Source organism: Streptomyces sp. NPDC048278 (assembly GCF_040652195.1).
GTDB lineage: Bacteria > Actinomycetota > Actinomycetes > Streptomycetales > Streptomycetaceae > Streptomyces.
The window spans coordinates 1-57,671 of record NZ_JBEZLP010000037.1; the positions used below are offsets into that span (position 1 = coordinate 1).

Consider the following 57,671-nt stretch of genomic DNA (forward strand, 5'->3'; position numbering starts at 1 on the left):
TGGTCACGCACCCACCGCAGGTCCGGCGCCTGGATCCGGCGCACATGCGACCGAATCAACGTCGTCGCACCACCCAACCTGCCCGGACGCGGCGGAATACTGCTCTGATCCGTGTGCGGATCGAACCGCTCCGCGGCCTGCACCGCCGCACGAGCCCGACCCCGCAACCCGTACCACTCCCCCCGACGCACCGGATCGGAAACCCGCACCGCAGCCCGCCCGTCCCGCACCGGCACCGGACGCACACGGCCCGACGACCGCACACTCGGCACATCCCCCGCACGACGCGGCGCACTCGACGACGTGACGACCGGTGGATCGGTGAGGGGGCCCGCGTCGGTGGCGTTGTAGTGGTTCAGGCCGGTGTAGTGGACTTCCAGCGTCCGGTCGGCGGCGGGCGAGCCGACCCGGGTCACGGTCCCGAGTCCGGTCGACGGATTCGGGCGCAGCACCTCCACCGCCACGTCGAGCGTGTCCGCCAGAAGCGGCAGGAACAGCTCGCCCTGGTTGGTCTCCCACGACCGCGACCAGTTCGCGACCGCGTCGAGCGCGTGGGCCAGCTCCTCGTCGGTGAACGGCGCGTCGCTGTCGCTGTATCCGTGAGCGAGCAGCTGACGCAGCTGCGCGTCGGTCAGGTCGGTCAGCGCGGGCAGCCGGTCGGTGTCCCGCAGATACGCGAACATCCGCCGCACGCCGGGGTTTCCGGGGTCGGGCACACCGTCGGCGGCCAACGCGGCGCGGTAGCGGGTGTCCAGGTCGCTCAGGTCCTCGGGCTCCATGACGCCGCCGATGCCGTACTCCTGGAGGGTCGCCAGGAGCGTGGCCCGGTCCATGGCGGCCGTCCGCCGGTCGAACCACGGCGCGAGCGTCTGGCGTACCTGGCCCACGACCTCGTGCGGCAGCGGGCGCCCGCTGCGCGCGGTGAGCAGCCGGTCCTCCGCGAGGGTACGGAGCCGGTCCGCGGCGATCAGCAGATGGGTGCCGGCCGCGGGAATCGGGGAGATCCCGTCCCAGCGTGCGAACCGGGCCAGGCCTGCGCGCACCTGATCCGGGCGGCTCAGCCAGGCGTAGGTCTCCGGAGCCTCGGTGCGCAGTCCGGGCAGGCGGTCGCGTACCCGCTCCGGGTCGGTGCCGATGAAGGTGTAGAGCAGGCACCGGCCGTCGCCGCGGGTCTGGACGATCCGGCCCCGCGCCGGCCGCACCTGGAAGGGCGCGGGCCGGGGCGGGGTGCTCTTGGCGTCGTCCCCGGCGGGGTCCGCGGGGTCGGTGCCCGGCTCGTCCAGGGCACGGCCCTTGCCCTTGTCCGTGCCCTCGTCCGTGCCCTCGTCCGTGCCCTTCGTCTCCTCCTGGTCGCCGGTGTCCTGGTCGCGGGTGTCCTGGTCCGAGGTGTCGCCGGCCGGATCACCGGACGTGTCACCACCGCTGTGGCCGGCCGGGTCGTCGTCGACCGGCGGGCTGTCCTTGGCCGGGTCTGTGGCCGCCGGATCGGTGGCCGCCGGGTCGAGGGCCGCCGGATCGAGGGCCGCCGGATCGGGCACGGTCAGTTCGGTGTCGGCGTCCGACCGGTCGTCGCCGTCGGATTCCCCGTCCCGGCTGCCGGTGTCGTCGCCGCTGTCGGAGGTGTCGTCGCCACCGGTCGGCGGGGTGTTGCCGATGGAGGGGCCCGCGGTACGGGGTAGACCCGAGCCCGGCCGGCGTGGGGCGGTACCGGCCAGCGTCGTGCGTGAGGTGGGCAGCGCCGAGGGCGCGGCGGCCAGCACCGGGCCCGCCGCGCCGGGCAGCGCGGTCTCCGCCGCCGCTCGCCGGGCGGCGGCGTCGTCGCGGCGGCCGAGGGCGTTGTCGAGTCCGGTGTCGATGTCGTCGAGCCGCTGCTGGGCACGGTCCCGGGACTCGCGTGCGTCGTCCAGGGCCAGTGCCGCGTCCTCGGCGTGCCCGCGCGCCGTGTCGGCGTCCGCACGCAGGCGGTCCGCGGTGTCGCGGGCGCCGGGCACCTGTGCCCGTGCGTCGTCCAGGGCCGCCTCGTCGCGGCCGAGGGCGGCCCCGGTGTTCCGCAGGGCCGTGCGGTCCTGCGCCAAACCCGCCCGCACCCCGGCGAGTTGGGCGTCCAGCCGGTCGACCTGGGCGGTGGTCTCCCCGATCTGCCGGGCGAGACGGGGGTCGACCGCGGGGGCGGCGCCGTCGCCGGTCGGCGGTCCCACGACGGCGTCCGGCGCGGTCGTCTCCGACGTGGTCGTGCCCGAGGTGACGGGGTCCGGCCCGGGCGTGTCCGCCGCCGGGGTCCCGGTCGTCGTCGTACCGCTGCTCGGGCCGGCCGGAGCCGGGACCGGGACGCCCGGTGTGGCGTCGCCGGATCCGGTGGTCCGCCGGGCGGCGGCCGTGGCGCGGTCGTTGAGTTCGGTGAGCCGGCGATGGGCGGTCTTGGCCTCGGCGCTGAGCCGCACCTCCTGGCGTTCGCCCTCCGCGACGGCGTCGGTGAGCGGGCCGATCGTACGACGGGCCTCGGAGATGTCCCTGGTCAGAGTGGAGACCCGGTCGGTGAGGCCGTGGAGGTCCGCCTCGGCGAGGCCGGCGGCCTGCTCGGCCGTGGTGGCGGCGGTACCGGTGCGGTCGGCGGTGTCCTCCGCGTCCTCCAGCGTGGTGACCGCCTGTGCCAGGGAGTCCACCGCGTCCGGCCGAAGCTCCCGCAGTCCGTGTTCGTCGGCCACCGCCTGCTCGTGGTCGACCGCGGCCCGGTCGAGGTCGGCGGCGGTGGTCTCGAAGTCCGCCCATGCCTGATCGAGCGCCGGGTCTCCGGTGGTGGCGCCCGGTGCCGTGGCGGGAGGCCCGGTGAGGGTGCCGTCCGGGTCGAACGACCAGACCCGCAGCCCCTCCGGCCCCCTGGTGACCAGCTCCGCCGGGCGCCCCTGCGCGCGTGCCGCCCGGGAGACTCCGTACAGGGCGAGGGCCAGCCGGGAGCCGTCCGGGTCGGTGCCGGTCGCCACCCAGAACTGGTATCCGTCGTCGTCGGGGTCGAGGCCCTGCGCGAGCGCGTCCGGTACCTGCCGTACCGGCGTCGACGCCCAGTCCGCCGGGGCGGTGCCGGTCTGCGCGGCCAGCAGGGCCGGCAGGTCGTACACCCGGGGGACCGGCCGGGGCACGGTGATGCCGTGGCCGAGCGCGTCGCGTTCCTCGATGCGGACGGTGGCGGTGCCCGTGACGTGCCGTACGCCCTCGGGACCCGAGACCTCGATGTGCACGTCGGCCCGGACCTCGTAGCTGCGGGTGCCGCGGCCCTCGGCGGGCAGGCTGGTGCTGCCGGTCTTCAGCCAGTCCCGACGGCCGCCGGACACCGCGCTGCCGAAGTTGCTCGCGTCCACCGGCCGTTGCAGCAGCGGCGGGCTCGCGCCGAGCAGATGACGGTCGGGGTCGTCGGCGCTCAGTACGAACGGCAGCGACAGCCCGGTGGTGGTGTCCCCGCCGGACACCGTGCTGTTGCTGTCCGAGGTGATCCGCAGCCGGTCCATGGCCACGTCGCCGCCGTCGGTGACCGCCCGGGGCCGGTACAGGGACACGGTGAGGGTGGGCCGCTGGTCCGGGGCGCCCTCCAGGGGGAACGCGCCCGGCATCGTCGGCAGCATGCCGCCGACCTGACGGGGGGTGTCCAGGGAGAGCGTGCCGGCCTGGATGAGTTCGCCCAGCCGTACCGACGCGTGCTCGTCGGAGGTGGCGGCCGGCTGGGCCCGCCAGCCCCGTCCGGTGGCCGGGGTCACCTGGTCGAGAGCCTGGTACAGCTGGTCCCAGGCGTTGAAGCCGTACACCGGCACGTAACTGGTCGGGTGGAACAGGTCGGCGTCCGGAAGCGGGGACCGCCCGTTGTACGGCTGCCGGGGGTCGACCCGGGACACGGACACCGGCACCGGGGGCCGGTCGGCGGCGGGGGTGTCCGTCTCGCTGCCGGTGAACCGCAGGCTCGCCCGGGCGGGTACCCGGGTCTGGCCGCCGAGTTCACCGGAGAGGGTGCGGCTCAGCCAGGAGCGGGTCGACGGGGTGGCGTCGTCCCAGGCGATGAACCCGCGCTGCACCAGCGCGCCCACCACGTTGGGCGGCCAGTCCAGCACCAGGGTGGAGCGGACGGTGGCGACGAACTCGTATTCCAGGTCGTCGAAGTCGGCGGCGCTGTCGGTGCGCAGCCAGAAGCGGTCCTCGGCGGTGCGGCCCCGCCTGCCGGCCTTGCTGGAGGAGGACACCAGGTGGACGGACGGACCGAGCCGGTCGGTGCGGTCGTCGGTGTGGGGGCGGCTGAAGCGGGCCGTCGGGTTGACGGTGAGGCGGTGCTGCCGGCCCACCGAGTCGGACGTCGAACGGCCCGCTGCCGTGTGCGAACCCCACTGCTCGATACCGGACTTGTCGTCGGGCACCGCGATGCCGCGCCGTCCGCCCCGGCCGGCGGTGGTGCTCGTGGGGCGTGCCGAGAGGGTCACCTCGACCAGGGCCGCGCCGCCGAACCGGTGGTGCCGGAAACTGAACCTGGTCTGCCCGCCGCCGCGCCCGATCAGCGCCCGCTTGCCGGAGACACCGGTGTGGTCGGCGATCAGCGTGGCGACACCGGGCAGGTAGGAGGCGTGGCCGGGCGTGGTCACGCCGGGCGCGAACCGGTCCACCAACTGCCGTACCTCGTCGTGGAGTCGGCCCCGCTGCTCGGTCCCCGGCGTGCCCGGGCCGGAGAGTTCGGTGACCGAGGTGACCGTGGCCAGCCCGAGGGTGCCGTCCCGGACGTACCGGCTGGGCAGCGGCGGGCTCTCCAGGCCGGTCGCGGGCGGGGCGGCCGGCCGGCCGGCCACGGCTCCCATCCACCGCCAGTCGCGGCGCAGTTGGCTCTCGGTCATCAGGAACTGGAGCCCGCGCGGCACGTCCACCGCGAGCGTGACGGTCTGCGCCGGTCCGAAGCCGAGGGAGTTGGCGAGCACGTTGCGGTGTCCGGACCGGACGGTGATCAGGTAGGTGACGTCGGCCGTGACCCGGTGCTGGAGGCCGGACTGGGTGGGCACCCGGTTGGTGGCGGTGCTGCTGGTGAGAGTGTCCGACTTGTCGGTCTTGCGGTCGTACTGATAGCGCCCGGACGGGTTGAAGCGGGACGGGTGAGGGGCGGTCGGGGAGCCGTCCCGGCCCGGGGTCTGGTTCTGGCCCGGGGTCTGGGTCTGACCCGGGGTCTGGGTCTGACCCGGGGTCTGGGTCTGACCCGGGGTCTGGTTCTGGCCCGGGGTCTGGTTCTGGTTCTGGTCGGGAGCGGACTGCTGGCTCGTGGCCGTGGAGCTCGACGGGTTGTTCTGGGTGGCCGAGCCGGCCAGGCCGAACTGGTGCGTCTTGCCGAAGCCCTTGAGCTGCTGCGCGGAGTCGGCGACGGAGATGCCGGTCTCCAGGTACTGGTTCACGCTCTGCGTCAGCCGGGGCGTATGGGCGACGGCCTGGATCTCGATCGCGATCTGGCCGTCGGCACCGAGCCCGGGCAGCGTCAGGCCCTCCACCACATAGGTGCCGCCGAAGATCTGGTGCCCCCGGCCGACCAGCGAACCCGGGGAGAGCGCCGCGGTGCGGGACTCGGCGCTCACCGTGGTGGTGTCGGCGGGCGGGTTGCCCAGCAGCGAGCTGCTCAGGAACCCGACGAGGCCGCCGGGCGGTCGGGCGGGGGCGTCCGGCGCGGGAGGGGGCGCGGTCACCGGCGGGACGGGCTCCGGGTCGTCCGCCGGGGTCGCAGCGGGGTCCGCCGGGGTCGCGGCGGGGTCCGGCAGGGTGGCAGGGGTGTCCGGTGGGGTCCCGTCGGTGTCCGTGGGGCGGGTCTCGGTGGTCGGCCGGGTGTCACCGGTACTGGGCGTGGTGGCGGTGCCCGGCGCGGGGCCGGTGCCGAGGCCGGTGACGATGCGGCGGAAGGCTTCCTGGAGGGCCGCCGTGCCGCGCACCACGTCGATCAGGGCGTCGTCCGGGACGCGGACCACGTCCGGGTGCGGTCCGCCGGTGGCCGGATCCGTCAGAGCCAGCCGCTCCGTGTCCAGGGGCGTGACCTGCCGTACGGTGTGCGGCTCGCCGGCCGGCGCGGGCTCCTCGGCGGTCAGGGTGCGCTCGTGCGGTACACCCAGCCGGACCGTGCCCGGGACCCCTCGCGGCCGGGGGGTCGGCGGACCGGCCTCCAGATCGTCCTGGGCGCGGGGCTCGGGCAACGGCTCGCCGAACCTCACCAGCGGGTCCTGGCCGGGACCCTCGTACAGGTCGAGAGTGAGACGGGCGGGCACCGCGAACTCCTCGGTGTCCTGCCCGGTGCCGATGAAGAACTGGTCGTGGCCCACGGCGGTGGCCGCCGTGTTGCCGAGCGTGGCCTGCCCGACGAACTGGTAGTCGCCGGTGCCGCTCAGGGTCCACGAGCCGTCCCGTACCGGGATGCTGGGCCCGCCGCCGAACCCGGCTCCCAGGCCGTAGGAGTTGCCGAGCCGGCCGCTGCCGCCGGACGTCGCCTGCGCCAGCGCCATCACCTGGATGCCGGGCAGCACCCTGCTGTGCGCCACCGGGCGGTCCGCGTCCCGGTGGGCGCCCAGTTCCAGCCGTACCCGGCGCCGTCCCGTCACCGAGGGGATCTCCAGGTAGAGCGAGTGGCCGCCGTCCACCATGGAGTCGGTCGCGGCCCGCAGCCCGAGCTGGGAGCGCAGCTCGCGCAGCCGCCGCAGGTTGTTCAACCGGGCCTGCACCAGCGTCTCGTCCGGCAGCCGCCCGCGGTGCGGGGCCGTCGCCGGCGGTGGCAGGAACCCCTGGTCCCGCAGCCAGGTCTCCGCTTCGTCGAACAGCTGATCGGCGCCGTCCACGCCCAGCGGTGCGGCGGACTGCCCGATCGTCTCCAGCGTCGCCAGTTCGTGCGGCAGCGCGCGGATCTCGTCCTCGGTCGGTGCGTGGCCACGGGCGTCCTCGGCGCTGAGGACCCGCAGGTCGAGGGCGTGTTCCCAGGTCCCGGGCGCGTAGGTGGAGGTGCTGCCGTCGGGGCGGATCAGGGTGAGGGTGTAGGCGACGTCCGCCTCGGTCAGCAGGTGGCTGCGGTTGGTGCGGACCGCGTGCATGGTGCCCGCGACGGCGCTGGTGCCGAACGCGTTCTGCGCCGCGAGGCTCGCGGTGCCCTTGACGGTGAACGTTCCGCCGACGGTGCCGGAGGCGTCCGGGTGCCCGGGCCGGTGGTCGCCGGTGAAGGCCGGACCGGCGCTGCCGGCGAGGGTCACCCCGCTGTTGAACGTCGTGTTCTGGTCGTTCTTGACCGTGTTGACGAGGTGGCTCTCCAGGTTGATCTTCTTGTCGATGCTCTTGGCCACCGGGGTGACCGGGGTGACGTCCGCGTCCAGCCGCACGATGCCCACCGCACGGCCGTTCGCGTCGGTGAGCACCGGGGAGTACAGCCCGCCGTCACGCTGCATCGGCAGGGTGCCCCGCAGTACCGGCTCGGCGAGGAAGTCGGCGAGCTGGGCCGCCGCGGTGGCGTCCAGGTCGGCCCGGAAGTGGTCCGCGGCGCCCTCGTACAGCCTGCGCGGGTTCAGTACCGAGTCCACGCCGTAGACGGGCAGGTCATCGAGATCGGCGGGGCCGGGCAGCTGTTGCGCGGGGTCGGCGTCGGCGTCCACCAGGTGCTGCGGGAACCAGACGGTGACCGGCCCGTGCTGCGCGGGCGGACGCCAGTCGGGGGCCGGAGTGCCGTCAGGAGTGCCGTCAGGAGCGGGGGCCGGCGTGGGAGCGGGCGTGTCCGTGCGGACCTGCCAGGTGCCGGTGAAGTCGTAGGCGCGGGACGGCTCGTTGCTGCGCTGCGCGCTGGTGGTCTGCACGACCTGGGTGACCGTGGCCGAGCCGTCCGCCTGGTTGTGCGTGAGCGTCGCGGACAGCGCCAGGTCCACCCCGCGGACCGGGCCCGCCGCCCCGATCGGTATCGAACCGGTCCACGGCACCGGGATGGTGGAGAACGTGCCGGACGGCTGTGCGGAGACGATCTCCCGGGTGCCCTGTCCGCGCCGCTCCACGTGCTTGTCGGGGTCGCTCGTGTCGAGCGTGCCCTGCCGTGCGGACGGCCGCGCGTCGTCGAGGGTCAGCCGTACGTCCACGGTCCGGTCGGCACCGTTCACCCGCAGGGTGATCCGATGGCCGCCCAGGCTGCGCAGATACGGCAGGTTCATGGCCATCTGCTCCGCCGACAGCACGTCCCGCAGCTGTGCCAGTACGGGGTCGTCCGGGCGCGGCGCGGGTCTGCCCAGTGCGGCGAGCACCTGCCGGTGGACCCCGTCGACCACGTCGGGCGCGATCGGCTCCACGTGCACCAGACCCACCTGGCCGTCGTGCCGTCGCCCATAGCCGCCGAGGTAGGAGGTGCGGTGACCGCCGTCGGCCGCCGGGTCGGGCAGGGAGACGGTGTCGCCGTCCGACGAGGTCACCGTGAGGGCGGGCACCACGACGGGGACGGCGGTGTCGTGCGAGTCCGTGACCGGCGGATCTGTGACCGCCGGATCCGTTTCCGCGGGCGGCGGCACGTCGCTGGTGCCGGAGGCGGGCGCGGGCGTGGACGTGGTGACCACCGGGACCGGCGGGACCGGCGGGACCGGCGGAGTGGGGACCGCGGGGGCGGGCGGGTCCGCGCCCGGGTCGCCCGTGGCCGCGGTCGGCGGCACCGTACCGCGCCTGCCGCCGCCGGTGGCGCGGCTGTCGTCCTCCGGGGCGCCGATCAGGGCGCCCATCAGCGCGAGATGACGGGGCCGCAGCCCGCCCGGCTCGTACGCCGGGTCCGGGCCGGGGCCGGACTCCGTCACCGTGGCCGTGGACGACGTCGTGACCGGAGTGTGGTCCCCCATCAGGCTGTTCGTGCCGCCGCGCTGCGGGGCGGCCGGGTCGAGGCCGCTCTCGTCGCGCAGTCCGAGCTGGTGGCCGATCTCGTGGGCCAGGTCGGAGTCGGAGATGTCGGCCGGCCAGGAGTGGTGGGTGGTCGGCACCCCGTCCGCCGGGTCGGTGAGGGTGACGTCGAGGTGGGCCGGTTCGCCGGGGGCGGCCGGTACGACCGTGACGTGCAGCAGACTCCCGTCGGGCAGCCGGTGGCCGCCGGTGTTGAAGACCCGGGCCACTCCGTCGGTCAGTCGCTGGTGGACCCCGTCGGCCTGCGGCCCGAGGTGGGGGCTGCCGGTGAGCCGGTAGGTGACGGTGAGGTCGGTGACCGGCTCGCCGCCGTGGGTGAACCGCCGTACGGCGAAAGCGGACCGCACCACGTACTGGGTGTGGTTGCCGTCCGGCCCGACGGGCCGGGAAACCGGGTCGACCCAGGTGTGGCTGCGCTCCGAGGGCGTCACCGCACTCCGCGCATCCGTGAGCGTGCCGGGCTCCGGCGCGGCCGGGGGTGCGGCGGACGGGGTGAGCACGACGGGCGCGGGAGTCACGCGCGTGTCGGGGGGCGCTCCCGTGACGGGAGTCGCATCGGTGGCCGGTGTGGGGCGGGTGTCCGGCGTCGGCCGGGTGTCGGGAGCCGGTCCGGTCGACGGGTCCGAGGAGGTACGGACGGGCGCCGGGGCCGACGTGGCGGAGCCGGTGTCGGAGAGCGGGGCAGCGGCCGGCGCCGGGTCAGGCGCCGAAACGGCCGGTGCCTGAGCGCTGCCGCTGGTGGGTACCGGCGTCGGCAGACCGGCACCGGGGTCCGTGTCGCCGAACGTGCCGGTTGTGCCGGAGGTGCCGGATGTTTCGGACGCGCCGGACGCAGGGAGGGGCGCGGTGTCGTTGCCCGGCGTGCCGGTGGTGTCCGTACCCTCCGTGCCGGTGAGGTTCGCAGCGTCGGTGCCGTTGGGGTTCGTGGCGTCGGTGCGGGTGGTGTCGGTGCCCTCGGGGCGCCCCGGTCCCGTGGTGCGCGGGCTCCCGCCGGCGGCCGGGTTCGTGCCGGAGCCGGGGGCCGGGCTGCCCGTGGCCGTTCCGCCCGGGGTCGGGGTGCCGCCGCCCGTGGTGCCCTGCGGTACGACGGTGGTGTCGGCGCCCGGAGTCGGGACGGGCGTGGCAGGCACGGGAGCCGCCGGGTCCGACGGGGTGCCGGTCTGCGCGCCGTCGGCGTCGGTACCGGCAGTGTTCTCGACGTCACCGGTACCGGAACCGTGCGGCTCCTGCTGCACGGTGCGCACGGGGGCCGGGGCACCGGAGCCGGCGGGGGGCGTGCCGGTGGCCGTCGAGGGCGGAGTGGCCGTGCTGGTGGACGGAGGCGGGGTCGCCGTGGTGCTCCCGGAGTCCTCGTGCGAGGTCTGTTCCGGGGGCTGGGTCTGCGCGTCGCCGTCGGTGTCACCGTGTGCCGGCGTCTTCGTGGCCGCGGTGGACTGCGCGTTGCCCCCGCCGGTCGTGGTCGTCCCGCCGGGTGCGGTGTGCGGGGCTGTTGTCCGGGGGATGTCGGTCCCGAGGTCGTCGCCCCCGTCGGCCTGCGCGTCGTTCCCTCTGTCGTTCTGTACGTCGCTCTGTACATCGCTCTGTACGTCGTTCTGCCCGTTGTTCCGCACACCACTCTGTACGTCGCCGCCGTCGCCGGAACCGCGGCTGCTTCCAACCGTGTTGACGGGACCGGGTCCGGAGGCGGTGGAGCTGTCGTCGGTGCCGGAGGAGCGGGACGGGCCGTTCGACGGGGAGTCGGCGTCGCCCGGAGTGTCCGCGGTGCCGAGGGTGTTCACGGCCGGTGGCTGGTTGATGTTGAACTTGCTTCCGAAGGCGCTTGCCCCCTGCCCCAGGTGACGTTCGCTCACCGAGCTGAGGCCGCCGCCCAGGAAGGTCGTCAGTGGGTCGACCGGGAAGCCGAAGACGGACGCCGTGGCCAGTTCGCCGAGCGCCTCCGCGCCGCCCTCGGTGAGGAAGTGCTCGATGTCCTCGCCGATCTCGTGCTTCGCCCTGTCGCCCAGGCTGGTCTTCGGGGTGGGCGTCGGAGTCGGGGTCGGAGTCGGAGTCGGCGTGGGTGTGATCTTGGAGTTCGGCGTCGGGGTCGGCGTGGTCTTCGGGTTCGGCTTCGGGTTCGGGTTCGGCTTGCCGTTGGTGTACGTGTTGTCGAACTTGTGGTTGAACTTGTTGCCGTCGGTCTTGATGTTCTTGAACGGGTTGGGGCCGTTCAGGATGTTCTTGAAGTTCTTCTTCAGGTTCTTCGCGAGGTCCGAGAGGGCGCCGTGGAACAGGCCCGTGAAGGCGCCGAAGACACCGTCCTGCACGATCTGCGACCAGTCGAACCCGCCCGGACGGCGGCCCTTGGGCGCACCCAGCATCATGGCCAGGCGTACCGCGAAGGTCGTGAAGGCCTCCTCGATCGCCTCGGTGAGGCTCGGCAGCAGATGCGTGCGCTTCATCAGCCATTCCAGCAGCGTGAGAATGGCGACCCGGCTGCGGGCCTTCGCCACGGCGGCCTGGCTGGAGGCGGAACCTCCGGTGAAGATCGACAGGGCCGCGATGATGGCCAGTTCGATGAGCAGCCGGATCAGCTCGGCAATGATCTGCCACTTGGCCTCCATGATGTCCATGGAGGACTTGGTGCGGGACTTGGCCAGGTCGTCGAGCTGGTCGGCGAAGTCCTTGAGGTAGTTGACGCCGCCGCTGTCGAGGAACAGGTGCATCGCGCGCACGTAGTTGTTCCCGACCCTCGGCGGCAGCGAACGCCCGACTCCCCCGGCGGTCTGCTCGATCAGGTCCGAGAGGTCGCGGACACGCCGGCCCAGCCGCTCGTACGGCTTGCCGTTGGCGTAGGCCATGTCCTCGTCGGCCTGGAGCATCTTCTCGCCGATCAGCACGAACAACAGGTTGTTCAGCTGGGGCGACACCTGGATGGACATCGGGCTCGATCCGCTGCGTCAGTGCTTTCCACCGTGCGAACCACCGTTGGTGTCGCCCGTGTTGATGCTGGAGTCGTGGATGGCGCCGAGCACCCCGCTCTGGGTGCCCAGCACGCTCTTCAGGTTGGCGAGCGTGCCGTCCCCGACGCCGACGACCGCCTCGGAAAGGGAGGTGCCGGTCTTGATGGCGCTCAGCCGCTGCTGCTTCTCCTGCGGCAGCATCTGCTGGGCGTAGCTGTCGTCGTGTCCGGGCCAGTGCGAGGTGGCGGACACGTCGGTGATGAACTCGTTGACCATGTCCGTGACCAGCCGGCTGATCTGCTCGATCTGGCGGGTACCGGAGGCGAGCCCCTCGGGGCTGGCGTAGTAGGCGTTCTCCGACATCGTCTCCTCAGTCCTCCGGGTCCTCGCTGATCTCGTCGCGGAGCCGGCCGGCTCCGCGACGACGGGCGCTCTTCGGGCCCTCCAGCACACCGGGCCCGAAGATCTTGTTCCAGTCCACGTCGAAGCCGGTGAGTTCGGGGGCCTCGGGTCGTGCTTCGGTGAAGGGCGCGAAGGTCGCCATGACGTGCCGGGCCATGCGGGCCCGTGCCTCCTGCACCGCCTCCAGCACGCTCGCGGCGAGCTGACCGGCGGGCATCGTGCGGTACTTGTCGTCCAGGAAGGTGAGCGCGGTGAGGTCGCCCTGCGCGGTCACGGTCACCTCGACCGCGCGGTCCGCCGAGCGCACCGTGCTCTCCGCGTGGGCGAGTTCACCCTCCGCGCGGGCCACCGCGGTCTCGGTGGCCTCCAGTTCGGCCATGGCCTTGGCCAACCGCTGTTCTATCGACTCGCTGTCCACTCCGCGCCTCCCACACTCTCCCGATCCCGGCCGGTCCCGGCCGCCCTTCTGCGCCGGTGCGGCCTCAGCGGCCGATCACCGCGGGCGATCCGCCCTCGTCCGTGCCCCAGACGTCCTCGTCCTCGGTGAGCCACGCCTCCCGGGTGCGGTCGCCGCTCTCCGTGGAGCGGCCGTTCTGGCCCGTGGCGCCGGGCCCGCCCACCGGGTACGGGGCGCTGGACGTGGTCGGCCGGGTGTACACGACGTCCTCGTCCTCGTCGACGGACGTGGTCGCCCGGTTGCCCCGGCCGCGCCGGGTGGCGCCGCCCGCCGGGTCGGTGAGTACGGCGCGGGTGCGCTCGCTGTTGCCGCCCTGCCCGCCGGCGCCGCCCATGCCGCCGCCCATGCCGCCCATGCCGCCCATCCCCATCGGGTTGAGCGGGGTCCCGCCGGACGCACTCTGCGTGCCCGTGGAGGCGGCGAGTGCGGTCCCGTCGGTGAGGGCGTCGGAGCGCAGCGCCCCGCCGGTGTAGGGGGTGCTGTCGTAGTCGTCGTAGCCGCTGTCGAGACCGGTGTCCAGGCCGCCCGAGGTGTTCAGTCCGCCGCTGCTCAGCCCGCCGCTGTTGAGCCCGCTCGTGTCCAGGCCACTGGTGTTGAGACCGCTGCTGTTCAGGCCGCTCGTGTCGAGGCCGCTCGTGTTCAGCCCGCTGCTGTTGAGGCCGCTGGTGTCGGTCGAGGACGACGGCAGGCCGCTGCCGTCGATGTCCGTGGTGGTCGTGTGCCCGGACGGGTCGGTGGTGGTGAGCTGCCCGGTGTCCGGGTCGAGGGTCTGGACGGAGCCGTCGGGGAACTTCGTGGTGAGGGTCCCGTCCGGGTTCAGGGTGGTGGTCGAGCCGTCCGGGTTGGTGAAGGAGTCACCCGCGTTGAGGTGCGTGGTGGTGACGTGGCCCGAGGGGTCGGTGACGGAGACCTGGCCGGTGTCCGGGTTGAGGGTCTCGGTGGAGCCGTCCGGGAAGTGGGTGGTCACCGAGCCGTCCGCGTTGAGCTGGGCGGTGGACCCGTCCGGCGTGGTGAAGGAGCCCGCGGTCGGGTTGAGCGTGGACGTGCTCAGGCTGCCGTCCGGGTTGAGGGTGCTGACCTGGCCGGTGGCGGGGTCGATGGTCTGGCTCGTGCCGTCCGGGAACTTCGTGGTCAGCGTGCCGTCCGGGTTCAGGGTGGTGGTGGAGCCGTCCGGGTTGGTGAGGGTGCTGCCCGGGTTGAGCTGGGAGACCGAGGTGGTGCCGTCGGGTGACGTGGTGGTGACCAGGCCGGTCGACGGGTCGATGGTCTGGGTGGAGCCGTCCGGGAACGTGGTGGTGAGGGTGCCGTCGCCGTTGAGCTGGGTGGTGCCCCCGGTCGGGGAGTTCAGCGACGTCGAGCCGTTCTTCGTGGGGTCGTTGTTGAGGAGCGACGGGTTGAGGCTCGTCAGTGCGGCGTTCGCCAGGTCGTTGGCGTTGAGGTCGTTGAGTCCGTCGCCGACGTTGTTGAGGCTGTTGTTGAGCCCGTCGTTGAGGTTGTTGAGACTCGAATCCAGGCCGTCGCCGATGTTGTTGAGGCTGTTGTTCAGGCCGTCGTTGAGGCTGTTGAAGTTGTTCCCGAGGTTGTTGAGATTGTCGTTCAGCCCGTCGTTCAGGTTGTTCAGGCTGTCGTTGAGGCCGTCGTTGAGATTGTTGAAGTTGTTGCCGAGGTTGTTGAGGTTGTCGTTCAGGTTGTCGAGGTTGTCGTTGAGATTGTTGTTGAGGTTGTTCAGGTTCTCGTTGAGCTTGTCGTTGTTCTCCTTCGCCTCCTCCTCGGCGATCTCGTTCTCCTCCTTCTGGAGGACCTCGGCGAGCGTTTCCTTGTTCTTGTTGGTGATCTCGTCGTCGAAGGCGTCCTGCACGTCCGCCCAGGCGTTCTTCACGGCGCTGAGCGCGTCGATGGCCGGCTCCTTGAGCTTGGAGTCCGCGTTGTCGGACCAGCTCTTGACGGCGGCGTCGGCGATCTTCTGCCAGGTGGTGTGCTGGGTGAGGTCGCCGTAGTCGGGGACGGACTGCTTGAACCCGGCGTCGGTGGAGTAGGTCGTGACGGTGCTCTCACCGGCGCTGGAGGTCTCCTCCAGCACGTGGTTGATGTTGTTGTTGATGATCCACTGGCTGATCGCGTCGAGGATCTTCTTGACGTGGTAGTGCGGGTCGTGCTGGCCGTCCGAGGCCCAGTTGGTCCACGCGGTCTGCAGGGCGGTGACCGCGTCCTTCAGCGCCTGCTGTGCCGCCGCCAGCGCGTCGCTCAGCTTCGACTTCGGGACATAGCCGCCGAGTGTGCTGTTGGTCGCCGTGAAGTCGCGACCGCCCAACTGGGAGACGTAGCCGTCGTAGTTGGTCTTCAGCTCGTCCAGCAGATGCCAGAAGAGGCTGGCCGCCTTCCCCTTCCAGGCCGACTGGTCCTCGCCGAGCGAGGTCATCCACTGGTTCACGATGTCCGAGTGGTCCTTGAAGAACTGCACCACCCGGTCGAAGGACTGCCCGGTGGACTCGAAGGAGAGCATGTCGACGGCGTTGTCGTCGGTGACCGACAGCCCGCTGTACGAGAAGCCCTTGGTCGAGTACGACGGACTCGTCAGCAACTGGTCGAGGACCAGCTTGCTGCCGGAGATGTACTGCGCCATCGGCCCGGAGTCCCACTGGACGTGCGAGTACGACCCCTCGAACGCGCCGCCGCCGGTGATCTCGCCGCCGCTCCAGAGCGTGGCACGGCCGTTCTCGTCGACCGTGACGCCGATCATCACGATCCGGGCCTTCTTCATCTCCACACTGCTGTGCGCGCCGTCCCCGCCCGCGTCGTAGAAGGCCAGGTCGTAGTCCTCGCCCTTGTTGACCTGCCAGCCGGAGAGCGCCGAGTAGTCGGCCGCGGTCACCGCCCGCATGCCGATGCCCTGGATGTCCATCCGGAACAGCTTGAGGTCGGAGAAGTCGTCGTTGTTCGAGCTGCTGAGTTTGTCGAACAGGGTGGACCGCGGCGGGATCGTGTAGCCGGTGAAGTCGGTGACAGCCTGGGCGAAGTAGTCGTCCGGGTCGTAGCTGGGGGTTCCGGAGGTGCTGGTGCTGTCGGCCATGGGCGGAACTCCGCTGCTGGGGATGAGGGGGCGGGGACGGGATGGGGGGTCCGGGGCGAGCGGACCGGGGCTCAGCGGGAGCCGGCGGGCCGCGTACCGGCCTCAGGAGTCGTTGGAGTCGGTGCCGCTCATGTCGCCGTCGACGGTGTCGAAGATGTCCAGCAGCTTCTCGCCGTCGATCGAGGTGAGACTGTCGCCCTGCGTCTTCAGCAGGGTGGTGATCGTCTCGTCCAGCGCGTCGTCGATGTCGTCGAAGAGGGTCTTCTGCCCCTTGAGGATCTTGTCCAGGCCGCCCGCCTGCGTCTTGAGCGCCTCCACGAGCGTGGACCCGCCGACCGGATCCTTGCTGTCACCGCCGTTCATCAGGCCGATCCGCAGGATCTTGGCGGCGCCCGAGGCGGAGTCGTCGCCGGTCTCCGCGAGCAGGTTCTTCAGGGACCGGATCCCCGCCTTGTCCTTGCGGATCTCCAGCAGGTCGCTGATGAAGTCGGCGACATCGTTGTTCTTGAAGTTCTTCAGCGCCGTCGAGTCCAGATGGGTCAGGTCTGCCATGAGTGCCTCCGCTGGCGGGACGCGCCGGTCCGGGGGCGGCGCGGCGACGGTACGGGAAGATGCCTGTACCGCACCGGCCACGGGGAGGACCGGCCGGTGCGGTGCGGTGGGACTGCGGTGCGGTGGGACCGGTCGGCTCAGCGGCCGATGGTGACCTCGGACCACATCTGGCTGAGCGAGTTCTCGCTGTACTTGTAGCTGTCCGAGATGTCGCTGAGGAGCTGCGCGTGCGAGGTGAGCAGGTTCTCCATGTTCGTCACCGCACCGTCCCAGGCCGCCTGCTTCTGGCGGTAGACGTCGGCGTCGTTGCCGTACCAGGTCTTGGAGAGTTCGCTGAGTTCCTGCTCAAGGTTGGACAGGGTCTGCGCGATCGCCTTGGTCTGCATCACCATGTCGTCGGCGGCGTTCGACATGTGGTTGTAGCTGACGTAGATGTAACCGTCGGTCAGGTTGTCTGCCACGGCTTGCCTCTTTCACGCGATGTGGGGGTCGGACGTGTCGATGCGGGGCGTCGCTCAGCCGGCCAGTTGGTCGAAGGCCGACTGCGCCGCGTTGTAAGCCTGGTTGATGGAGTCGTTCGAGGAACCCTGGGTCTTGTTGTGTTCCACGAGGCTCTGGTTCAGCCGGTCGATGACGTCTTCAAGGTTCTTGAGGATGACGTTGCACTGGCCGTCCCACTGCGAGAGCAGCTCGCCGTACTGACCGCCGTCGCTGCCCTGGTAGCCGCTGCCCAGGGTGGAACGCGTGCTGTCGACGTCCTGACGGATCTTCACGATGCCGCTGAAGGCGCTCTCCAGGGCCTGGATTCCGTTCCGTGTCGAACCTTCGCTTGACTGCTGGCCGTCTCCCGCCATCGTCCCACCTTTCGTAAGTCGATCTACAAGTACGCGTGCAAGTGAGCCTAGGTTGACGGAAGTTGTACTGACAACGACCTGAGGAAGATCTGAGGTTGGTGTCCGTTTCAGATCAAAGGCTTTAACTGTCAGGCAACTTGACTGGAACACGATCCTCCGGTGCGCAACGGTTCGACATCCCGCGCGAATTGGCCTGAACCCGGCTCGGTTAGGCGTGAACTCGTCAAGATTGCGAGCCGGTGCCCGTCCCGAAGGCCGAGGCCGGCCCCTGGATCCCGCCGGTCCCGGCTGCGGTTCCGCCGGTTCCGGCTGCGGTTCCGCCGGTCCCGGGTGCGGTTCCGCCGCCGCACTGTGCCGTCGCGCCCGGCGCCTGGGCCGCCCCGGGGACCGGCTCCGACGCGGCTGCCCGCGGGTTCAGCTCCGGTCCGGTCGGCAGCATCGACAGCAGCGTGGACGGCACCCGCACCGGGGTCGCACCGTCGTAGCCGAGGGCGGAGAGCGCGTTCGCGTCCGGGATCCGGTACTTCACCCCGTCGTCGTCCACCAGGAACGTGGTGTCGCCGACCGTCGCACCGGCCGCGCCCAGCGCCCGTACCAGCGTGCCGTGTCCCGGCCGCATCACCACCCGGTCCACCCGCACGCACGCCGCGGTCAGCGCCGTCGTGTCCGCCTGCGCCGCCGGGGACAGCGCGGACTCCGGCACCCGCACCGACGTCACCCGCACCTGCCCGTCGTCCGGGTCGACCTGGGCGCACACCGACTCCCCCGACGCCGGCCGGACCGCGCGCGGCGGAGTGTCCGGCAGCCCCGGCACCGACGGGTCCCCCGCCGTCCCCGGCGCCTGATGCGCCCGCAGGTCGGAGACGTCGACGGTGGCGACCGTGGGCGCCGTCCCGCCGTACGCCTCCTTGCGGGTGTCGGGGTCGCCGAGCAGCAGCGCCGACCGGGTGGCCGTCAGCGGGTGCAGGCCGTCCTTCTGCAGCACGTACTCCTGGTTCCCGGAGCCCGCCACCACCCGGAACACCTGCCCGACCCGGGTCGCCCGGCCGCCCAGCGCGGGCCCCGCCGCCCCGCGGCCCTCGACCTCCGGGGCGGCCAGCTTCGGGCCGGTCACCAGGGCGTCCAGGAAGGCCGCCGACACCGGGCGGGGCGTCACCGGCCCGTAGCCGAGGGACTCCGCCGCGCCCGACTTCCCGTCCAGTTCCAGGCGGCTGCCCTGCCACACCAGGTACAGCCGCCGGTCCGGGCCGCGCACCACCAGCCCCGCCTCCGTGCCCAGCGGATCCGTCGCCACCGGAGCACCCGGCACGAGCGTCGTCTGCGCACCGGAGCCCGTCGAGCACACCTGCCACGGCGCCGACTCCAGGTCACCGGAGCCCGGCAGGGTGTCCGGGGCGCCGGTGATGCCGACCGGCTTGCCGACCGGGGTACCCGCGAGCGACGCCGTGCCGACCGACGTGGTCTTCAGGTCCGAACCGCCGATCAGGACGGCCGACGCGTAGTTGCGCACCGGGCGCAGCCGACCGCCGCTGTACAGGTAGCGGGCGCCCGTCTCCTTGTTGACGATCAGGGTGTCGCCGCTCTTCCAGGCGTCGTTGCCGCCCGGCCTGACCAGCCCGTACACCAGCGCTCCGCCGCAGACCAGCGCGCCGACGACCACGCCGACCAGCGCGCCCCTGGTGGTACGCCCCAGCGGGCTCTCCGGTGCGTCCGGGTCGGCCAGCAGCATGCCCGAGGTCAGGCGGCCCATCATGAACGTGTGTGCCTGCACCTGATCGCGCTTCGACCGCACGCTTTCCTCCCGGCTGGGTCGTCGTACTTCTTGTCGGTGGGGTTCTGACGGCGGCTCAGCCGAAGAGGCCGCGGAGGGTGCCGAACACGCCCAGCAGCCAGAGCGTCAGCGGCAGCAGCGCGATCGCCAGCAGCGAGTGCAGCAGCTCCGCGGCCCGTCCCCAGTACGGCACCATGCGCCGTCCCGGTACCGTCCACACCGCCACCGTCAGCGCGCCCGCCACCGCGAGCAGCCCCGCCACCAGGAGCGCCCGGTCGCTGCCGGACAGCTCGAGTCCCCGGCCGAACGCCAGCAGCAGCAGGCCCCACGCGCCGGGCAGCACCAGCACCAGCCGCTGGGCCGTGTTCACCAGGCCCCGCCCGTGCAGGAGCAGCAGCAGCGACAGGACCAGCGCGCTCAGCAGCGCCGGCAGGTTCGGCCGGTGGGCCAGCGCCACCAGGCAGGCCGACGCCAGCACGCCCGTCGCGCCGTACAGCGCCGTCATCCACTCGCCGGCCAGCTCGGTGCGGGCGGCGACGTCGTTGCCCCGGTACGGCTCGATGCCCTCCTGCAACTGCTCGGCGTTGGTGGGCAACGCCGGCATCCGCATCCCCGCGAACCGGAACGACAGTGCGGGCACCAGACCGCCCACCAGCACCGTCAGGGCCGCGACCACACCCGCCGCGCCCGCCGGGCGCACGTCGAACACCGTCATCAGCACGCCTCCCAGGGCCGCCGCCAGCGCCACCAGCGCCGACGCCAGGAACAGCGGGGTGCGCGCCGCGGCGGCGGCCAGGGCCAGCACCGCGGCACCGGCCCAGGCCGCCGCCGCGCCCAGCAGCCGTGCCCCCAGCACCTGGTGGGCCTGCGGCCCGGTCAGCTCGCCGCCCGGCAGCAGCCAGCCCACGAGCGCCAGCGCGGGTGAGGCCAGCAGGCCCAGGACGGTGCCGGTGGCCGGGTCGTCCACCGCCCGGCTCGCCGAGGCCGCCCCGGCCAGCAGCAGCAGGCCGGTGCCGCAGGCGGTGGCCACCCGCAGCGACACCGGGGCGCCCGGCAGGGCCAGCAGGACCAGACCGGCCAGCACCGCCACCGCCACCAGGCCGCGCAGCAGCCGCCGCGCCGCCTCCGGGCTCCAGCCGTGCAGCCGGTCCCGGGTGACCGCCGCGATCCCGTCCACCAGGTCGTCGAGCCGCACCTCGGGCAACGCCTCGGTACGGGGCCGCAGATGGAGTGCCTCGCCGTCGGTCAGCCCGAGCGAGGCCAGCGTCGCCTCCTCGTCCAGCGGCCGTCCGCCCAGGCGCTGGAGTATCCAGCCGTCGTGTTCGAGACCGTGCTCCTCGATGTCCTCACCGGCGTACCGCAGCACCGTGGGCAGCAGATCGGCGACCGGCACGTCCGACGGCACGGCGAGGTCGACGGTGCGGCGCGGGGCACGGACGGTCAGATGGCACAGGCCGGTCACGGAAGTGTCGGTCATACCGGGGCTCACGTCTCCTGGACATCGGAAGCGGGGGCACGCGGCGCGGCGTGCCGGGTGGGGAGCGTCGCGGAACGGTGGGGGACGGCTGGGGGGAGCGTGGGAAAGCAGGGGGTGACATGGACGTATGGAGTTGACGGGGTGCACACTACTGACACTCCCTGCGATCGTTGTCAACGGGAGTCCCCACGAACGGTGTTGACAGCGTCATCCGCGTGCGAGTGCCGAGGCCCCTCCCGGCACGCACCCCCCATGTACCGCCGCGGTGCGCGAAGTCCGTTAGGAGTGCCAAGCGTTGAGCGTGGTCCTGTTCCGTCGTCCGGCCCGCCGTCGTGGACCCGACATGCCGGCCGGCGAGTTGGTCCTCCAGGAGCCGCCGACCCTCATGGAGACCGTCCCGGACACGTCCGCGGTGTGGACGTATCTGCCGATGGCGATGATGTCGGTCTCGATGATGATGCTGTTCCTGCGGACCGGCGGGCAGTCCAGCGGTGTCTTCATGTACATCGCGCTCGGCATGATGGTGATGGCCGCGGGCGCGATGATGGTCGGGCAGGTCATGCGCAAGGCGGGCGACCGCAAGCAGCGGCTGCGCGGCGAACGCCGGGACTACCTGCGTTACCTCGCGCAGAGCCGGCGCACCGTGCAGCGGGCCGTGGTCGAGCAGCAGCTCGCCCTCGCCTGGCGCCACCCCGAACCCCGGGTGCTGCGTTCCGTCGTGCGCACCACCCGGCTGTGGGAACGCCGGGTCAAGGACGACGACTTCGGCGAGGTCCGGATCGCCGTCGGCGACCAGCAGCTCGCCATGCGGCTCACCCCCGTCTCCACCAAGCCGGTCGAGGACCTCGAACCGCTGTGCGCGCACGCGCTGCGCCGCTTCATCCGCGCCTACAGCACCGTCCCCGGCCAGCCCATCGCCCTCTACCTGCGCTCCTGGTCACGGGTGCTGCTGCGCGGCGACCGGGCCGCCGCCCGTGGGATGCTGCGCGCCGCCCTGTGCCAACTCGCCCTGTTCCACCCGCCGGAGGAGCTGTGGATCGTCGTCTGCGCCGGTGACGAGGTACGCGGCGAATGGGAGTGGGTGAAGTGGCTGCCGCACAACCAGCACCCGCAGGAGACCGACGGCGCGGGCCCGCTGCGCATGGTGGCCGCCGCCTTCACCGATCTGGAGGACCAGCTCGGCAGCGAGTTCGCCGAGCGGCCCGCCTTCGACCCGGAGGCCGTGCCCGGACGCGACGAGCCTCTGGTGGTCGTGGTGGTGGACGGCGCGGGCATCCCGGCCGGCCACCGCTTCGACGGGCCCGGCTACCGCAACGCCGTCGTCCTCGACCTCTCCGACAGCCTCACCTGGCGGCCCGGCCGCACCTCCCTCCGTCTCGACGTCGCCGCCGACGCGGTGGCCCTGGTCCGCACCGACCGCAGCCGCAAGGAGCAGACCACCGTCCTGGGCCGCCCCGACCGGGTCGGCCCGGTCGCCGCCGAGTCGCTGGCCCGGCTGATCGCCCCGTACCGGATGAGCCTCACCTCCGACGCGGTCGAACCGCTCTCCGCCGACATGGAGCTGACCACCCTGCTCGGCATCGCCGACCTGCACCGCCTCGACCCGGACACGCTGTGGCGGCGGCACAGCGGCTCCGGCCGGCTGCGCGTCCCGGTCGCGGTCGGCGCGGACGGCAGGCCCGTGGAGCTCGACATCAAGGAGTCCGCGCAGGGCGGCATGGGTCCGCACGGCATGCTGATCGGCGCCACCGGCTCCGGGAAGTCCGAGCTGCTGCGCACCCTCGTCCTCGGCCTCGCGCTCACCAACTCCTCGGAGACCCTCAACTTCGTCCTCGTCGACTTCAAGGGCGGCGCCACCTTCCTCGGTCTGGACGAACTCCCGCACACCTCCGCCGTCATCACCAACCTCGCCGACGAAGCCGCCCTGGTGGAGCGCATGCAGGACGCCCTGCACGGCGAACTCATCCGCCGCCAGGAGCTGTTGCGGGCGGCCGGCAACTACACCTCGGCCCTGGAGTACGAGAAGGCCCGGGCCGCCGGGGCCGACCTCGCCCCACTGCCCAGCCTGTTCGTCGTCGTCGACGAGTTCAGCGAACTCCTCGCCTCGCACCGCGAGTTCATGGAGCTGTTCGTGATGATCGGCCGCCTCGGCCGGTCCCTCGGCGTGCACCTGCTGCTCGCCTCGCAGCGCCTCGACGAGGGCCGGATGCACCAGCTGGAGTCGCACCTGTCCTACCGGATCGGCCTGCGCACCTTCTCCGCGATGGAGTCCCGGGGCGTCCTCGGCGTCCCCGACGCCTACGAACTGCCCTCCCAGCCGGGCAGCGGCTACCTCAAGAGCGGCGTCGAGGCCCTCACCCGGTTCCGCGCGGCCTACGTCTCCGGTCCCTACCGCAGGCGCGGCGGCGCCGTCGCCCAGGCCCGGGTCGCCACCCAGGTGGTGCCCTGGTCGACCGGGTACATCGTGCCCCGCGCCCCCGCACCGGCCGTGATCGTGCCGGAACCGGAGGAGGAGAGCGCCGACAGCCTGTTGTCGGTGGCCCTGGACCGGCTGCGCGACTCCGGGCCGCCCGCCCACCCGGTGTGGCTGCCGCCGCTGGACGCCCCCACCTCGCTGGACACCCTGCTCGGCGGTCTCACCGCCGACCCGGAGCGCGGCCTGACAGCCTCCCGCTGGACCGGTGCCGGGCGGCTGCGGGTCCCCGTCGGTCTGGTCGACAAGCCCTTCGACCAGCGGCGCGACCCGCTGGTGGTGGACCTCGCCGGGGCCGGCGGCCACGTCGCCGTCGCGGGCGGCTCGCAGAGCGGCAAGTCGACCGTGCTGCGCAGCCTCATCATGGCGCTCTCCCTCACCCACACCCCGCGCGAAGTGCAGTTCTACTGCCTCGACTTCGGCGGCGGCACGCTCTCCCAGCTCACCGGGCTGCCGCATGTCGGCGGGGTCGCGGCCCGCCTGGACACCGAGCGGATCAGCCGTACGGTCGCCGAGGTCACCGCGGTCCTCACCCACCGCGAACAGTTCTTCCTCGACCACGGCATCGACTCGATGGCCACCTACCGGCGCCGCCGGGCCGCCGGGGAGTTCCCCGACGAGCCGCACGGCGACGTCTTCCTGGTGATCGACGGCTGGTCGGCGGTCCGGCAGAACTTCGACCAGTTCATCCCGACGTTCAACCAGATCGCCACCGGCGGTCTCAACTACGGCATCCACCTGATCGTCGCCACCGCCCGCTGGCTGGAGCTCACCGCCCCGGTCCGCGACCAGTCCGCGACCAGGCTCGAACTGCGGCTCGGCGACACCATGGACTCCGTGGTGGACATCCGGAAGGCCGGCTCGGTGCCCCAGGTCCCCGGGCGTGGTCTCACCGTCGACGCCAAGCTGCACTTCCTGTCAGCGCTGCCCCGGGGTGACGGGTCGTCGGACCCGGAGACGCTCAGCGAGGGCGTCGCGGAGCTGGTCGACCGGATCGCCTCCGCCTGGCACGGGCCGCGCGCCCCGCAGGTACGGATGCTGCCGCACCGGCTGCCGGCCGCCGAACTCCCCGCGCCGGAGCTCGCCGACGGCCTGCGGCTGGCGCTCGGCCAGGACGAGGAGACCCTCGGTACCGTCTGGCACGACTTCTCCCGCACCCCGCACCTGGTGGCCATCGCCGACGCCGAGAGCGGCAAGACCAACCTGCTGCGGCTGGTCGCGGACGCGGTCGTCGCCCGCTACGCCCCGACCGAGGCCCGCATCCTCGTGGTGGACTACCGCCGCGGCCTGGTCGACGCCGTGCCGGAGGAGTACCGGCTCGGCCACGCCGTGGCCCTGGACACCCTCAAGCAGCTGGTCGGCGGCTCGGCGAAGGCGCTGCGCACCCGGCTGCCCGGCCCGGAGATCACCCCGGCCCGGATGCGGCTCGCCGACTGGTGGTCGGGCCCCCGGCTGTTCGTGCTCGTCGACGACTACGACATGGTCGGCGGCGGCACGGTCCTGGACCACCCCTTCGCCCCGCTGTTCGAACACCTCGCCCTCGGCCACGAACTCGGCCTGCACGTCGTCGTCGCCCGCTCCGCCACCGGCGCCGGACGCGGCCTCAACGACCAGCTCCTGCGCCGCCTCGACGAGGTCAACACCCCCGGCGTCCTGATGTCCTGCCCACCCTCCGAGGGCTACGTCTTCGGCAACGTCAAACCCCGAGTCCTCCCCCCGGGCCGCGCCCTCCACATCGTCCGCCGCAAGCCCGTCCTCATCCAGACGGCCCTGGCAGCAGGCACGGAGGACAACTGACCACCCCGCAACGGCACGACCACGGGCAACGCCACGCGACCGCCCGGGGCCGTGCCGTCGGCCGCAGCCGAGAACGCCGAGTGCGCGCACCGATCAGGCGGTCGGCAGTCGGCAGTCGGCGGTCGGCGGTCGGCGGTCGGCCTGAGGCAATCCGGGCGGGAGGCGGACGGTGCCTGGCAGGCGCTGGGGTGGTGCCCGATCGAGCAGGAACCGGACGGTGCCCGAATGCGACCGTCGGCAACCGGCCCAGGCACAGCTCCCGGTGTCCGAGCGGACGCTGCCAGCCGGGCCATCGGCAGCCGACCCAGGGGCGCGGGGAACTGCGCGACCAGCCCCCACCGGCCTGCAGGTGCCCACCGACCGGCTCGGCGCCTGCGAAAGCCTCGGCGCCCCCGAAGGCCGTCAGGCTTCCGGGCCCCCGCCCGGACCCGCCGGGCCCGCCGCGGCCGCGCTCCGCCGGGCGGACGGGCGCCAGCCCAGGCGGCGTCCGCGGGGGATGACCAGGCCCGCCCAGACCACCGCGACGATCACGGCGAGCCCGGCCGACGCGGGCCACAGGGCGCGGCGGAGCGGTCCGGCCGCCTCGTCGGCCGGCATGCGCACGGGGGAACCGGGGGCGGCGTCGCCCCGGTCCGGTGCGGTGGCGGTGGCACTGAGGACCGTGGTGACCGCCGCGTACGGGTCGACGCGCGGCACGTCGGCCGGGTACGCGGACGACCTCAGCAGACTCGCCGTCTGCGCAGCCGTCAGCTCGGGGTGGACAGAGCGCACCAGCGCCGCCGCCCCCGCCACGAACCCGGCGGCCAGTGACGCCCCGGAGCCGATGTAGTGGCCGTCCTTCGCCGGGCCGATGCCGACCACGCCGTCGCCCGGCGCCGCGAGCTGCGCGCTGTCGGTGGTGTACGCGCCGGCCGGCCGTCCGCCGTCGACGTCCACGTCGAGGACGGAGAGCACACCGTCGTCCGCGGCCGGGTAGTAGTCGCGGGCGGGCGGACTCTGCGACGTCGCCGTGGCCGGCTCGTCCGGCACCGCGGCGGCGACCACCAGGACGTCTTTCTTCCCGGCCAGCGCCACGGCCGACCGCAGCCCCGCGGTGTCGCTGCCCAGCGCCGCCGACACCGCGACCACCTGCGCACCGCCCTCGACGGCGGCCCGGATGCCGGCCGCGACCCGCTCGGCGGTGACCGCCCCCCGGGCGTCGCTGCCGCGCACGGCGAGGATGCGGGCCTGCTGCGCCACGCCCGCGAACCGCACACCGTCCCGTACGGCGGCGGCCACCAGACCGGCGACGAAGGTGCCGTGTCCCACACAGTCGGTCCCCGCGTCACCGACCGCTGTCACGCGGCCCTTCAGCGCGGGCGCGCCGGCGGCGACCCCGGTGTCGACCACACCGACGGTCACCCCGGTGCCCGACGCGACCTGCCAGGTCCGGTCGAGCTGGAGGGAGACCTGCTCCCAGGGCACGTCGGCGGCCCGCTGGCCGGAGCCCGCCGTGCACGGCTTGCCGGCGTCCACCCGGGAGGGCAGCACCGGCAGCCGGACCGTGCTCCCGGCCGCCGTCGCGGCCCCGGCACCGGCCGCGCTCAGGGCGCCCGTCAGCAGCAGCGCCAGCGCGGCGGCGAGCGGACGCACGTGACGGACGGTGCCCCGCCGAACCGCCACGGCCGCCGCGACCGCCGGGCCGGCCGGTGCCGCCCACGGTGCGCGTGCCGCGTCCTCCCCGGCCCCGAGTGTCGTCGTCATGCCCGGGCCGCCCCGGTGGAGGAGGCGGTGGAGGCCGGGCCTGCGGGGTCGGCGAGGTCCTCCGGGAGCAGCAGGCGCAGGTCGTCGAGGCTGGGGGCGGCCAGTCGGCTGAGCCGGCCCGCCTGGCGGGTCATCATCCGCTCCAGCACCTGGCGGGCGGTGCGCGCGTTGCCGAACGACCGGTCACGGGGCAGCGTGTCGAAGTGCTGCCGCAGCACCGGTCCGAGCCCGGCGGCACACTCGTACCCCAGCTGCACCGCGTGCTGGCGGACGATGGTGACCAACTCGTCGGAGGAGTAGTCGGCGAACTCCACCCGGCGGGAGAACCTGGAGGACAGGCCGGGGTTGGAGGCCAGGAACGTCTCCATCTCCTGGGTGTACCCGGCGACGATGACGACCACCTGGTCGCGGTGGTCCTCCATCAGCTTCAGCAGGGTGTCCACGGCCTCCCGGCCGAAGTCCGCGCCGGACGCCTCACGCGGGGTGAGGGTGTACGCCTCGTCGACGAACAGCACGCCGCCCAGGGCCCGTTCGAAGACCTCCCGGGTCAGCTGGGCGGTGTGGCCGACGTAGCGGCCGACCAGGTCGGCGCGGGACACCTCGACCAGCTGGCCGCGCGGCAACACGCCCAGCGAGACGAGGAGTTCGCCGTAGAGGCGGGCCACGGTGGTCTTGCCGGTGCCGGGCGGGCCGGTGAAGACCAGGTGGTGGCTGATGCGGGGTACCGGAAGTCCGGCGGCCTCGCGCTGGCGGGCCGTCGAGACCAGGTTGACCAGGTCGGTGACGTCCCGCTTCACCGCGGAGAGCCCGACCAGCGCGTCCAGCCTGCTCAGCGCGTCGTCGCCGGCGTCGGCGGCGTTCGGCCCCTCGGCCGCCTGCCGGGCCGCCTCCTCGCTGATGTCCTGGGGCAGCAGCAGGGAGAGGTCCTGCTCGGTCACGTCGGCCAGCGCGGCCAGCCGCACCGCCTGCCGGTCCACCATCTCCTCGAACACCTGCCGCGCCGCACGGCCGTTGCCGAACCCGGCGTCCTTCGGCATCCGTTCGAAGTGCACCGCGAGCGCCCGGCGGGTCTCCTCGTCGAGCACGTACTGGTGGCGTACGCACATGCTCTCCATGATCTCCACCAGCTCGGGCACCGAGTAGTTCTCGAACTCGACGGTCCGTGAGAAACGGGACGCGAGACCGGGGTTGGAGCCGAGGAAGCTGCGCATCTCGTCCGAGTAGCCCGCGACCACGACCACCACGTCGTCGCGGTGGTCCTCCATCAGTTTCAGCAGGGTGTCGACCGCTTCCCGGCCGAAGTCGGCGCCGGAGCCGCGGGAGTCGGAGGTGAGGGTGTACGCCTCGTCGACGAACAGGACGCCGCCCAGAGCCCGTTCGAAGGCCTCCGTGGTCTTGATGGCGGTGCCTCCGATGACCTGGGCGACCAGGTCGGCGCGGGAGACCTCGACCAGGTGCCCGGAGCGCAGCGCCCCGAGCTCGGCGAGGATCGTGCCGTAGAGGCGGGCCACGGTGGTCTTGCCGGTGCCGGGCGGGCCGGCGAAGACCAGGTGCCGGCTCATCGGCGGGGCGGACATGCCGAGCTGGGCGCGGCGGCGGGCCAGCTGGGTGAGGTTGACCAGGGTGCGGACCTGTTCCTTGACGTTGTCGAGGCCGATCAGGCCCTCCAGCGCGGCCATCGGCCCGTCCGGCCGTCCGGGCCCCTCCGAGGCGGGCACGGTACCCGCCGGATCGGTGCCCTCGGCCTCGCCGAAGCCCCAGGCGTCGCGGCCCTCGTTGCCGGTGCTCGTGAGGTTCTCCACCGCCAGCCGGCCGCCCGCCTTGGCCTGCACCAGGCCGCCGCCCCGGTTGTCCCGGACCGTGCAGCCCACCACGGACACCGGAGCCTCGGACTCGACCCGGATGCCGTCGCGTTCGCTGCCGGCCGCCTCGCAGCCGTTCAGGGAGGCCCGGCCGCCGTCGCGGACCAGGAAGCCGTGCTCGGCGGCGGCTGCGACCCGCACCCGGTTCGCGGTCAGCTCGCCACCGGTGTCGACGAGTACGCCGCAGGCGCCGGCCGAGACCAGCTCGCCGTCGCGGATCGCCGCGGTGCCCTCGCCGCCGATCTCCAGACCCGCGCCGCCCGGGTTGTTCACCCGGAATCCCGCGAGGTAGACGTTGCCGCCGGTCGCGACGCCCGCTCCCGCACCGCCCGGCGCCTCCACCGTGCAGTCCTCCACCCGGCCGCGACCGCCGTCGCGCACCGACACGCCGACCCCGCCGGCGCCGGTGATCCGGGCGCGGCGCACCAGCGGGTTGGCGCCGCCCTGGATCACCACACCGGCACCCTTGACGTCGACGATCTCCACCCGCTCCAGCTCGGCCGCCGCGTCCTCCTCCAGGAGCACGCCGTCGGCCTCGCCGTCCCGGACGGTCAGCGAGGTGAGCGTGGGCGAGGAGGCCCCGGCCACCCGCAGCGCCGGCAGCTGGGCGCCGGTCAGCCAGCAGTCCTCGTAGGTTCCGCGCGAACGGTCGGTCACCAGCAGGCCGTTGCCCGCGGTGCGGGCGGTGCGGCAGCGGCGCAGTACCGGGTCGGCGCCGTGCGAGACGATGATGCCGGGTCCGCTGCTGCCGGTGACCCGGACCTCCTCCAGCTCGCAGCGGGCCGCGCTGGTCACGTGCACGCCGATCGAGGTGTCGCGGATCACGGTGCGCAGCACCCGTACCGCGCTGCGCTCCTCCAGGGCCAGCGACGGCTTGTCGGTGGAGGCCAGGTCGCAGTCCTCGACGGAGCCCTGGGCGTCGCCGTTGGCGAGGACGCCGTTGCCGCGCGCGTCCCGTACCGTGCAGCCGCGCAGCGTCGCCCGGCCGCGTTCGCCGATCACCACGCCGCTGGTGCCGAGGTGTTCGAGGGTGCACGACTCCAGTGAGCTCTCCGTCGGCGAGGTCACCACGACGCCCGCGCCGGTACGGTTGGATATCCGGCACTCCCGCATGGCCAGCGAGCCGGAGCCGCGCGCCAGTACGGTCGCCCACGAGGCGCCGGACAGGTCACAGCCCTGCATCGCGGCCTGTCCGTGCGAGGCGTCCACGGCCGGCAGTTCCTCGTCGTGCCCCTGTACCACCAGGTCGGTCAGCATCACCGCGTCCGCCCGCAGCGAGATGACGGTGCCCTTGCGGGGGGCCAACCGGACGGTACCGCGCGACTGTTCGGCGACGATGGTCACCCGGGTGGTGACGACGAGGTTCTCCTCGTACGTCCCCGGGCGCACGCTCAGCACCGCCCCGCCGCGCGCCCTGGCCAGGGCCTCGCCGATCGTCCGGGCGTCCCCGGTGCCCTCCGGACAGACCGTCAGTACCTGGCGCACTCAGCTGACCTCCTCGTGTCGGCACCCGTCGGGCGGCCACCCCATCATGCCGTCTCCGTACGCGCGTTCCCACTCCGGTCCGGCCTGCGGAACGACGGCCGCGGAGGGCCCGGGCACCCGGCACGGCGCGGGAAGCCGTACTGCGAATTATGGGCCGTTGCACAACACCCTTACCAGCACGGTGAGTTACCCGTCACGTTTGTTAACACTGGTGCACAGAACTGCCGTTGGCATCCGCGCGTGAATAGGATTGCGCACTCTGGCGTAGGACGGACCACCGAGCGGACGAGGCGGACAGGGCTGATGACAGACGGGACCGGACCGACCGCGAGGACGAAGGCGGCGCAGACCTCGGCGGCGGAGTCCGCGGTGGCCGGCCCCACGGCCGGAGAGGCTACGGCGGCGGGCCCGGCGGAAACGGCACCCGTGACCACGACGGGAGCGCCGGATCCCGCGCGGGCGAGCGCGGCCGGCCGGGAGCCCGGAACCCGGTCGGGGACCCCGAGGACGCGGGGGTCCGTCTCGGCGGAGTCGGTGGCGCAGGAGGAGTCGGACCCCGCGGCGGCCCCGACGGCGGGGACCGTGGCGGAAGCGCCCGCCCTCGCGGGGCCCGGCGGCGGGGAGTCCCCGTCCGGCGGCCCGGCACGTGCGGAAGGCGCCGAGGCCGAGGCCCCCGCCCAGGTGCTCGCCGCGAGCGTCCCCGAGGCGGACGGGTCCGCCCCCGGCGGCGGTACGGCGGCCGGGTCCGTGGGCCGCCCGGGCCGCCCGCTGCTGGCCGGGGCGGCGGTGCTCGGCGCGCTGCTGATCACGGTACCGGTGCTGCTGACGAGCCGGGACCGGGCGCCGGAGGACCACGACCGGGTCGTCGCCGACCAGGCGGGCACCGTCCTCGGCGGCGACGCGACGCAGGAGCCCGGAGCCGGGTACGCCTCCTCCACTCCCTCGGCCCCCGGCACGCCCGCCCCCTCCGTCACGCCGAAGGCGTCCACGCACCGCCCCTCTCCCGCGAGGACGGTCGTGGCGCATCCGGCGACGAAGCCGACGACGGCCGGGACGAAGAAGCCCGCCGCACCGGCGAAGACGAAGACGAACACGAAGAAGCCCACCGCGACGAGCAGGTCCGGGACGAAGTCGACCGCGGAGTCGACCCTGCCCTCGGACGTCCTCGTCACCGCCACCAGGGTGCTCCGGGCCGGCCAGTCCATCGAGGCGAAGAAGGCCCGGCTGCGCATGCAGACCGACGGCAACCTCGTCGTGTACGACGAGCACAACAAGGCCCGTTGGGCCACGATGACCTTCGGTTCGAACTACCAGGCGGTCTTCCAGGCGGACGGAAACCTCGTCGTCTACACCTCCGACAGCCGTCCCGTCTGGGCCAGCCAGACCCCCGGCCACAACGGCGCGATCCTCAGGGTCCAGGGCGACGGCAACGTGGTGATCTACGCCGGATCGACCCCGGTCTGGGCCACCAACACCCAGCACTGACGGGCGTCCTTGCGGCTCACCGGCCCTTGCGCAGGAAGCTCCGCAGCCGCCGCTCCGGCCAGGTGTTGATCACGTCGTCCGCGGTGAGCCAGCCGCGCTGGGCGGTGCCGATGCCGTAGCGCATGTTGGCGAGGTGCGGGACGGCGTGGGCGTCGCTGTTCACGGCGAACCTCACGCCGTGCCGGCGGGCCCGCAGGATGTCCTCGTCGCGCAGGTCGAGCCGGTGCGGGTGGGCGTTGATCTCCAGGGCCGTGCCGGTGCGGGCGCAGGCCTCGAAGACCGTGTCGAGGTCGGCGTCGATGCCGGGCCGCTTGCCGATGAGGCGGGTGGTGGGGTGGCCGATGATGTTCACGTACGGGTTCTCGCAGGCGCGGACGAGCCGGCGGGTCAGGGCCTCACGGCTCTGCCTGAAGTGCGAGTGCACGGAGGCCACGCACAGGTCGAACCCGGCGAGGAAGTCGTCCGGCCAGTCCACCCCGCCCTCGGGGCCGATGTTCAGCTCGGTGCCGTGCAGCAGCCGCAGCCCGCCGCGCCGGCCCTTGGTGGCGTAGGTCCCGTCGAGCTCGCGGACCCGTTCCCGCTGGGCCAGCATCCGCTCGTCGGTCATCCGCTGCATGACCAGGTCGGGCGCGTGGTCGGTGATCGCGTAGTAGGCGTAGCCGCGTGCGGCGGCGGCCTCGGCCATCTCCTCCAGCGGGGCGAGCCCGTCGGTGAGGTCGGTGTGGGTGTGCAGGTCACCGCGCAGGTCGGCCTCGGTGACCAGGTCGGGCAGCTCGTCGCGGAGTCCGGCCTCGATCTCGCCGCGGTCCTCGCGCAGCGGCGGCGGGATCCAGGGCAGGCCGAGGCGCGCGTACACCTCCTCCTCGGTCGCGGAGACGATCTTCTCGCCGCTCTCGGTGTCGAAGAGGCCGTACTCGGAGAGCTTGAGCTTCTGGTGCACCGCGATCTCGCGGGTGCGGATGTTGTGGGCCTTGGAGCCGGTGAAGTACTGCAGCGCGGCACCCCACGAATCCGGCGGCACGACCCGCAGGTCGACGTTGAGCCCCTTGCCGGTGCGCACCGAGGTCTTGGTCCCGCCCTGTCCGATGACCTCGGTGACGTACGGCAGTGCGGTGAACGCCCGCATGAGGGGCGCGGAGTCCGCCGCCGCCGCGAGGATGTCGATGTCGCCGATGGTCTCGCGCATCCGGCGCAGCGATCCGGCGTACGCGCACCGCTCGCAGCCGGTCACGGCGGAGAGCGCGCCGACGACGTCCTCGACCAGCTCCATGGCCACGTCGATCTGCACCCGGCCGCCGGAGGACCGGAGCAGTTCGATGCCGTGCAGGATGTTCTCCTCGGTCTTCGGCCCGAAGCCCTTGAGGTCGCGCAGCCGTTCGTCGCGGATGGCGGCGGCGAGTTCGTCCACCGACGAGACGCCCAGTTCCTCGTAGACCGCCATGGCCTTCTTCGGGCCGAGGGTGGGCACGGCCGTCAGCCGCCGGACCCCGTCCGGGATCTTCGCGCGCAGCTCCTCGACGGCGGCCACCGTGCCGCTGTCGAAGTACTCGCGGACCTTCTGGGCGATCGACTTCCCGACGTTCGGGATCTCCTGGAGCCCCTTGAGGTCGAGCGTGGCGACGTCGGCGTGGTGGCCGCCGACCGACCGGGCGGCCTTCTCGTAGACCCGCGCCTTGAACGCGTCCCCACCGGTGATCGAGATCAGGTCGGCGTACTCCTGGAGCAGCGCCGCCACCTCGTCGTTGGACCGAGCCATGTCTTCAGGGTAGGGCGCCGGTTTTGCGCGGGCGCTCTTGACAGCTCTCCCCGCCCACAGGCAGTCTTCCATTAAGCAGAAATCAACTTCCGCAATACGGAATTTGATCGCACCCACTAGGCAGCGGAAGGGAGCGCGACCCGCATGGGATGTGCAGAGCAGCGCTTCAACGTCAACCTGTCGATCCTCTTCACGGAACTCCCGCTCCTGGAGCGCCCGGCAGCCGCCGCCGCGGCCGGCTTCACGGCGGTCGAGCTGTGGTGGCCCTGGGTCGACTCCCCCACCCCCGCGCGCTCCGAGCTGGACGCGCTGAAGCGGGCGGTCGAGGACGCGGGCGTCCGGCTGACGGGCCTGAACTTCTACGCCGGACAGCTGCCCGGCCCCGACCGGGGCGCCCTGTCGGTTCCGGGCGCGGAGTCCGAGCGGTTCCGCGCCAACATCGACGTGGCGGCAGGCTTCGCCCAGTCGCTCGGCTGCACGGCGCTCAACGCCCTGTACGGCAACCGCGTCGACGGCGTGGACCCGGCCGAGCAGGACGCGCTGGCCCTGGAGAACCTGGCGCTCGCGGCGCGCGCGGCGGACCGGATCGGCGCGGTCCTGCTGATCGAGGCGCTCAACGAGCCCGAGTCGCCGCGGTACCCGCTGGTGTCGGCCCCGGCCGCCGTCGCGGTGGTCGACAGGGTCAACGAGGCCACCGGACTCGGCAACGCGCGCTTCCTGATGGACCTCTACCACCTGTCCATGAACGGCGAGGACCTCCCGTCGGTGATCGAGCGGTACGCCTCGAAGACCGGCCACGTCCAGATCGCCGACAACCCCGGCCGCGGCGCCCCGGGCACGGGGACGCTGCCGCTGGCGGACCTCCTCGACGGGTTGCGGAAGGCCGGGTACGACGGCTGGGTGGGCCTGGAGTACAAGGCGGGCGACCGCCCGAGCGGGGACGCCTTCGGCTGGCTGCCGATGGAACAGCGCGCCGCGCGTTGATGTGACCGTCCCGGGGGCTGCCGCCCCCGGACCCCCGCTTCGCCCTTCGGCCTCGTCCTCAATCGCCGGACGGGCTGTCTGATTGCCGCATCAAGAGAGGCACCCCCTATGAGCAGCACCCTCCCCAAGATCGCCTGGATAGGCCTCGGCATCATGGGCTCCCCGATGTCCGAGAACCTGATCAAGGCGGGTTACGACGTCACCGGCTTCACGCTGGAGCAGGACAAGCTGGACCGGCTGGCCGCCGCCGGCGGCACCGCGGCCGGCTCGATCGCCGCGGCGGTGCGGGACGCGGACGTGATCGTCACCATGGTCCCCGCGTCGCCGCAGGTCGAGGCCATCGCGTACGGTCCGGACGGCATCCTGGAGAACGCGCGGTCCGGCGCGCTCCTGATCGACATGTCGTCCATCACCCCGCAGACCTCGGTCGACCTGGCGCAGGCGGCGCGGGACCGGGGCATCCGCGTGCTCGACGCGCCCGTGTCCGGCGGTGAGGCCGGTGCCGTCGAGGCCGTGCTCTCCATCATGGTCGGCGGCGAGCAGGCCGACTTCGACAGCGCGAAGCCCGTCTTCGAGGCGCTGGGCAGGACCATCGTGCTGTGCGGTCCGCACGGTTCCGGCCAGACGGTGAAGGCCGCCAACCAGCTGATCGTCGCCGTGAACATCCAGGCGTGCGCCGAGGCCGTGGTCTTCCTGGAGAAGTCCGGCGTGGACCTGACGGCCGCGCTGGACGTACTCAACGGTGGCCTGGCCGGTTCGACCGTGCTGACGCGGAAGCGGGACAACTTCCTCAGCCGCGACTTCAAGCCGGGCTTCCGCATCGACCTGCACCACAAGGACATGGGCATCGTCACGGACGCGGCCCGCACCGTGGGCGCCGCCCTGCCCGTCGGCGCCGTGGTGGCGCAGCTGGTCGCGTCCCTGCGCGCCCAGGGCGACGGCGGCCTGGACCACTCGGCACTGCTGCGCGCGGTGGAGCGCCTCTCCGGCGCGCAGGTCTGAGCCGCACCCCCTGACTTCCGGGCGGCGCCGGCACCGACAACTGTCCTGTCGCGCCCAGGTGCCGGCGCCGCCCGGAAACCACGTCAACGATCAGGGAAGGTCCACGATGTCGCAGCGCGCGCTCACCACCGAGTCCGGCGCCCCGGCCGCCGACGCCCACGGCAGCGGCGGATACGGCCACTTCGGACGGGCACGCTCCCCCGAGGCCCCGCGCCAGGCGACCTGGCCGAGGGGCGCCCGCGGCACCCCGGCGTCGTACCGCCCCATGAACGGCTACGGCTCGCGCGCCTGCCGGCGGACGCGCGCCGAGGCCGAGGACTGACCCCACGAACTGACCCCACGAACGGCCCGCGGCGGCCGACCGGCCCGGATGAGGGATGGCCGGTCGGTGTCGGCACGCGGGCGGGGCGAGGACCGCGGCGGCGTGCGAGCCAGTGCGGTGGTGAAGGAACCGAGCGCCCTTCTCGACCAGAGGGAAGGACGCCCCGGCTCCGTCGCACCCGCCGCGGTCCCAGCCACACCCCCCTTGAGCCCCGTCCGGCGGCGCGAACGTCCTGTCGCGCCCAGCCTCGCGCCGTCGGACGGCCACAACGGCACAGAGCCCCACGGGCTCGTCGAGCGCCGGACGCGGAACCGCCCGCGTCCGGCGCTTCGGCGTGCGTTTCCCTCCCCGCCGCAGGAGCCTGGTGGCATGACTGCACATCCACCGACCGAGTTCCCGCACATCGTCGTGCACGCCCCGGCGCTGGACGGCTCCCGGCGGGTCACCGAGGGCGAGGTGACCCTGGGGATCGCCTCGCACCTCGACGACGTGATCGAGATCCTGCGGCTGGCCGACCTGGACCGGATCGAGGTCGAGGAGAGCGACCTCATCGATTGGCAGGGCGGCGGCCCGGACGACTGGCCGGGGCTGACCGAGCACCCCGAAAGCTGAGATACCAGGACGAACGGACCGGCCGATCCTCAAATCAAGCTCTGAACTCCGTTCAGCATGCTTCAACCGCCCCAGTCAGGGGGCATATTCACGTCACACGGTGCCCGCCGGCACGGGGGCGGCGGGCACCGAGTCGTCGACAACGCGGAGCGGGCGGCCCATCCTCTCGGATGGACCGCCCGCTCCCGTCTGCGTCGGCTCAGACCTTCAGCGTCCTGACCGACGTCGGCGCGTGCCCCGGCTCGGTCGCGATCTCCTCGAACTCGACGACGTTCGAGATGTCGTTGGTGGTCGACATGGAGATGTTGGTGACCCGCTCCAGGATCGCCTCCACGACGACCGGCACCCGGTGCTCGGCGGCCAGCTTCTTGGCCTGCTCGAAGGCCGCGCCCAGCTCCGCCGGGTCGGTCACCCGGATCGCCTTGCAGCCCAGGCCCTCGGCGACCTTGACGTGGTCGACGCCGTAGACGCCCAGCTCGGGCGAGTTGATGTTCTCGAACTCCAGCTTGACCTGGAAGTCGATGTCGAACGCCCGCTGCGCCTGCCGGATCAGGCCCAGGTAGGAGTTGTTGACCAGGACATGGATGTACGGGATCTTGTGCTGCGCGCCGACCGCGAGCTCCTCCAGCATGAACTGGAAGTCGTAGTCCCCGGAGAGGGCGACGACGGACGCCTCCGGGTCGGCCTTGGCCACGCCCAGCGCGGCCGGGACCGTCCAGCCGAGCGGGCCCGCCTGGCCGCAGTTGATCCAGTGCCGGGGCCTGAAGAGGTGCAGCATCTGGGCGCCGGCGATCTGCGAGAGGCCGATCGTGGAGACGTACCGGGTCTCCGGGCCGAAGGCCTTGTTCATCTCCTCGTAGACGCGCTGCGGCTTGATCGGGATGTCGTCGAAGTGGGTACGGCGCTGGAGGGTCGCCCTCTTCTCCTGCGCCGAGGCCGCCCAGGAGGAGCGGTCCGGCAGCCCGCCGGTCGCCTTCAGCTCCAGCGCCACCTCGACGAACAGCTCCAGGGCCGCCTTCGCGTCGGAGGCGATGCCGTAGTCGGGGGCGAAGATCCTGCCGATCTGGGTGGGTTCGACGTCCACGTGGACGAAGGTGCGGCCGGCCGTGTAGACGTCCAGCCGGCCGGTGTGGCGGTTGGCCCAGCGGTTGCCGATGCCGAGGACGAAGTCGGACTCCAGGAAGGTCGCGTTGCCATAGCGGTGCGAGGTCTGCAATCCCACCATGCCGGCGTTCAGCTCGTGGTCGTCGGGCAGGACGCCCCAGCCCATCAGGGTCGGGACGACCGGCGTGCCGGTCAACTCGGCGAACTCGACGAGGAGTTCGGCGGCGTCCGCGTTGATGACCCCGCCGCCCGCGACGATCAGCGGACGCTCGGACGCGTTCAGCATCCCGATCGCCTTCTCGATCTGGGCGCGGGTGGCGGCCGGCTTGTAGACCGGCAGCGGCTCGTACGTGTCCGGGTCGAACTCGATCTCGGTGAGCTGCACGTCGATCGGCAGGTCGATCAGGACCGGGCCGGGCCGGCCGGAGCGCATCAGGTGGAAGGCCTGCTGGAAGACGCCCGGGACCTGCGCCGCCTCCAGCACGGTGACCGCCATCTTCGTGACCGGCTTGGCGATCGAGGCGATGTCGACGGCCTGGAAGTCCTCCTTGTGGATCACCGCGGTCGGGGCCTGGCCGGTGACGCAGAGGATCGGGACGGAGTCACCGGTGGCCGAGTACAGGCCGGTGATCATGTCGGTGCCGGCCGGTCCGGAGGTGCCGATGCAGACGCCGATGTTCCCGGGGTGCGTACGGGTGTAGCCCTCGGCCATGTGCGAGGCGCCCTCGACATGGCGGGCGAGGGTGTGCTGGATGCCGCCGGAGGCCTTGAGCGCCGCGTAGAAGGGGTTGATCGCCGCGCCGGGCACACCGAACGCGTCGGTGACGCCCTCGCGCTTGAGGATCTCAACTGCCGCGCGGGCAGCGGTCATACGAGCCATCGAGAACTCCTGCTTTCGGCTGTCGGATGCCTGCTCCCGTCGCGCCCCGCGGTGAGCACTGCCTCAGTTTTTCCGCAGTAGATTTCCGTATTACGGAAACTAACTTCTACTATCTGAAATCAATGTAGGTGTGGTGACGAACGTCGTCAAGGGACGGACAACCGGGCCCCGGCGGGAGCACCATGGGACGGCTGAACCGACGCGATGCCTGAGGTGGGGCCATGTCCGAGAGCGTGCCGGTGCGCTGTCCGGCCTGTCGGCGCGAGCACGTCTACACCGCGCCGTCGTACCCGTGCGCCTGCGGCGCGCCGGTCGCCCCGAGCCTCGACGGCACGGCCGGGCCGACGCCGGTGGCGCACCGCGCCTGGGACGCGGACTGGGTGACGGTGAGCTGCGGCTCCTGCGGCCGGCGGGACCAGTGGCCGCAGCCGGAGCTGGGCTGCCCGTGCGGGGCGGTGCTGCGCATCGCGGTCACCGGCGGCGTGTCCGCGCCGCCGGCGGAACCCGGGCCCGGACCCGACCCTCGGGCCGCCTTCCACCCCGTGACGATCCGGACCGCCCGGGACGCGGTCACCGCGGCGGTGCTCTACCTGCGCTGGCTGGGCTACCGGGACATACGGCGGGCCGACCAACGGCCGCCGTCCGGCATCGGGCTGGCCGCGCGGGGGCTGGTGGCCCAGGTGGACCCGACCGTGCAGCCGGCCTCGCTGCGGGACGTGGAGTGCCTGTGGCTGACGGCGATGACGGAGGACTCGGGGTGCGTGTACTTCTCCCTTGCGGGGTTCGCCGAGGAGGCACGGGAGCGGGCCGACGCCTTGGGGGTGCCGTTGTTCGTGCTTGACTTCACGGGGACGCCTCAGCCGGTGAACGGGCCCGCGGATGAGCTGCGCGGTTCAGGTGCGTGAGCCGGCTGCGGGCCGGTGGGGGCTGGTCGCGCAGTTCCCCGCGCCCCTTTCGGGGCGCTGACACTTACGGGGCGCTGTAGGTCTCCCTCAGTTCGATCTTGCGGACCTTTCCCGAGACCGTCATCGGGAAGTCGGTCAGGATCCGGATGCGGCTCGGGATCTTGTAGTGGGCCAGGCGGCCCTCGCAGAAGGTGCGGAGTTCGTCCAGGGTGGGCGGGGCGGCCGGGTCGTGCGGGATGACGCAGGCGAGGACCTCCTCGCCGTACCTCTCGTGCGGCACCCCGACCACCTGGACGTCCCGGATCTTGGGGTGGGCGTAGAGAAACTCCTCGATCTCGCGCGGGTAGATGTTCTCGCCGCCCCGGATGATCATGTCCTTGATGCGGCCGACGATCTCGACGTACCCGTCCTCGCGCATCATCGCCAGGTCGCCGGTGTGCATCCAGCGCCCGGGGTCGACGGCCTCCGCCGTCCGCTCGGGCTCGTTCCAGTAGCCGAGCATCACGCTGTAGCCGCGGGTGCACAACTCGCCTGCGGTGCCCCGCGGTCGGGTGACCCCGGTGGCCGGGTCGACGACCTTGACCTCCAGGTGCGGCAGCACCCGGCCGACGGTGCCGGTGCGGTGTTCCAGGTCGTCCTCGATCCGGGTCTGGAGCGAGACCGGGGACGTCTCCGTCATGCCGTAGCAGATGGAGACCTCCGCCATGTGCATCTCGGCGACCACCCGTTTCATCACCTCGACCGGGCAGGGCGAGCCCGCCATGATGCCGGTGCGCAGGGTGGAGAGGTCGTACGACCCGAAGTCGGGGAGGTTCAGCTCGGCGATGAACATCGTCGGGACGCCGTACAGCGAGGTGCAGCGCTCCTGCTGGACCGCCTCCAGGGTGGCCTTCGGCTCGAAGGACGGGGCCGGGATCACGATGCAGGCGCCGTGCGAGGTGGCCGCCAGGTTGCCCATCACCATGCCGAAGCAGTGGTAGAAGGGCACCGGGATGCAGATCCGGTCCTGCTCGGTGTAGGCGATCGACTCCCCCACGAAGTAACCGTTGTTGAGGATGTTGTGGTGGGAGAGCGTGGCGCCCTTCGGGAAGCCGGTGGTGCCCGAGGTGTACTGGATGTTGATGGGGTCGTCGCAGGACAGCTCGGCCGCGCGAGCCGCCAGTTCGGGGGCCCTGTCGGCACCGCCGCGGGCGGTCAGCGCGTCCCAGCCCGGGTCCCCGATATAGACGGTCTCCCGCAACTCGGGGCACCTGCCGCGTACTTCCTCCACCATCGCCCGGTAGTCGCTGGTCTTGTGCCGCAGCGAGGCGAACAGCAGGGAGATCCCTGCCTGGTTGAGGACGTACTCGACCTCGTGGGTACGGTAGGCCGGGTTGATGTTGACCATGATCGCGCCGATCCGGGCGGTGGCGTACTGCACCAGCACCCACTCGGCGCAGTTGACCGCCCAGATGCCCACCCGGTCGCCCTTGGCGACCCCGCTCGCCAGCAGCCCGTACGCCAACCGGTCGACGTCGGCGGCGAATTCGGTGTAGGTCCAGCGCCGGCCGGTCGGTACGTCCACCAGCGCCTCGCGGTCCGGCCAGGCCGCGACCGCCCGGTCGAGGTTGGCGCCGATGGTGTCGCCGAGCAGCGTGGTGGCGCTCGTGCCGTGCGTGTACGACGAGGTCACCGGAAGTCCTCCTCACGGTACTCGCCGGCCGAGCCGGCGGCCGTGGCCTCGCGCAGCTCGATCCGGCGGATCTTCCCGGACACGGTCTTCGGCAGCGGGGCGAACTCCAGCCGCCGGACCCGCTTGTACGGTGCCAGGACCTGCCGCGAGTGCTCGAAGAGCACCTTCGCGGTGTCCGGGCCCGGCTCCCAGCCCGCCGCCAGGACGATGTAGGCCTTGGGCACGGCGAGCCGCAGGTCGTCCGGCGCGGGCACGACGGCCGCCTCGGCCACCGCCTCGTGTTCGAGGAGCGCACTCTCCAGTTCGAACGGACTGATCTTGTAGTCGGACGCCTTGAACACGTCGTCGGCGCGGCCGACGTAGGTGATGTAGCCGTCCTCGTCCCGGGAGCCGATGTCCCCGGTGCGGTAGTAGCCGCCGGCCATCGCCTCCGCCGTGCGGTCGGCGTCCCCGTGGTAACCGGTCATCAGGCCCACCGGCCGCGCCGCGAGGTCGAGCGCGATCTCGCCCTCCACCGCGCCGGGCGCGCCGCTGACCGGGTCCAGGAGCTCCACCCGGTAGCCGGGGCTCGGACGCCCCATGGACCCGGTCTTCAACTGCTGCCCCGGGCTGTTGGAGACCTGCACGGCCGTCTCGGTCTGCCCGAACCCGTCCCGGATGGTGATGTGCCAGGCGCGCCGTACCTGCTCGATCACCTCGGGGTTGAGCGGCTCGCCCGCCGCGACGACCTCGCGGGGCGGGACCGCGAGCTGGCCGAGATCCGCCTGGATCAGCATGCGCCACACCGTCGGCGGGGCGCAGAAGGACGTCACCCCGTGCCGGTCCATCTCGGCCATCAGCCGGCCCGCGTCGAAGCGCGAGTAGTTGTGGATGAAGACGGTCGCCTCGGCGTTCCAGGGCGCGAACAGGTTCGACCAGGCGTGCTTGGCCCAGCCCGGCGAGGAGATGTTCAGGTGCACGTCACCGGGCTTGAGGCCGATCCAGTACATGGTGGCCAGGTGCCCGATGGGGTACGAGGTGTGGGTGTGCTCGACCAGCTTGGGGTGGGCGGTGGTGCCCGAGGTGAAGTAGAGCATCAGCGGGTCGTCGGCCAGAGTCGGCCCGTCCGGCACGAAGTCGGCGGAGGCGACGTACGCGTCCTCGTACGCCTCCCAGCCCGCCACCGGCACCCCGCCCACCGCGATCCGGGTGTACCGCCCCGGCACCTCGTCGAACTTGGCCGCGTCCTCGGCCCGCACGAGCACGTGCTTCACCCGGCCCCGGTCGACGCGGTCACGCAGGTCGGCCGGGCCGAGCAGCGGGGTGGCCGGGATGACGACGGCCCGCAGCTTCATCGCGGCCAGCGCGGTCTCCCACAGCTCGGCCTGGTTGCCGAGCATGACCAGGATGCGGTCCTCCGGCTCGACACCCCGCGCGCGCAGGTGGTTCGCGACCCGGTCGGAGCGCTCGGACAGCTCGGCGAAGGACAGCTTCGTCTCGCCGCCGTCCTCCTCGACGATGTGCAGGGCGGTGCGGTCGTTGCCCTCGGCGATGACGTCGAACCAGTCCAGCGCCCAGTTGAAGTGGTCCGGGCGCGGCCAGGCGAAGCCCTCGTAGGCCGTGGCGTAGTCCGCACGGTGTTCCAGCAGGAAGTCCCGTGCCCTGCGGAAGTCCTCCGTCGCACTCGTCATACGCGTCTCCTTCAGTACCGGACCATTGCCGGGCGGCTCTCTGGCATCGTGTAATCCGTGATGCAGGTCTCACTACCCCCGAACGGGGGTGTGGACAGCACGAGGCCGGGGTCGAAGGGGCAGGACAGGTGGCAGCAGAGGTCGCGGGGGCGGTGGAGATACGTGGTGCGCTGTCCAGACTCCGGCGCACCACCGGGCTTCCGATCGCCTTCGGCGGGCTGGTCGAGGCGGGCCGGACACTGGTCCGGATCAGCGAGCTGACCGGCACCAACACCGCGTCGCTGCGCTCGCTCGCGGTCACCTCGGGCAACGGCCTGGGCGGCAGGGCGGTCGCCCTGGCCCGCCCCTGCGCGGTCGTCGACTACTCGGCCTCACAGCAGATCAGCCACGAGTACGACATCCCGGTGGCCGCCGAGGGCCTGCGTTCGGTGCTCGCGGTGCCGGTGGTGGTACGGCGCCGGGTGCGGGGCGTGCTGTACGGCGCGCTGCGCACCGCCCAGCCGCTGGGCGACCGCACGCTGGGCGCTGCGGTGGCGGCGGCCCGGGACGTGGAGCAGGCGCTGGTCGTGCAGGACGAGGCCAGAGGGCTGCTGGCGGCGGCGCGGCCGGAACCGGCCGTCGTGGGCGACCCGGGGACCGCCTGGGAGCAGGTGCGGGAGGCGCATGCCGCGCTGCGGGCCCTGGCGCCGCGGATCGCCGACCCGGAGCTGCGTGCCGAACTGCTCGCCGCCTGCGGGCTGCTGACCACGCCGGCGCCGGTTCCGGCGGCCGAGGCGGTGCTGGCGCCCCGGGAGCTGGACGTGCTGGCGTGCGTGGCGGCCGGGGCGACCAACGCGGCCGTGGCCGAGCGGCTGGGGCTGCGGCCCGAGACGGTCAAGGGCTATCTGCGCTCGGCGATGCGGAAGCTGGGCGCGCACACCCGGGGGGAGGCGGTGTCGGCGGCTCGTCGGACGGGGGTGTTGCCATAGCGGAGGGGACCCATTCCATTCATGCGCACGCGCTGTGAATTGCCATATGCGAAGCCCCTGTTATTTCCCTCACGACGTCGTTCGGCCGAATTTCAGGGTTCATTGCCTAGAATTTGGCCCGGACACGACACACGAGGGGAGCGGTGACCGTGCGACGGGACTTCCAGGAGCCTGCCCGATGCCGCCCCGACCTGGTCATCGGCCGGGCGGAGCTGTTCACGGCCGCCCGGGAGCAGCTCTCCTCGGGGGGCAGCGTCCTCCTGCACGGGCCCGCCGGAATAGGAAAATCCACGGTCCTGCGGGCGCTGGACGCGGAATACGCCGGTAGCGCCCGCACCGTGTTGCGCTGCTCGGCCACCGAGTCCGAATCCCACCTTCCGTTCCTCGCCCTCGCCGACCTCTTCGGCCTGGTCCTCGACGACGTCTCCGCCCACCTGCCCGGCGCCCAGCGCACCGCCCTGGAGTCGGCGCTCACCGGCCGCGGCGAGTCCACCCTCCAGCGCGACGGCCTCGCCCTGCGCCTCGCCGTGCTGTCCACGCTGCGCGTGCTGGCCGCCGAGGGGCCCGTACTGATCGTCGCCGACGACCTCCAGTGGCTGGATCCGGCCAGCGCCGAACTCCTCGGCTTCGCCGCCCGCCGGCTCGGCGGCACCCCGGTCCAACTGCTCAGCGCGGTCCGCACGGAAGGCCAGGAGTACGACCGTCACCTACGCGCGTCGCCCCCGGACACCGTCGCCGTCCGCCTCGGCGCGCTCAACCGCAGGCAGGTCTCCGAGCTCCTCGACCACCGCGGCCACACCGGGCTGACCCGCTCCACGGTCCGTGAGATCCACCGCACCAGCGGCGGCAACCCCCTCTTCGCCCTGGAACTCGGCCGCGCCCTCGCCGAGAACCCGACCCCGCCCCGCCCCGGCGAGCCGCTGCCGGTGCCGACCTCGCTGCGCGCCCTGGTCCTCAGCCGCCTCGACATGCTCTCCGTCGAGGCCCGCCGCACCCTGCTGGTGGCCAGCGCCGGCGCCCGCCCCACCCAGGCCCTGCTGCACGCGGCCGGCCGGGAGAACGCCGAGGCCGAGTGCGCCCAGGCCGCCGAACTGGGGCTGCTGGCCACCGAGCCTGAGGGTCCCGCCGTACGGTTCGCGCACCCCCTCATCTCCGCCGCGCTGTACGCCGAGGCGCCCGCGCAGGAGCGCCGGGCCGCGCACGCGGCGCTGTCCACGGCCGCCTCCGACCCGATCGAACGGGCCCGGCACCTGGCCCTGGCCACCACCGGTACCGACCCCGAGGTCGCCGACCGGCTCGCCGAGGCCGCGACCGAGGCCCGGGACCGGGGCGCGCCCTCGGTGGCCGCGCAGATCGGCCTGCTCGCCGCCCGCCACACCCCCGGCGACCATACGCCCACCCCGGACGAGCGCCGGCTCCAGGCGGCCGAGGACGCGACCAGCGCGGGCGAGATCGACCTCGCCCAGGACATCGCCCGCGAGGTCCTCACCCACGCCACCCGTCCGGCGGACCGGGTGCGGGCCTGGATCCTGGTGATCGACTCCGCGGGCCACACCATGACCGAGGTCGACGCGGCCTTCCCGCACGCCCTCGCCGACGCCGGCGAGGACCCGCGGCTGCTCGGCAAGGTCCACTACCAGCTGGCCTGGCGGGCGCTGATCGTGGGCGGCGACTTCACCGAGGCCCGGCAGGCGGCGGCGCACTCCGCCGACCTCGCGGCCGTGGGCGGCGACCGGCGCACCGAACTCCTCGCGCTCTCCCTCCAGGCCCAGGTCGAGACCCTGATGGGGCATCCGGCGGCGCCCGCCACCATCAAGCGCGCCCTGAAGGAGCCCCAGGACCCGAACGTGGCCTGCCACCACAACGGGGCGGGCAGCGCCAGATTCCGCTGGCTGGTGATGGGCGACCAGCTGGCCGAGGCGCGGGCCACCGTCACCGCGCTCCTGCGCGAGGTGCGCCGGCGCGGGCAGGTGGAGAGCGAGGTGCACTTCCTGCGCGGCCTCGCCGAGACCGAGCTGCGCTCCGGGCACTGCGGCCGGGCCCTCGACCTGGCCCGGGAGGGCCTGCACCTCGCCCACGACTCCGGGATCGGCGAGACCGCCTCCGCGATGCTCACCTCGCTGGCCGAGGCGTCCGGCGGCGACGTGGACCGGGGCCTGGCACTGGCCAGGGAAGCGGTGCAGCACGCCGAGCAGGACGGCGACACCATGTACCTGTCCCGGGCCCTGGGCGCCCTCGGATACGCCCAGTTGGTGGCAGGCGACCCGGCGGGCACGGTCCGCTCGCTGCGCCGGGTGCGGGAGCTGGAACAGAGCCTCGGCATCACCGACCCGGCCCGTGGCCGCTGGCAGGGCGACCTCGCCGAAGCACTCGTCCGGGTGGGTGAACCGGCCGAGGCGCAGGACGTCATCGACGTCACCCGGGAACACGCGCTCAGACTCGGCCGGGAGAGTGTCCTGGCCGCGCTGGACCGGGCCGAGGCGCTGGTCCGGGCCGCGCACGGGGAACGCGAGGCGGCCGTCACCCTGCTGACCTCGGCTCAGGACCGGTTCGCCAAACTGGGCCACGGCCTGGAGGAGGCGCGGGCCGCGTTCGCGCTGGCGACGCTGCGCGACAGGCGCTCCGCCACGGCGTTCGACGAGGCCACCCGGCTGTTCCGGCGGTGCCGGGCGCTACCGTGGCTGCGGCAGGTGGACGAGGCCGTCTCCGCACCGGAGCCGCCGGTCGAGCCGCCGGCCGCGCTCGACGCCCTGGACGGTCTTGCCGCGATGGAGCGTCAGGTCGCCGCGCTGGTCATGGAGGGGGCCACCAACCGGGAGATCGCCGCCCGGCTGTTCATCAGCGTCAAGACGGTCGAGGCCACGCTCACCCGGGTCTACCGCAAGCTGGGCATCCGATCGCGCGTGGACATAGTCCGTTTGGCGGCAGGGCGACGCGCGAAGTGAGAGCGCTCCCGGTTAACTGAGGCGGACCGAGGGTTTTCCCTCCCCCATCCCCCTAGGGGGTTCCCTCATTGGGAGGGTGGGGTTCCGGGTCCTAGCTTATGGATGTGCCGCTCGCCCGGGCATACGGGGGTCGGTCCCGCGACCCCCGTGCTGCACCCCCCACACCCGCGCGACCCCCACCGGCAACCCCCACTGAGGAGACTCATGTTCGGGCACCACCGCGCAAGAAAGTCCGCCGCAGTTCTGGTGGCCACCGCCGCCGCGGCGGCGACCGCGCTGATCGCGTCCCCCACCGCGTCAGCCGCCCCCCAGCCGATCGTCGGCGGAACGACCACCACGACGACCGCGTACCCGTTCATGATGCAGATCACGGACGCGTCCGGCAGCCAGTTCTGCGGCGGCACCCTGGTGTCGGCCACCAAGGTGGTGACGGCCGCCCACTGCATGGAGGGCGAGTCGACGAGCAGCGTCCGCGTGGTCGGCGGTCGCACGTACCTCAACGGCACCAACGGCACGGTCAGCAAGGTCAGCAAGATCTGGATCAACCCGGACTACACGGATGCCACCAACGGCGACGACGTCTCCGTCCTGACGCTGTCGACCGCGATGTCGTACACCCCGGCGTCGTACGTGACGTCCTCCCAGACGAGCGTGTACGCGGCCGGCACCACGGCCCGCATCCTCGGCTGGGGCACCACCTCGGAGAACGGCAGCTCCTCCAACCAGCTGCGGACCGCGACCGTCCCGATCGTGTCCGACTCCAGCTGCAAGAGCTCCTACGGTTCGGACTTCGTCCAGACCGACATGGTTTGCGCCGGATACACGTCCGGCGGCGTAGACACCTGCCAGGGCGACAGCGGCGGTCCCCTGCTCATCGGGGGCGTCCTGGCAGGGATCACTTCCTGGGGAGAGGGGTGCGCGGAGGCGGGTTACCCGGGTGTCTACACCCGGCTGACCACCTTCTCGGACCTGGTGACCGCGCAGGTTAACTCGTAACCAGAAGACCTCCCGAGGTTCCCTCGGGTGAGTGACCAGGGGGCGTTGCGGGCTTCCACGAGCAGCCCGCAGCGCCCCCTATCCACGTCCCGGCCCGGCTGCTCGTCAGCGGCGAGTGTGCCCGCGGCACCCCAGCTGCCGGCCGTCCGCGCGGGGCAGCGCCCCGAAGGGGCGCGGGGAACTGCGCGACCAGCCACGACGGCGCGGCAGACGGCTGACGGCAGACGGCAGACGGCTGACGGCAGACGGCAGACGGCAGACGGCAGACGGCAGACGGCAGACGGCATGCACCAGACAACACAACGCGGCACCCCCGCGGAGCGCTTGGCCGTGTTCGTCACCCGCCCTGCGCCACGACGGCCCCGAACCGGATGCCGTACCGCTCGCCGGGATGCAAAGCGGCCAGCATCCGCTCGCCCTCCTCCGCGATCGCGGCCCGCTCCGCCGCCTTACCCCCCGCTGCCCCGAAGGTCTCGACGACCAGGGCGCCCTCCGCCAGCTTCCACACCCCCGCAAGGAATCCGTCGACGAGCAGCGTGCGATGGGCCTGGTTGCCCTGCCAGGCGCGGCCCCGGTACTCGGCCGGGACGACACGGGTGCGGTCGGCGTGCGAGAGGAGAAGGTTGTCGAACTCGGGGAGGAAGCGGGGCGGGGCCGGGGTCCCGGGATCGGGGCGGGGCGCGTCGGGGAGGTCGAAGAGCTCGGTGCCGGTCTCGTCCCGGAAGGTGAGGAGACGGGGCCGCAGCCGTTCGAAGGCCGCGCGGAGCCGGGTCAGTCCGGCCCAGGTCTGCATGTCCCTGACGGAGGCCGGACCGAAGGCGGCCAGGTAGCGCAGAACGGCGGAGTCCGTGGCAGCCGCGGCCTCGGGGGTAGGCACGGCGTCAGGGGTGGGCGCCGGTTCGGCGGGGCGGCGGCCGAGCCAGTGCTCGGCGGTGGTGAGGGCGACCTGCCCGGACCGGCCCCACAGCCCGCGCGGGGTGACCTGGACGAGGGGCAGGGTGCAGCGGGCGGCGACGGCGAGGGAGTGCGGGTCGGCGTCCGGCCACTCGGCGCGCAGCGCCTCCCGCAGCCCGGCCATGGTGCGCGGCTCGGCCTCGACCAGCTCCCGGGCGAGCGCGGCGAGCCGGTCCAGTTCGACACCGGCCAGCCCCTTGCGGAAGGCGGTCAGTTCACGGGTCCGGGCGGGCTGGACCAGCGGGCGCAGGGTCAGCGCGTCGGCGGCGGTGTGGGTGTGGATGGTCGAGCGGAGGGTGACGATCCGGACCACCTCACGGTCGGCCATCAACCCGGACAGCTGCTCGGGGACGAAGCCGTCGAGGCGGGCGGCGAGGGCGTAGTACGGCGGCTTGACGTTCTGCGCCTGGAGGCCGACGAGGTGCGCCACGGCGTCCTTCGCGGACCGCGGTGAGCGGCGCAGCAGGAGCTGACGGTCGAGGGTGGCGCGGTTGAGGGCACGGGTGCCGAGGACCGGGCCGGACGGCTGCTTCGTCATACCGGGCACGCTAACCCCGAACGAGGACAGATCCTGTCCGCATCTCTCACCGAATCCCGATCGCGGTTCCCTCCGCCGGGCCCGTATGCCCCGTATATCCTGCGACGAGACTCACCGATCACGCGTGATCACTCGGACCACGCGGGTCACACAGCTCACGCCGATGCAGGCTCCACCGAGAGGCGGCCCGCGATGTCCGAGCGACGCCCCAGCCCGGTCTCGAAGAACGCCGCGAACGGCAGGAACGGCCGCGGCACCAGAAGGTCCGTCTGGCGCCGCGCCCAGTCGCAGGAGCAGGACGGCACGGCCGCGCCGCCGACGCCCGGGTCCGCGCCGGGCGGGGAGTCCGCCGAGCCGCCGAGCATCGTGGAGGCGGCGCTGTACAGCGACGGGGTGCGGGTGTCGACACCGGCGACCCTCGCGGAGACGTACCGCGAACTGCGCGACACGCCCTCGGGCATGGCCTGGATCGGCCTGGCCCGCCCGACTTCGGACGAACTCCTCTCCCTGGCCAGCGAGTTCGACCTGCACCCGCTCGCGGTCGAGGACGCGATGGAGGCCCACCAGCGGCCGAAGCTGGAGCGGTACGGCGAGACGCTCTTCGTCGTCCTGCGTGCCGCCCGCTACCTGGACGCGCCGGAAGAGGTCGACTTCGCCGAGCTCCACGTCTTCGTGGGACCCGACTTCGTGATCACGGTCCGGCACGGCGCGGCCCCGGACCTCTCGGCGGTCCGCCGCCGCATGGAGGACTCCCCCGACCTTCTCAAACTCGGCCCGGAGGCCGTCCTCTACGCGATACTCGACGCGGTGGTCGACGGCTACGCACCGGTCGTCGAGGGCGTCCAGAACGACATCGACGAGATCGAGACCGAGGTCTTCCGCGGCGACCCGTCCGTGTCCCGCCGCATCTACGAACTCTCCCGCGAGATGGTCGAGTTCCAGCGTGCGACCCGCCCCCTCGTCGGCATGCTGCACGGCCTGATGGCCGGCTTCACCAAGTACGAGACCGACGAGGAACTCCAGCGCTACCTCCGCGACGTCGCCGACCACGTCACCCACATCAGCGAACGCGTGGACGGCTTCCGCCAGGCCCTCACGGAAATCCTCACGGTCAACGCGACCCTGGTCACCCAGGAACAGAACGCGGAGATGCGGGCGTTGGCGGAGGCAGGCTTCGAACAGAACGAGGAGATCAAGAAGATCTCCTCCTGGGCCGCCATCCTCTTCGCCCCGACCCTCGTCGGCACGATCTACGGCATGAACTTCCGGGAGATGCCGGAGCTGCACTGGGTACTCGGATACCCCTTCGCGATCATCCTGATGGCGATCGTATGCACCAGTCTGTACTTCATCTTCAAACGGAAGGACTGGCTCTGAGTAACTGACCGCCCCCTCCTCGACGCCACCGGCCGGCCCCTCGCGAAGCCAAAACGCCAAGGAGGGATGCAGCAGTGTTGCGCCCCTCTCTGTTTGCGGGTCTTGCTGATCGTCGCCGTCCCGGGTTGGCCACCCGGCGCACTCACCGTGGTCCAGAACTCAGCCCAATACGGGCGGGTGGTTTACCCGGTGCGCCCGTCCGGCGATGACATGCTCTCGCCTACCTTCATTCCGTAGTCGCACGACTACTCCGAGTGAATGGAGAGCGCGGATGCGTTCGACGTCCATGGGCCGACTGGCGGCCCTCGTCCTGCCGGCCCGTCCTGGGGGAGCCATGCGGCACCCCGTCTCCCGCCTGCGCACGAGAGCACTGGCCGTGGGTCTCACGCTGGCGGTGTCCGCGCTGGTGCCTTCGGTCTCCGCTGGTGCGGCTGATCACTATCGGTGGGCCGCGCTGGGTGACTCGTATACCGCCGGCGGGTTCGTCGGAACCCCGCAGCCCCCGCTGGGCGATGCGGCGCGGGACGGCTGTGACCGTACCAGCGACGCCTACCCCGGTGTGGTCGAGCGGGAGCTCGACGAGTTCCCGCCGGGCAAGCCCGTCCACCTGACCAACGTCAGCTGCGGCAACGCCACCATCGCCGACATCGCCGATGCCAAGCAGACGCCGATCAGCCCGGTCCAGCCGCCCGCCGGTGGGTGGACCGCGGTGGACCCGCAGATCCAGCGGGCGAAGCTCAACGACCAGACCGACATCGTGACCATCGGCGTCGGCGGCAACAGCCTGCCGTTCGGCGGCATGCTCCTCAAGTGCCTCGAACTGGGCGCCACACCCGGCAAGTCCTGCCGCGAGCACTACACCAGTCCTCCCGAGGGGGAGGAGAGCATCCAGGACAAGCTCGCCAGGGTCCAGGACGAGTACATCGAAATGCTGGCCAAGGTGCACCAGGCCGCACCCAACGCGAAGGTGATCACCGTCGGCTATCCGGCGGTCCTGCCGCAGGAGGGCACTGCCTGCAACCGCCTCTCCCTCACCGAGCTGGGCGCGATCAAGCACGCCGACATCGACTGGCTCCGCGACGACGTCCTCAAGCCGCTGAACAGCACGATCCAGCGGGTCACCTCGTTCTTCGGCGACCGCTACGTCGACGTCTACTCCTCCAGCGTGGGCCACGACGCCTGCCAGCCCGCGGGCACCAAGTGGGTCGAGGGAATCTGCGGCGACGCCGCGGACTACTGGCCCGCCAAGCTCGCCGGCACCCTGCTGAACTGCGCTCCCATCAACAAGCGTGTCACCCTGGTCCACCCCAATGCCGCGGGTTACGCCAACACCGCCGCCCACGTCGAACGAGCCATCCGCATCGCCCTCCTCGACCACTGACCAACGGCCCCGAACCCGACACCAGAGCCACGGCCCCCGCTCGGAAACACGGCCCGGAACACCTGGCCGACCAGCACAAACGCCGTGGCGGGCGACCACGGGTTTGATGCCTCGTTTCCACAACAGACGGCAGTACTCGTTGAAACCGTAGCCCCGGTCGGCGTACAGCCGCCGGGGCCTGCGGCGGAGACGGCCCCGTAGGCCCCGTACCGGCCCCGTAGGCCCCGTACCGGCGCCGTAGGCCCCGTACCGGCGGCACCGCGTCCAGCAAGGGCAGGAGCCAGGCGACACCGGTCCGCAGCACCTACCACGATGGTTGTGCGGGGCACGGCGATCACGCCGGCGACACCCCGGCCGAGGTCTCTCCGGCCGTGGGCTGTCCGGAAGGCCGCGACAGCTGCCGCATCGGCCTGGCGGACGGGCAATTCATCGGCATCAGGGCAGCGTTGGCCCAGTTCCGCGGCATCAACCTGTAGGGACACCCCTTCGAGTGATCGTTTCTGCGTCAGGACGGCGCGCTTTCAGCCATAGGGCCAGGTGAGGACATACGCCAGACATGGCAGGGCGGTATCGAGGGGAATCCTCGGAGTTGATCAAGAGGCGGCCAGGCCGTAGAACTCCCCCTGCACAGCAACATCCCTGAGGCGCACTCACCGACCAGCCCAAAGGCTTTGCCATGCCCTCTTCCTGTAACGCCGTCGGCGGCGAACTCCCCCTGATGACCAGCGTGACGGCCTGGGAGGACCGGGTTCGACACTGGGGCCGCCACCTCTTCCGCGACCGGCCGACACCGCGACCGGGCGACGTGATCCTCTTCAGCAACGACTACCTGGCCCTCTCCCGCCACCCCCGCGTGGTGGGCGCCCAGCAGCAGGCCCTCGCGGAGCACGGCACCGGCATGATGATGTCCGGGGTGTTCGTCCTCGACAGCGATCCGCAACGGCGCTTCGAGGAGGACATGGCCGACTTCCTCCAGGCGCCGGCCGTCGTAGCCTGTCAGTCCGGGTGGGACGCCAATGCCGGTCTGCTCCAGGCCCTGCTCGGCCCACAGCCCGAAGGGCACCCCGTCTACGTCGACCTGCTCGCCCACGCCTCGCTCTGGGCGGGGAGCAACGGCACCGGCTGCGCCCTGCACCCCTTCGTCCACAACGACACGGGCCACCTGGAACGGCTGATGGCCCAGCACGGCCCTGGCACCGTCTGCATCGACACGCTTTACAGCACCACCGGCGACGTCGCCCCTCTCGCCGAGATCGTCGCGCTCTGCCGCCGCCACGGCTGCGCCCTGGTCGCCGACGAGTCCCACGCCCTCGGCGTGCACGGCCCTCTCGGCAACGGCCTCGCCGTCGAACTCGGGCTGCACGAGCACATCCCGTTCCGCACCGCCAGTCTCGCCAAGGCCTTCGCCGGTCGGGCCGGGATCATCGCCTGTGACCAGCGGGTCGCCGACTGGCTGCCGTTCCACTCGCTCAACGCCATCTACAGCTCCACGCTGCTGCCCCAGGACATCGCCGGCCTGCACGCCGCCCTGCACGTCATCCGCACCGACGACGTGCGCCGCAAACGCCTGTGGACCGTCACCGACCGGCTGCACGCAGCCCTGCGGGAAGCCGGCTGCGACACCCGCCCCAGCGCCGGTCCGATCCTTCCGCTGCACGCCGGCCCGGACGCCAACCTCGCCGAGATCCAGCACCACCTGGACGAACGAGGCATCCTCGGCGCGGCGTTCCTGCCGCCCACCACCCCCCGCAACCGCGCGATCCACCGGCTCACCGCCCACAGCGAACTCACCGACGAGCAGATCAACCGGGTGGCCGAAGCGTGCGCGGGCATCGCCCACCTGATCCGCCCCCGCCCCCAGACCCGCCGCACCCCCAAACCCACCTGACCCCGAACGCCCCCCCGTTCACCACAGGCCGGCAGCTCCACAGAACCCGCGAGGCGCGAAAGCCGGCTCTCCGGCCAATGCACCCGACGCATCGCCTTCGTACTCCGGCATCGCGCATGCCAGCCTGCTGTGCTCCGGCAGCGCACCAACGCGCCGCTGTCGCGGGGGTACTCACTCCCACTGGTAGGGCAGGTACTTTCCGTCGAGGGTGACGACGACCCGGTCGCCCGCGGGATCGGGAACACGCCGGACGTCGAGCCGGAAGTTGATCGCGCTCATGATGCCGTCACCGCACTGCTCGTGGATGAGCTCCTTGATGGTGGGACCGTAGACCTGGACGATCTCGTAGAACCGGTAGATCGTGGGGTCCACGGGGACGGCAGCGTCCAGAGCTCCCCTGGTCGGCTGGAGCTGGAACGCCACTGCGGCGTCCTCGCCGAGCTCCAGCAGCGCCGCCGCTGTGGCCGCCTCCTCCCTGCCCATCGGGTGCTGACCGAGCAAGGCCGCCGTGGTCCAGGCCAGCGGCTTCCCCACCGCTTCGGCCAGCTGAGCCCACGTGACCCCGGTCGTCACCTTGGCCTGGCGTACGGCGTCGGCGGCTTCCTGCTTGCTGAGCATGTGTACCTTCCTTGACGACGGTCGCCCTGTCGAGGTTACTGCGGTATCGCCTGGTTCGGATGGAAGTCCACGTCGGTGGGGGCCGGGGCCGGAGTGGAGGCCACTGCCCGAGTGTGGCCTCCACCGGTCATGCCCGGGCCGTGGAACCCGTCACCCCGTCACCCCGTCACCCCGTCACCCCGTCACTTCGTGACCGAGTACGAGTGCGCGCCCGTTCCCGCCAGGGCACCGCCGTCGACGATCAGGTACTCGTCGCGGATCGGGCGGCCCGCCAGCCACGACTCCAGGATCTCCCGGGTCCCTGCGGCGTAACGGGCCTGCGCGGACAGGGAGGAGCCCGAGATGTGCGGGGTCATGCCGTGGTGCGGCATGGTCCGCCAGGGGTGGTCGGCGGGGGCGGGCTGCGGGTACCAGACGTCTCCCGCGTAGCCCGCCAACCGGCCGCTGCGCAGCGCCCGGTCGACGGCGTCCCGGTCGACGATCTTCGCGCGGGCCGTGTTGATGAGGTAGGCCCCACGCTTCATCGTGGCCAGCAGCTCGTCGCCGAACAGGCCCTCGGTCTCGGGGTGCAGCGGGGCGTTGACGGTGACGACGTCGCAGTGCGGGACCATGTCGGCCGTGCTCTCGTGCCAGACCAGGCCGAGCTCGCGCTCGACGTCCTCGGACAGCCGGTACCGGTCGGTGTAGTGCAGCTTCACGTCGAAGGGCGCGAGGCGCCGCAGGACGGCGAGACCGATACGGCCGGCGGCCACCGTGCCGACGTGCATACCCTCCAGGTCGTACGACCGGCTCACGCAGTCCGCGATGTTCCAGCCGCCGTCCAGCACCACCTGGTGGGAAGGCAGGTAGTTGCGGACCAGCCCGAGGATCATCATCACGACGTGTTCGGCGACGCTGATGCTGTTGCAGTACGTCACCTCGGCGACCGTCACGCCGTGCGCGATGGCGGCGTCGAGGTCGACGTGGTCGGAGCCGATGCCCGCGGTGATCGCCAGCTTCAGGTTCGGCGCGGCGGCGATCCGCTCCGGGGTGAGGTACGCCGGCCAGAACGGCTGCGAGATCACCACGTCCGCGTCGGCCAGCTCACGGTCGAAGACCGACCCCGCGCCGTCCTTGTCGGAGGTGACGACCAGGGTGTGGCCGGCCTTCTCCAGGAAGGACCGCAGGCCGAGTTCGCCGGAGACACTGCCGAGAAGGTGGCCCGGGGTGAAGTCGACGGCCTCGGGGGTCGGGGTGCTCTGGCCGCCGGGGTAGTGGTCGATGACGGGAAGGTCGTCGCGCGCGTACTCGGTGGGGTATCCGTCGGTCGGGTCGTCGTACAGAACACAGAGCACCTTGGCCATGTCGCGGCTCCTCAACTGGCGTTGCGGGAAGGTGCCGTTCACGATCCTCCGGGTCGTTCGCCCAGGTCAAAGCGTTCCTCACTATGACCGGATAGACCGCTTCTATCAGCCGCGTCCACCCAGACAGGAGTCGAACAGCTCGTCCAGGTCGTCACGCACCCCCCGCACCCCGTCGGGCACGCCGAACATGTCCCGCCACGCATGTGCCTGCCTCACCCCCGTCCTGGCCGGCGAGCCCGACCACCGCGACGGGATACGGACCGACGACGAACGGGCCGCGAACACCACGCACGCGTTCCCGAACCCAGGACGGTCAGACCGGGCGTTCGGTCACGGGGTACGGCACGAACGTGCTGGTGTTCTGGTCGATGCGCAGCGGCCGGCCGAGGGGTGGTGCGCCGCGCTGGGGGCAGTCGAGGCGTTCGCAGACCCGGCAGCCCATGCCGATGGGGGTGGCGACCGAGGTGCTGGCGAGGTCGAGGCCGTCGGCGTAGACGAGGCGGTGGGCGTGGCGGATCTCGCAGCCCAGGCCGATGGCGAAGGTCTTGCCGGGTTCGCCCCAGCCGCCGCGGTGCCGGGTGACGGCGCGGGCGGTCCACAAGTAGCGCTGCCCGTCGGGCATTTCGGCGATCTGGACGTGGATGCGGCCGGGGGCGGCGAACGCCTCGTAGACGTTCCAGAGGGGGCAGGTGCCGCCGGCGCGGGAGAAGTGGAAGCCGGTCGCGGACTGGCGCTTGGACATGTTGCCGGCGCGGTCGACGCGGACGAAGGAGAAGGGTACGCCGCGCAGCCGGGGGCGTTGGAGGGTGCTGAGGCGGTGGCAGACGGTCTCGTAGCCGAGGCCGTGGCGGTCGGTGAGGAGTTCGATGTCGTAGCGGGCCTCCTCGGCCGCCGTGTGGAAGGCGGTGTACGGGAGGATCAGCGCGCCGGCGAAGTAGTTGGCGATGCCGATGCGGGCCAACGCGTGGGTGGGGGTGCCGGGTTGGAAGTCCTCGGCGGCCTGGCGGTCGAGTTCGTCGCCGTATTCGAGCAGGGCGAGTTGGGTGGCCATCCGGAAGGCGCGCTGGCCGGGGCGGAGCCGGGTGGAGAGGTGGAGGGTGCGGGTCGGCTCGTCGTAGTGGTGGAGGCGTTCGCCGGGTTCGGCGGCCAGCCGGATGCCGTGGTGGTCGGCGAGGCGGGTGGTGAGGACGCGGAGGACGTCGCCGGGGCGTACGGCGATCTCGCGGGCGAGGTCCTCGGCCGCGAGGTCGGTGTCGTGGAGGTAGTTCTGGCGGCGGTAGAAGAAGTCGCGGATCTCCTCGTGCGGGGAGCGGGGCTGGTCGGGGTCGGTGCCCCGGGTGTCCGCGAGGTGTTCGGCGAGGCGCTGGTTGCGGCGGCCGAGGTCGACCAGGACCTGGGCGACGCCGGGCAGCCGGGTCGCGAGATCGCTGAGGTCGGCCGGGGAGACGCGGGCGTCGGTGAGTTCCCCGGCCAGCGCCTCGCGGAGGTCCGCGACCAGCCGGGTCGTGTCGCGCGCGGAGAAGAAGCCCGGGTCGACGCCGAACGCCTCGGTCAGACGCAGGAGGACGGGCACGGTCAGCGGGCGGGAGTCGTGCTCCATCTGGTTGAGGTAGCTCGGCGAGATGGCGAGGACCCGGGCGAGTTCGGCCTGGCTCATCCCGCGTTCCTCGCGCAGTCGGCGCAGGCGGGCGCCCGCGTAGGTCTTGCTCACCGCGTTCCTCCGTGTCCGGGATGTGGTCAGCGTACGTGATCGAAGCGCCCGGCAGCCCTTCGCAGACTTGGCAAAAGTGCGGTTGAAGATTCGCAGAAGTTGGCAGACGTCCACGGTTGATGGCACTCAGTGCCAGTGTCAGAGTTCCAGTGCGGCCCGCCGGACCCCGGCGGCCACCGCCCGGAACCGGGGCGCGATTTCTGCCCTGACGTCGGAGATCCCGGCCAGGGTGGCGGTCCCCAGCGGCAGCATTGCTCACCTCCGCCCAGCGACCGGCGGCGGGCCGCACTCCGGTTCCACTCCAGCTCTACGACACACAGTGCCACCCTCGCCCTCCCGGACGGGGAGCTTGGCAGACGCAACAGACCGAGGAGACGGTGACAGTCATGGCAGCAGAAGCGAGGACGCAGGCGGCCGAGGAACTCGCCCGGCGCTGGGCCACCGACCCGCGCTGGCAGGGCATCGAGCGCACCTACGGCGCCGAGGACGTCGTACGGCTCTCCGGGAGCGTCCGCGAGGAGGCCAGCCTGGCCCGGCGCGGCGCCGAGCGGCTGTGGCGGCAGCTGCACGAGCAGGACTACATCCACGCCCTCGGCGCGCTGACCGGCGGCCAGGCGGTGCAGCAGGTCAAGGCCGGGCTCCAGGCCATCTACCTGTCCGGCTGGCAGGTCGCCGCCGACGCCAACCAGGCCGGTCACACCTACCCCGACCAGAGCCTCTACCCCGCCAACTCGGTGCCGCAGGTGGTCCGCCGCATCAACAACGCCCTGCTGCGCG

Annotated in this window: 32 protein-coding genes and 1 pseudogene (1 of these 33 running past the window's edge); 14 read left to right on the plus strand and 19 right to left on the minus strand. The window is 72.4% G+C overall.

Translation table 11 applies throughout. The features are described 5' to 3' along the window. The 9 genes and pseudogenes from AB0D74_RS41110 to eccD all read right to left on the minus strand — a co-directional run. A pseudogene (locus AB0D74_RS41110) lies at positions 1-11,819 on the minus strand (hypothetical protein); the annotation flags it as partial. Between the two features lie 18 nt (positions 11,820-11,837). Then, positions 11,838-12,203 carry a hypothetical protein gene (locus AB0D74_RS41115; protein ID WP_362598926.1) on the minus strand — a complete coding sequence of 122 codons (366 nt, stop codon included), beginning with the start codon at positions 12,201-12,203 and terminating at the stop codon, positions 11,838-11,840. 7 nt (positions 12,204-12,210) lie between these two features. Continuing rightward, positions 12,211-12,660 carry a YbaB/EbfC family nucleoid-associated protein gene (locus AB0D74_RS41120; protein ID WP_362598928.1) on the minus strand — a complete coding sequence of 150 codons (450 nt, stop codon included), beginning with the start codon at positions 12,658-12,660 and terminating at the stop codon, positions 12,211-12,213. 64 nt (positions 12,661-12,724) lie between these two features. After that, the gene (locus AB0D74_RS41125; protein ID WP_362598930.1) at positions 12,725-15,769 is read right to left on the minus strand and encodes an AAWKG family protein; all 3,045 of its coding nucleotides are present in this window, start codon (positions 15,767-15,769) and stop codon (positions 12,725-12,727) included. A gap of 102 nt (positions 15,770-15,871) precedes the next feature. Beyond that, positions 15,872-16,321, minus strand: coding sequence for a type VII secretion system-associated protein (locus tag AB0D74_RS41130; RefSeq protein ID WP_362598931.1), 450 nt, complete (start codon positions 16,319-16,321; stop codon positions 15,872-15,874). 137 nt (positions 16,322-16,458) lie between these two features. Next, entirely contained in the window at positions 16,459-16,782 is a 324-nt protein-coding gene (locus AB0D74_RS41135; protein ID WP_362598932.1) for a WXG100 family type VII secretion target, read from the minus strand. 54 nt (positions 16,783-16,836) lie between these two features. Further along, entirely contained in the window at positions 16,837-17,175 is a 339-nt protein-coding gene (locus tag AB0D74_RS41140; protein WP_362598933.1) for a hypothetical protein, read from the minus strand. 223 nt (positions 17,176-17,398) lie between these two features. Further along, entirely contained in the window at positions 17,399-18,967 is a 1,569-nt protein-coding gene (gene eccB / locus AB0D74_RS41145; RefSeq protein ID WP_362598934.1) for a type VII secretion protein EccB, read from the minus strand. Between the two features lie 55 nt (positions 18,968-19,022). Then, positions 19,023-20,423 (minus strand): type VII secretion integral membrane protein EccD, encoded by a 1,401-nt coding sequence (gene eccD, locus AB0D74_RS41150; RefSeq protein ID WP_362598935.1) that lies wholly within the window; start codon positions 20,421-20,423, stop codon positions 19,023-19,025. 343 nt (positions 20,424-20,766) lie between these two features. Between eccD and eccCa the strand changes: the two genes are divergently transcribed. After that, positions 20,767-24,693, plus strand: a complete 3,927-nt coding sequence (gene eccCa / locus AB0D74_RS41155) for a type VII secretion protein EccCa (RefSeq protein WP_362599052.1) — start codon at positions 20,767-20,769, stop codon at positions 24,691-24,693. Between the two features lie 402 nt (positions 24,694-25,095). Here eccCa and AB0D74_RS41160 read toward each other — a convergent pair whose 3' ends face one another. After that, the gene (locus AB0D74_RS41160; RefSeq protein WP_362598937.1) at positions 25,096-26,436 is read right to left on the minus strand and encodes a S8 family serine peptidase; all 1,341 of its coding nucleotides are present in this window, start codon (positions 26,434-26,436) and stop codon (positions 25,096-25,098) included. Beyond that, on the minus strand, positions 26,433-29,783 hold the full coding sequence (locus AB0D74_RS41165) for a right-handed parallel beta-helix repeat-containing protein (RefSeq protein ID WP_362598939.1): 3,351 nt from the start codon (positions 29,781-29,783) through the stop codon (positions 26,433-26,435). The genes AB0D74_RS41160 and AB0D74_RS41165 overlap by 4 nt, the downstream gene beginning before the upstream one ends. Positions 29,784-30,086: 303 nt before the next feature. On the opposite strand from AB0D74_RS41165, the gene AB0D74_RS41170 reads away from it, so the two are divergent. After that, a complete protein-coding gene (locus AB0D74_RS41170; RefSeq protein WP_362598941.1) occupies positions 30,087-31,268 on the plus strand; it encodes a hypothetical protein in 1,182 nt (393 codons plus the stop codon). A 16-nt stretch (positions 31,269-31,284) separates the two neighbouring features. On the opposite strand, the gene polX is transcribed toward AB0D74_RS41170, so the two are convergent. Further along, entirely contained in the window at positions 31,285-33,024 is a 1,740-nt protein-coding gene (gene polX, locus AB0D74_RS41175) for a DNA polymerase/3'-5' exonuclease PolX (RefSeq protein ID WP_362598943.1), read from the minus strand. A gap of 144 nt (positions 33,025-33,168) precedes the next feature. Here polX and AB0D74_RS41180 point away from each other — a divergent pair, with 144 nt between their 5' ends. The 4 genes from AB0D74_RS41180 (at position 33,169) to AB0D74_RS41195 (ending at position 35,944) form a co-directional block, all read left to right on the plus strand. Then, the gene (locus AB0D74_RS41180; protein ID WP_362598945.1) at positions 33,169-34,008 is read left to right on the plus strand and encodes a TIM barrel protein; all 840 of its coding nucleotides are present in this window, start codon (positions 33,169-33,171) and stop codon (positions 34,006-34,008) included. Between the two features lie 108 nt (positions 34,009-34,116). Further along, positions 34,117-35,010, plus strand: coding sequence for a 2-hydroxy-3-oxopropionate reductase (locus tag AB0D74_RS41185; protein WP_362598947.1), 894 nt, complete (start codon positions 34,117-34,119; stop codon positions 35,008-35,010). A gap of 106 nt (positions 35,011-35,116) precedes the next feature. After that, entirely contained in the window at positions 35,117-35,332 is a 216-nt protein-coding gene (locus tag AB0D74_RS41190; protein ID WP_362599056.1) for a hypothetical protein, read from the plus strand. 369 nt (positions 35,333-35,701) lie between these two features. Next, positions 35,702-35,944 carry a hypothetical protein gene (locus AB0D74_RS41195; RefSeq protein ID WP_362598949.1) on the plus strand — a complete coding sequence of 81 codons (243 nt, stop codon included), beginning with the start codon at positions 35,702-35,704 and terminating at the stop codon, positions 35,942-35,944. A 199-nt stretch (positions 35,945-36,143) separates the two neighbouring features. Here AB0D74_RS41195 and gcl read toward each other — a convergent pair whose 3' ends face one another. Further along, the gene (gcl, locus tag AB0D74_RS41200) at positions 36,144-37,928 is read right to left on the minus strand and encodes a glyoxylate carboligase (protein WP_362598951.1); all 1,785 of its coding nucleotides are present in this window, start codon (positions 37,926-37,928) and stop codon (positions 36,144-36,146) included. A gap of 221 nt (positions 37,929-38,149) precedes the next feature. Between gcl and AB0D74_RS41205 the strand changes: the two genes are divergently transcribed. Continuing rightward, on the plus strand, positions 38,150-38,833 hold the full coding sequence (locus AB0D74_RS41205; protein WP_362598953.1) for a hypothetical protein: 684 nt from the start codon (positions 38,150-38,152) through the stop codon (positions 38,831-38,833). 64 nt (positions 38,834-38,897) lie between these two features. Here the strand turns inward: AB0D74_RS41205 and AB0D74_RS41210 are convergent, their stop codons facing one another. After that, complete coding sequence (locus tag AB0D74_RS41210; protein ID WP_362598955.1) at positions 38,898-40,505, minus strand: AMP-binding protein; 1,608 nt, start codon at positions 40,503-40,505, stop codon at positions 38,898-38,900. Then, on the minus strand, positions 40,502-42,175 hold the full coding sequence (locus AB0D74_RS41215; RefSeq protein WP_362598957.1) for an AMP-binding protein: 1,674 nt from the start codon (positions 42,173-42,175) through the stop codon (positions 40,502-40,504). The genes AB0D74_RS41210 and AB0D74_RS41215 overlap by 4 nt, the downstream gene beginning before the upstream one ends. A 128-nt stretch (positions 42,176-42,303) precedes the next feature. Here AB0D74_RS41215 and AB0D74_RS41220 point away from each other — a divergent pair, with 128 nt between their 5' ends. The 3 genes from AB0D74_RS41220 to AB0D74_RS41230 all read left to right on the plus strand — a co-directional run bounded on the left by AB0D74_RS41220 (position 42,304) and on the right by AB0D74_RS41230 (position 47,084). Next, complete coding sequence (locus AB0D74_RS41220) at positions 42,304-43,143, plus strand: LuxR C-terminal-related transcriptional regulator (RefSeq protein ID WP_362598959.1); 840 nt, start codon at positions 42,304-42,306, stop codon at positions 43,141-43,143. 143 nt (positions 43,144-43,286) lie between these two features. After that, positions 43,287-46,088: an AAA family ATPase gene (locus tag AB0D74_RS41225; protein ID WP_362598961.1), complete on the plus strand. Its 2,802-nt coding sequence runs from the start codon at positions 43,287-43,289 to the stop codon at positions 46,086-46,088. 204 nt (positions 46,089-46,292) lie between these two features. Next, positions 46,293-47,084, plus strand: a complete 792-nt coding sequence (locus AB0D74_RS41230) for a serine protease (protein WP_362598963.1) — start codon at positions 46,293-46,295, stop codon at positions 47,082-47,084. A gap of 337 nt (positions 47,085-47,421) precedes the next feature. Here AB0D74_RS41230 and AB0D74_RS41235 read toward each other — a convergent pair whose 3' ends face one another. Next, the gene (locus tag AB0D74_RS41235) at positions 47,422-48,576 is read right to left on the minus strand and encodes a winged helix DNA-binding domain-containing protein (protein WP_362598965.1); all 1,155 of its coding nucleotides are present in this window, start codon (positions 48,574-48,576) and stop codon (positions 47,422-47,424) included. Between the two features lie 192 nt (positions 48,577-48,768). On the opposite strand from AB0D74_RS41235, the gene AB0D74_RS41240 reads away from it, so the two are divergent. The 3 genes from AB0D74_RS41240 (at position 48,769) to AB0D74_RS41250 (ending at position 53,222) form a co-directional block, all read left to right on the plus strand. Further along, the gene (locus tag AB0D74_RS41240; RefSeq protein ID WP_362598967.1) at positions 48,769-49,953 is read left to right on the plus strand and encodes a magnesium and cobalt transport protein CorA; all 1,185 of its coding nucleotides are present in this window, start codon (positions 48,769-48,771) and stop codon (positions 49,951-49,953) included. A 271-nt stretch (positions 49,954-50,224) separates the two neighbouring features. After that, positions 50,225-51,334, plus strand: coding sequence for an SGNH/GDSL hydrolase family protein (locus tag AB0D74_RS41245; protein ID WP_362598969.1), 1,110 nt, complete (start codon positions 50,225-50,227; stop codon positions 51,332-51,334). A 676-nt stretch (positions 51,335-52,010) separates the two neighbouring features. Further along, complete coding sequence (locus AB0D74_RS41250) at positions 52,011-53,222, plus strand: aminotransferase class I/II-fold pyridoxal phosphate-dependent enzyme (RefSeq protein ID WP_362598971.1); 1,212 nt, start codon at positions 52,011-52,013, stop codon at positions 53,220-53,222. Between the two features lie 171 nt (positions 53,223-53,393). On the opposite strand, the gene cynS is transcribed toward AB0D74_RS41250, so the two are convergent. The 3 genes from cynS to AB0D74_RS41265 all read right to left on the minus strand — a co-directional run bounded on the left by cynS (position 53,394) and on the right by AB0D74_RS41265 (position 56,894). After that, positions 53,394-53,840, minus strand: coding sequence for a cyanase (gene cynS / locus AB0D74_RS41255; RefSeq protein WP_362598973.1), 447 nt, complete (start codon positions 53,838-53,840; stop codon positions 53,394-53,396). 182 nt (positions 53,841-54,022) lie between these two features. Continuing rightward, positions 54,023-55,183, minus strand: coding sequence for an NAD-dependent formate dehydrogenase (locus tag AB0D74_RS41260; protein ID WP_362598975.1), 1,161 nt, complete (start codon positions 55,181-55,183; stop codon positions 54,023-54,025). A gap of 313 nt (positions 55,184-55,496) precedes the next feature. Continuing rightward, entirely contained in the window at positions 55,497-56,894 is a 1,398-nt protein-coding gene (locus tag AB0D74_RS41265) for a short-chain fatty acyl-CoA regulator family protein (protein ID WP_362598977.1), read from the minus strand. Between the two features lie 386 nt (positions 56,895-57,280). Here AB0D74_RS41265 and aceA point away from each other — a divergent pair, with 386 nt between their 5' ends. Next, on the plus strand, positions 57,281-57,671 hold the start of the coding sequence (gene aceA, locus AB0D74_RS41270) for an isocitrate lyase (RefSeq protein WP_362598978.1). 893 nt of this gene lie beyond the right edge of the window; the window shows 391 of its 1,284 coding nt (coding positions 1-391); its start codon is at positions 57,281-57,283; its stop codon lies off the right edge, out of view.

What these genes read in the sequence shown, in the direction of transcription:
- AB0D74_RS41115 (WP_362598926.1), bottom strand. Translation starts at nt 12,203, where the DNA reads ATGTCGGAGAACGCCTACTACGCCAGCCCCGAGGGGCTCGCCTCCGGT.
- AB0D74_RS41170 (WP_362598941.1), top strand. Translation starts at nt 30,087, where the DNA reads ATGACAGACGGGACCGGACCGACCGCGAGGACGAAGGCGGCGCAGACC.
- AB0D74_RS41140 (WP_362598933.1), bottom strand. Translation starts at nt 17,175, where the DNA reads ATGGCGGGAGACGGCCAGCAGTCAAGCGAAGGTTCGACACGGAACGGA.
- AB0D74_RS41160 (WP_362598937.1), bottom strand. Translation starts at nt 26,436, where the DNA reads ATGACGACGACACTCGGGGCCGGGGAGGACGCGGCACGCGCACCGTGG.
- cynS (WP_362598973.1), bottom strand. Translation starts at nt 53,840, where the DNA reads ATGCTCAGCAAGCAGGAAGCCGCCGACGCCGTACGCCAGGCCAAGGTG.
- eccD (WP_362598935.1), bottom strand. Translation starts at nt 20,423, where the DNA reads ATGACCGACACTTCCGTGACCGGCCTGTGCCATCTGACCGTCCGTGCC.
- AB0D74_RS41130 (WP_362598931.1), bottom strand. Translation starts at nt 16,321, where the DNA reads ATGGCAGACCTGACCCATCTGGACTCGACGGCGCTGAAGAACTTCAAG.
- AB0D74_RS41250 (WP_362598971.1), top strand. Translation starts at nt 52,011, where the DNA reads ATGCCCTCTTCCTGTAACGCCGTCGGCGGCGAACTCCCCCTGATGACC.
- AB0D74_RS41235 (WP_362598965.1), bottom strand. Translation starts at nt 48,576, where the DNA reads ATGACGAAGCAGCCGTCCGGCCCGGTCCTCGGCACCCGTGCCCTCAAC.
- AB0D74_RS41260 (WP_362598975.1), bottom strand. Translation starts at nt 55,183, where the DNA reads ATGGCCAAGGTGCTCTGTGTTCTGTACGACGACCCGACCGACGGATAC.
- AB0D74_RS41190 (WP_362599056.1), top strand. Translation starts at nt 35,117, where the DNA reads ATGTCGCAGCGCGCGCTCACCACCGAGTCCGGCGCCCCGGCCGCCGAC.
- AB0D74_RS41240 (WP_362598967.1), top strand. Translation starts at nt 48,769, where the DNA reads ATGTCCGAGCGACGCCCCAGCCCGGTCTCGAAGAACGCCGCGAACGGC.
- AB0D74_RS41180 (WP_362598945.1), top strand. Translation starts at nt 33,169, where the DNA reads ATGGGATGTGCAGAGCAGCGCTTCAACGTCAACCTGTCGATCCTCTTC.
- AB0D74_RS41125 (WP_362598930.1), bottom strand. Translation starts at nt 15,769, where the DNA reads ATGGCCGACAGCACCAGCACCTCCGGAACCCCCAGCTACGACCCGGAC.
- AB0D74_RS41205 (WP_362598953.1), top strand. Translation starts at nt 38,150, where the DNA reads ATGTCCGAGAGCGTGCCGGTGCGCTGTCCGGCCTGTCGGCGCGAGCAC.
- AB0D74_RS41245 (WP_362598969.1), top strand. Translation starts at nt 50,225, where the DNA reads ATGCGTTCGACGTCCATGGGCCGACTGGCGGCCCTCGTCCTGCCGGCC.
- eccCa (WP_362599052.1), top strand. Translation starts at nt 20,767, where the DNA reads ATGCCGGCCGGCGAGTTGGTCCTCCAGGAGCCGCCGACCCTCATGGAG.
- AB0D74_RS41195 (WP_362598949.1), top strand. Translation starts at nt 35,702, where the DNA reads ATGACTGCACATCCACCGACCGAGTTCCCGCACATCGTCGTGCACGCC.
- polX (WP_362598943.1), bottom strand. Translation starts at nt 33,024, where the DNA reads ATGGCTCGGTCCAACGACGAGGTGGCGGCGCTGCTCCAGGAGTACGCC.
- AB0D74_RS41185 (WP_362598947.1), top strand. Translation starts at nt 34,117, where the DNA reads ATGAGCAGCACCCTCCCCAAGATCGCCTGGATAGGCCTCGGCATCATG.
- AB0D74_RS41215 (WP_362598957.1), bottom strand. Translation starts at nt 42,175, where the DNA reads ATGACGAGTGCGACGGAGGACTTCCGCAGGGCACGGGACTTCCTGCTG.
- gcl (WP_362598951.1), bottom strand. Translation starts at nt 37,928, where the DNA reads ATGGCTCGTATGACCGCTGCCCGCGCGGCAGTTGAGATCCTCAAGCGC.
- AB0D74_RS41230 (WP_362598963.1), top strand. Translation starts at nt 46,293, where the DNA reads ATGTTCGGGCACCACCGCGCAAGAAAGTCCGCCGCAGTTCTGGTGGCC.